Genomic DNA, 54,526 nt, shown 5'->3' with positions numbered 1-54,526 from the left:
CATCAAATCCATCGTCCGTATTTCGCTTGTCGAGAAACAGCCGGAAACGACGTGGAAAAACTCCAACGCCCGCGAATACGGTTTCTATTCCAACGTCAATCCGCATGTGGACCATCCGCGCTGGAGCCAGGCAACGGAACAGCGCATCGGCGAAGGCGGCTTTTTCGGCACCCAGAACCGCCCTACCCTGATGTTCAACGGCTATGACGAGGTGGCAAGCCTCTATACCGGCCTCGATCTAAAGGCGAATTACTGATCATGGCCCTCGCCTTTTCGCTTCCCTCACTGCCGAAGCGTTACCAGCCGGCAGCCATCTGGTCGCTTTATGTCATCGGCCTCTGTCCCGGCCTCTGGTATTTTTACCTCGCCGCAACCGGCGGCCTCGGCTTCAACCCAGTCAAGGATTTCGAGCACCTGCTCGGCATCTGGGCGCTGCGCTTTCTATGCCTCGGCTTGCTGGTGACGCCGCTGCGCGATCTCTTCAACATAAACCTCATCGCCTATCGCCGGGCGTTGGGACTGATCGCCTTCTATTACGTGCTGGCACATTTCAGCGTCTATCTGGTTCTGGACCGCGGCCTGGTCTTCAGCTCCATCGCCGCTGATATTCTCAAGCGGCCCTATATCATGTTCGGCATGGCGGGGCTCGTCATGCTGCTGCCGCTCGCGCTCACCTCCAACCGCTGGTCGATCCGCAAGCTCGGCAGCCGCTGGAACACGCTGCACAAGCTCGTCTATCTCGTGCTCATCGTCGGCGTACTGCATTTCGTGCTGGCGCGAAAATCGATCACGCTCGAGCCGGTGTTTTATATCAGTACGATGGTGGTGTTGCTCGGGTATCGGCTGGTGCGGCCCTCGATCATGGCGGCGAAGAGGGCAAGGCGCGCAAGCCCCGTCCGGACGTAAAGGACGCCACCGCGATCCCGCCGATATAGCAAACGATATTCCACACCGAGAAAACGCGGCCGAGCAGCAAAGCTCCGGCCGCCGTTGCGCGAAACGCGTCCAGCGCCGGGAAATGAACGAGCCGGATCAATTCCACGACGACGACGGCGATGACGGCGATGTGAACCTCGTAACCGTAACAGCGGGACGGAAGGATGGCCGCCAGCAGCAGATAGACCATCGCCCCCCAGAGCACGGATCCGCCATATTTTACCGCCACGAACGGCAATCCCACCTCGTAGCCGAACGCCCGCAAGCAAAGGCCGCCAATGATCACAATCATGGCCGCCGCCAAAAGCCGGATGCGGGCAAAATAAGGCGGGGAAAGGCGTGACAGACCCATGCGAGTTCCTTCCGGTTTTCGTATGAAAATTTAACAGATACAAATCGAGGCGCGAACATGAGCACAGCAACAGGCCCAGCCGCAACCCGCCTCTCGGTTTTGGACAATCTTCTGTGCGATACCTATCCTTGGGGCGAACTCAAGGGCATCAGGCGCTTTGTCATCGAATTTCTCTATTTCGGCATCAAGGAAGCCCGTGCCTGCCTGTTTGCGGGATTGTTCTTCATTTCCATCTTCGTGGTGCCGCATGGTGGGGTATTTGGCATTCCGCGTTATGACGTGCTGCTGATCGTCGCGCTCGGCATCCAGTTCTTCATGATCTGGAGCAGGCTGGAAACGCTTGACGAGGCCAAGGCCATCCTGCTGTTCCATATCGTCGGCTTCGCGCTTGAGGTGTTCAAGACGTCAAGCGCTATCCAGTCCTGGTCCTACCCCGACTTCGCCTATAGCAAGGTCCTCGGCGTGCCGCTCTTTTCCGGCTTCATGTACGCCGCCGTCGGCAGCTACATCATCCAGGCGTGGCGCCTGCTGGATGTGCGCATTCGCAATTATCCCACCTATTGGATGGCAACGCTGATCGGCATCGCCATCTACGCCAACTTCTTCACCCACCACTTTATCGGTGACTACCGCTGGTACATCGCCGCCTGCGCCATCGGCCTCTATTCCCGCGCAACAGTGGTCTACCGTCCCTATGATCGGGATCGAAAGATGCCGCTGCTTCTCTCCTTCGTCCTGATAGGGTTTTTCGTCTGGCTGGCGGAAAACATCTCCACATTCTTCGGTATCTGGAAATATCCCGATCAGATCGGCGCCTGGTCCGTCGTCCATATCGGCAAGTGGAGTTCGTGGTCGCTGCTGGTCATCATGACGTTTACGATTGTCGCGCAACTCAAGCACATCAAGGCCCGCATCCACGTTCCAGAGTGAAGCGAGCGCTTTCCAAGCATCGTTAAAAAATACGATTGCAGGACATCGAGCCGATAGAGAGCAATAACTTGTAAATCCTGCCAAAAAATCTACCGGGCGATATACAAGACAAGCGAAAATACCGAAGTTGGCGTATTTATCGTTCACGACGCCAGCCGCCCTAATGGCTTCTATGTTGATACAGCTTACCATCGGAACGCCGATATTGTGAAAAAGACCATTACACCCGCGCCCGTATTCCCGAAATTTACAGGCTATATGATCCAAGACTTCGAAATGTTCGAAAGCTTGGATGGCGTCTTACTTTTAGGTTTGTATCACTTAACCAAAAAGGAGCGAAACGAGCTCAATACATTCCTTGCATCCCTGTTGCGCTCTGATGTTTCAGATAGCTTGATTGGAGATCTTTGGAACACATCCAATGCTGAATTTGGTGCCGAAGGTAAGGGAACTAGATGGCTTCTCAATCGGACAGTCGAGTTGATCGAAGGTGACGACGGCACTGACGGTTACTATCTGCGTCGTTCATGACTATTCTTTTGGAAAATAAAAAAGCCGGGTGATTTCTCACCCGGCTTTTTAATTCACGACGCCTGAACGGCGTCAGACCTTACGCAGCTTCGGCAGCAGCAGCTTCCGCAGCAACGCGAGCCTTGTCGGCTGCGCCCTTGGCGTCAACGTCACGCTCGACGAATTCAACAACGGCCAGAGCCGCGTTGTCGCCCTGGCGGAAGCCAGCCTTCATGATGCGCAGGTAGCCGCCGTTGCGGGTTGCGTAACGCGAAGCGATTGCGTCGAACAGCTTGCGAACAGCGTCCTGATCCTTGATCTGCGAGATCGCCTGACGACGAGCGTGCAGGTCGCCGCGCTTGCCAAGCGTCACGAGACGCTCGACGATCGGACGGATTTCCTTCGCCTTAGGAAGGGTGGTGACGATCTGCTCATGGGTGATGAGCGAAGCAGCCATGTTGGCAAACATTGCCTTGCGGTGGCTGGCGGTTCTATTGAGCTTGCGGCCTGAATTACCGTGGCGCATTGCTATTCTCCTTCTACGCAGGTGCCTTCTCTAAGGCCTGCCGTTTCCTGGCACATGCAGATGACTTATCTGCTGTTTGACGGGGAAAGGCAGTCTTTAAGGTCTGCCTTCTTGTTTGTTAGTATTGGTCTTCGTAACGCTTGGCGAGATCTTCGATGTTCTCAGGCGGCCATGCCGGTACTTCCATACCGAGGTGCAGACCCATGGAAGCGAGAACTTCCTTGATTTCGTTCAGCGACTTGCGACCAAAGTTCGGCGTGCGAAGCATTTCGGCTTCGGTCTTCTGGATCAGGTCGCCGATATAGACGATGTTGTCGTTCTTCAGGCAGTTTGCCGAACGAACGGACAGTTCCAGCTCGTCGACCTTCTTGAGAAGCGCCGGGTTGAACGCGAGTTCGGTAACCGATTCTTCTTCTGCTTCCTTCTGCGGCTCGTCGAAGTTGACGAAGACGCCGAGCTGGTCCTGAAGAATGCGAGCGGCGAAGGCAACGGCGTCTTCGCCGGAAACCGAACCGTTGGTCTCGATCGTCATGATCAGCTTGTCATAGTCGAGAACCTGACCTTCACGGGTGTTTTCCACCTTGTAGGACACTTTCTTGACCGGAGAATACAGGCTGTCCACCGGAATGAGGCCAATCGGGGCATCTTCCGCGCGGTTGCGCTCAGCCGGTACGTAACCCTTGCCGTTGTTGACGGTGAATTCCATGCGGATTTCAGCGCCTTCGTCCAGCGTGCAGATCACGTGGTCGGGGTTCAGGATCTCGATGTCGCCAACCGTCTGGATGTCACCAGCGGTTACCGAACCCGGACCCTGCTTGCGCACGACCATGCGCTTGGAATCGTCACCATCCATCTTGATGGCGATTTCCTTGATGTTGAGCACGATATCCGTCACATCTTCCCGAACGCCGGGGATGGAGGAGAATTCGTGCAGGACACCGTCGATCTGCACGGCCGTAACAGCGGCACCACGCAGAGAAGACAACAGAACGCGACGCAGCGCGTTGCCGAGGGTAAGACCGAAACCACGCTCCAGCGGCTCGGCAACGAGCGTTGCCTTGGTGCGGCTGGACGAGGTGAACTCGACCTTGTTCGGCTTGATAAGTTCCTGCCAGTTCTTCTGAATCATCTTTAAACCTTCCGTTCGCCGCCACCATCCAATCGTGACGGACCGAGCATGAAAACACTGAGAGGAACCTAATTCCGCGGTTCATCAGTGGGTTCTTGAGCGCAAGTCCGTCGATCGAAATCGACGCGCACACGCCAGATACACGAAAATTCCGCCAGACCGAAGGAAAGGCGGAATTTCCGAACCACGGTCGCGTCAGACGCGGCGCTTCTTGCGCGGACGGCAACCGTTGTGCGGGATCGGCGTCACGTCGCGAATGGAAGTGATCATGAAACCGGCAGCCTGCAGAGCGCGAAGTGCCGATTCACGGCCGGAACCCGGACCGCAAACTTCAACTTCAAGCGACTTCATGCCGTGTTCCTGAGCCTTCTTCGCGCAATCTTCAGCAGCGATCTGGGCAGCAAACGGGGTCGACTTGCGCGAACCCTTGAAGCCCTTGGCACCAGCAGACGACCAAGCAATAGCATTGCCCTGTGCGTCGGTGATGGTGATCATCGTGTTGTTGAAGGTCGAGTTGACATGCGCGACGCCCGACGTGATATTTTTACGTTCGCGACGGCGAACGCGTGCGGCTTCCTTGGCCATTTTATACCTTTCATTGATCTCTTCACCGCCGTAACACCAGCGGCTACACCGGCGATCGACCCGTTTACGAGCTTCACGCCAAACTCAGAAAGGCTGGCGCAGACCGCACCAGCCTCTCCTTTCCGGAGAACCGGAAAATTACTTCTTCTTACCAGCGATAGCCTTCGCCGGACCCTTACGGGTGCGGGCGTTGGTGTGCGTGCGCTGACCGCGGACCGGAAGGCCACGACGGTGACGCAGGCCGCGGTAGCAGCCGAGGTCCATCAGACGCTTGATGTTCATCGAGGTCTCGCGACGAAGATCGCCTTCGACCTGATAGTCGCGGTCGATTGCTTCGCGGATCTGAAGAACTTCAGCATCCGTAAGCTGATGAACGCGCTTGTCAGCCGGAAGACCGACCTTGTCCATGATTTCCTGCGCGAATTTCGGACCAATCCCGTGAATATACGTCAGCGCAATAACAACGCGCTTTGCAGTCGGGATGTTGACGCCAGCGATACGTGCCACGTCTTTTCTCCTTGGTTCCAGTTGCCATCCGGCAAGTGGTGATTCCATTCGAGCGGCCGACACGACCGCCAGTTCAAAATTGATGTCCGTGACAAGTCAAAACGACCGAACCCGGATTTCCCTCCCTTAAGGGAAATCCGCGCCAGTCGCTTGGGATGTCGCGAGTTGGCGCGGTGTTTAACGGAATCAGCGCTAAAAAGCAACCGGCTCCGCCAAGATTCTTTTGCGATCCAAAGGATACGCCGTATCAGGAGCACAGGATTTGCCGGGAAAACCGCCTGCGGTTTTCACCATCCCGCTCCAACCATCAGGCCGAGGCCTTTTCCAGAACCCGTTCGATGGCCGCGGTGACGGCATCGACATCAGCCATGCCATCCAGTGTCACAAGTTCACCCTGCTCGCTGTAATATTGCGACAGCGGCGCAGTCTTCTCGCGATACTCCGTCAACCGCTTGCGGAAGGCTTCCGGATTGTCGTCGGAACGAACCGTGCCACCGGCAGCGATGGTCTCTGCAACGCGATTTTCGATTCGGCGAATCAGCGCCTCCTCGTCCACCTTCAGTTCGATGACGGCATCGAGGGCAACGTTCTTCTTGTGCATGTTCTCGGCAAGCGCCTTGGCCTGCGGAACGGTGCGCGGATAGCCATCGAGAATGAAACCCTTGGCACAGTCCGGAGCTTCGATGCGTTCGGAAACGATCTGATTGACGATATCGTCGGAAACCAGCCCGCCGGCGTCCATGACGGCCTTGGCGCGCTTGCCTATTTCCGTGCCCGCGCTAACCGCAGCGCGAAGCATGTCACCGGTGGAAAGCTGCGGGATCCCGTACTTGTCAGTCAGGCGTTTGGCCTGGGTTCCCTTGCCCGCACCCGGCGGACCTAAAAATATCAGTCTCATCGTCCCCTCTTTCCTCCACGCAACTTCGACTTCTTGATCAGTCCTTCATACTGCTGCGCGATCAGGTGTCCCTGAATTTGCGCAACCGTGTCCAGAGTTACACTGACAACGATCAAAAGCGAAGTACCACCAAGGGCTAATGGAATGCCCGTACGTGCGATAAGTGTCTCAGGAAGGATACACACGAAGACAAGATAAACAGCGCCGACAACCGTGATACGGGTCAGAACGTAATCGATGTACTCCGCGGTGCGCTCGCCCGGACGAATGCCCGGAATAAAGCCGCCATGCTTCTTGAGGTTATCGGCCGTGTCCTTCGGATTGAAGACGATAGCCGTGTAGAAAAATGCAAAGAACGCGATAAGCAGGCCATAGAGCGCCATGAACAGCGGCTGTCCATGCTGCAGCGACGCGATGATCGAGGTTGCCCAGCCCGGCATGTTGGTGTTTCCGGCAAAACCGGCAGCCGTCGCAGGCAGAAGCAGCAGCGAGGATGCGAAGATCGCGGGAATAACGCCAGCTGTGTTGAGCTTCAGCGGCAGATGCGAGGTATCGCCCTGGAACATCCGGTTGCCGACCTGGCGTTTCGGATATTGTATCAGCAGACGGCGCTGGGCGCGCTCCACGAAAACGATCAGCGCGATGACGCCGATTGCCACGATAACGACCATGAGGATGAGCGTCGTCGACAGCGCACCAGTGCGGCCGAGTTCCAGCGTGCCGGCAAGCGCCTTGGGCAGACCTGCGGCAATACCGGCAAAGATGATGAGCGAAATACCGTTGCCGATGCCGCGCGAGGTAATCTGTTCGCCAAGCCACATCAGGAACATCGTGCCGCCGAGCAGCGTGATGACGGTGGAAATACGGAAGAACAGGCCAGGATCGACCACGAGGCCGTTGCCGCTCTCAAGGCCGACAGCGATGCCGTAGGCCTGCAGGGTGCCAAGCAGTACCGTACCGTAGCGCGTGTACTGGTTGATGATCTTGCGTCCGGCTTCGCCTTCCTTCTTCAACGCTTCGAGCGAAGGCACGACCGAGGTCATGAGCTGCACGATGATCGAAGCGGAGATGTAAGGCATGATGCCGAGGGCGAAGATCGCCATACGCTCGACTGCGCCACCCGCAAACATGTTGAAAAGACCGAGAATACCGTTGGCCTGGCCACGGAAGGCCTGCGCATAGGCTTCGGGGTTCAGACCCGGAAGCGGAATGTGGGTACCAAGACGGTAGACGAGAAGTGCGGCAAGAGTAAACCAGAGACGCTTTTTCAGATCCTCCGCCTTAGCGAAGGTCGAAAAATTCAGGTTCGAAGCCAGTTGTTCCGCTGCTGAAGCCATAAATTTCTCCGAATGACCCTTGCCGGCCAGCGAAACCGGCCAATGCGGAAAGGTCTAAAAATACCGGTTCAAAAACGGGCTTCGGACGAACACGGCGTTGCGCCGCCATCATGCCTCACCCTGTTTTTTTATGTCCTATCCCCTCACTCAAGGAAGTTCAAGAACTGTGAGGCTCTCCCTGCGGCACTTTATGCCGCATGTGGCGCGCATAACAGCTGCACCGCGAAGAGTTTGCCATGATGCCACAATAAATCGATTTAAATCGAGAGCACCATAAGCCAGGGAGCGCAAACGCCCGGAGCGACTATGCCCCGGGCGTCTGAAGTCTATATATTACTCGGAGGCTTCAGCTGCAACTGCGAGAAGCTTGATAGAGCTGCCAGCCTTCTCAATCTTTTCGAGTGCAGGCTTGGAAGCGCCGGCAACTTCAAAAGCAACCTTGCTCGTCAGTTCGCCGTCAGCGAGAATGCGAACGCCGTCCTTGGTACGACGGATAACGCCAGCAGCCTTGAGAGCAGCAGCATCGATCGTTGCGGAAGCGTCGAGCTTCTTGGCGTCGATGGCGGTCTGAATGCGGCCGAGCGATACAACAGCAAATTCGGAAGCGAAAATGTTGTTGAAACCGCGCTTCGGAAGACGACGGTAGATTGGCATCTGACCGCCTTCAAAACCGTTGATGGCGACGCCCGAACGAGCCTTCTGACCCTTCACACCGCGACCACCGGTCTTGCCCTTGCCGGAACCGATACCGCGACCTACGCGGATGCGGTCCTTGGTGGAGCCTTCGTTGTCTCTGATTTCATTGAGTTTCATGATAGGTTACTCCGTCTCACTTCTCGTCAACGACGCGAACGAGATGCTGGACCGCACGGATCATGCCGCGAACCGCAGGAGTATCTTCCAGGGTGCGCTGACGGTGCATCTTGTTGAGACCCAGACCGACCAGCGTCTGACGCTGGATTGCCGGGCGGCGGATAGGGCTGCCGATCTGTTCGACCGTAACAGTCTTTTTGGCTTCAGTAGTCTTCTTGGCCATGATCCAGCTCCTTATTCTTCAGAAGCGTTGCCGGAAGCGGCACGACGAGACTGAAGGGTCGCATACTTGAGACCACGCTGTGCAGCGATGTCCTTCGGATGAACCTGATGCTTCAGAGCGTCGAACGTTGCGCGAACCATGTTGTACGGGTTCGAAGAACCGGTCGACTTGGCAACAACGTCATGAACGCCCAGCGTTTCGAAAACAGCGCGCATCGGACCACCGGCGATGATACCGGTACCGGCCTTGGCCGAACGCAGCAGAACCTTGCCTGCGCCGTGACGGCCATTGACGTCGTGATGCAGCGTGCGGCCATCGCGCAGCGGAACGAAGATCAGATCGCGCTTTGCGCTCTCGGTTGCCTTACGGATGGCTTCCGGAACTTCGCGAGCCTTGCCGTGACCAAAGCCAACGCGGCCCTTCTGGTCGCCGACAACGACGAGAGCGGCGAAGCCAAAGCGACGGCCACCCTTAACAACCTTTGCAACGCGGTTGATCGCGACCAGCTTGTCGACGAATTCGCTATCGCGTTCTTCACGGTTCTGGCGGTCGTCGCGAGAACCTCTTTTTTCCTGTGCCATTGTCCTTGTCCTTTTTCTTTTACGGGTGGAACGGCAAACGAAAAGACCACCGGCCTCGATGAAGAGACCCGCATGGCCCGGTGAAATTCCGCCCGGATCGTTCTCAGGGCGGAAACTGCAGCGCCGCGTGTCGAAACCGACACGCAAAGGACGCTGCAGGATCTTGAGTGGTGCGTGACCCTTTCTCCCGATTGCGAACAATCGAAAGGGTCAAGCACTCAGAAGTTCAGACCGCCTTCGCGGGCAGCTTCTGCCACAGCCTTGATACGGCCGTGATAGATGAATGCGCCACGGTCGAATACGACATCCTTGACGCCAGCCTTGACGCCACGCTCTGCAACCAGCTTGCCTACGACAGCTGCTGCTGCAACGTCGGCGCCGGTCTTGAGCGAGCCGCGCAGATCGGCTTCGAGCGTGGAGGCAGACGCAAGCGTCTTGCCAGCAACGTCATCGATGATCTGAGCGTAGATGTTCTTCGACGAGCGATGAACCGACAGGCGCGGGCGGCCATTGGCAACCGCCTTGATCTGGCGGCGCACACGGCTCGCGCGACGTGCAAGTGCTTCTTTCCTGCTAGCCATTTCGCGTGATCCTTACTTCTTCTTGCCTTCTTTGCGGACGATACGCTCTTCAGCGTACTTCACGCCCTTGCCCTTGTAGGGCTCGGGACCACGGTATTCGCGGATTTCCGCGGCAACCTGGCCAACCTGCTGCTTGTTGATGCCGGAAACGATGATTTCCGTCGGCTTCGGAACGGCAATGGTGATGCCGACCGGAGGCTCGTAAACTACATCGTGGCTGAAACCGAGAGCCAGCTGCAGGTTCTTGCCCTGCAGGGCGGCACGGTAACCGACGCCGTTGATTTCGAGCTTGCGTTCGTAGCCGTCCTTAACACCCTTGAAGATGTTCTCGATCATCGTGCGGGACATGCCCCACTTCGAACGAGCTTCCTTGGTGTTGTTGGCCGGCGTTACGGAAACGCCATTATCTTCGAGTTTCAGCTGGATGTCGTCATTAGCGACGAAAAACAGTTCACCCTTCGGGCCCTTAGCAGTGACCTTCTGGCCGTCGACATTGGCCGTAACACCTGCTGGAACCTGAACGGGCTTTTTACCGATACGAGACATTGTTCAATCCTGTCTGTTCGTTATGGAGATCCGTGCTCGGGTCTTAGAAGACCGAGCAAAGAACCTCGCCACCAACGTTCTGTTCGCGAGCTTGGTGATCGGCCATCACGCCCTTCGGGGTCGAAAGGATGGTGATGCCGAGGCCGTTCGCGACCTGCGGAATGGACTTAACCGAGACATAAACTCGGCGGCCCGGCTTGGAAACGCGGCCGATCTCACGGATCACGGACGCGCCTTCGTAGTACTTCAGTTCGATCGTGAATTCGGCCTTGCCGTTTTCGAAATCGACCTTGGAATAACCGCGAATGTAGCCTTCAGCCTGCAGCACGTCGAGAACGCGTGCGCGGAGGCTGGAAGCAGGCGTGCTTACCGAAGACTTACGGCGAGCAGCACCATTGCGGATGCGGGTGAGCATATCACCCAAAGGATCAGTCATGGTCATGTGCCCGTCTCCTTACCAGCTCGACTTGACAATGCCCGGCACCTTGCCGGAATTGCCCAGCTCACGAAGCGCGATACGCGACATCTTGAGTTTGCGATAGAACGCGCGCGGACGGCCCGTTACTTCGCAGCGGTTGCGGATACGCGTCTTCGAGCCGTCACGCGGCAGCGAAGCGAGCTTCAGAGTGGCCTTGAACCGGTCTTCGATCGGAAGGGACTGGTTCATCACGATCGCCTTCAGTGCAGCCCGCTTGGTGGCCTGCTGGGCGACCGACTTGCGGCGGCGCTTGTTCTTTTCAACTGCGCTTGTTTTCGCCATATCGGAGTTCCTTTTCTACGCTCGTCGTTACGGTTAGTGACGGAACGGGAAGTTGAACTCTGTAAGCAGAGCCCGTGCTTCGTCGTCCGACGTCGCCGTCGTGCAAACGATGATGTCCATGCCCCACATCTGATCAACCTTATCGTAGTTGATCTCAGGGAACACAATGTGTTCCTTGATGCCCATGGCGAAGTTGCCACGGCCGTCAAAGCTCTTCGGGTTCAGACCCCGGAAGTCGCGAACGCGCGGCAGCGCGATGTTGACCAGGCGATCAAGGAATTCATACATGCGGGCGCCACGAAGGGTAACCTTCGCGCCGATCGGCATGCCTTCGCGAACCTTGAAACCAGCGATCGAGTTGCGAGCGCGGGTAACAACCGGCTTCTGGCCGGCAATCGCAGCCAGGTCACCGGCAGCAATGGTTGGCTTCTTGGAGTCGGCAGTTGCCTCGCCAACACCCATGTTGATCACGATCTTTTCAAGCTTCGGGATCATCATCACGTTGGCGTAGGAGAACTTCTCCTGCATGGCGCCACGGATACGGGAAACGTACTCCGTCTTGAGACGCGGCTCGTACTTATCAGCCATCGATCACTTCTCCCGAACGCTTGGCCACGCGGACCTTCTTGCCGTCTACAACAGTGAAGCCAACGCGGGTCGGCTTGCCATCCTTATCGACGATGGCAATGTTGGAGATGTGCAAGGACGCTTCCTTGTTGATGATGCCAGCTTCCTGAGCCTGGGTCTGGCGCTGGTGACGCTTCACCATGTTAACGCCACGCACAACGGCCCGATCTTCCTTCGGCAAAACCTGGATTACTTCGCCGGTACGGCCCTTGTCCTTACCGGTCAATACGACAACGTTGTCGCCTTTACGAATTTTCTGCATCGCATACGCTCCTTACAGTACTTCCGGAGCCAGCGAGATGATCTTCATGTGGTTCTTGGCGCGAAGTTCGCGCGGAACCGGTCCGAAGATACGGGTGCCGATGGGCTCTTTCTTGTTGTCGATAAGAACGGCTGCGTTGTTATCGAAACGGATGACGCTGCCGTCAGCGCGACGGATGTCCTTGGCGGTGCGAACGACAACCGCCTTCATCACATCGCCCTTCTTGACGCGGCCGCGCGGAATAGCTTCCTTGATGGAAACGACAATAATGTCGCCAACAGAAGCATATTTGCGCTTCGAGCCGCCCAGCACCTTGATGCACATGACACGACGTGCGCCGGAATTATCCGCCACGTCGAGGTTTGTTTGCATCTGAATCATGTCAGGTCGCCTTCTTGTTGTTACCGGAACGGTTGGGCAAACTCTCCCGAGTGAGCCCCCTGCCCCAGCTTATGAATGTCTCTTTTTTTGCGCGGAAATGTCGTGACAGGGTGGTTTCCCGAAGGACCTTCCGTGCGCATCAAAGCAAAAGACGCTCGATTCACGAGCGTCCTTGCGGTGCTTCATACAGTATTTCGCGCCAAGTACAAGAGACCTGGCGCGATTCTGATGAAATTAAGCCTGGGCGGAAACGACCGTCCAGCGCTTGTCCTTGGAGATCGGTGCGCATTCCTCGATGGAAACGACATCGCCGACCTTATACTGATTGTTTTCGTCGTGTGCCTTGTACTTCTTCGAACGGCGAACGGTCTTCTGGAGCAGCGGGTGAGCGAATCGGCGCTCAACCCGGACTACAACAGTCTTCTCGTTCTTGTCGGACACTACGACGCCCTGCAGAATGCGTTTCGGCATATTATTTTTCCTTAGGCCTTGGCTTCTGCCGCCTTCTGGCGGGCAATGGTTTTAACGCGGGCGATGTCCTTGCGGACTTCGTTGATGCGCGAGGACTTCTCCAGCTGGCCAGTCGCCTTCTGGAAGCGCAGGTTGAACTGCTCCTTCTTCAGATCGGCGAGCTTGTCCTTGAGCTGGTCGGCGCTGAGGCCGCGAACTTCATCGGCTTTCATGTGCCTTGCTCCTTACTCTGCGATGCGCTGTACGAAGCGCGTCTTGACCGAGAGCTTGGCAGCGCCGAGACGAAGCGCCTCGCGGGCGATCTCCTCGGACACACCGTCGATCTCGAACATCATACGACCGGGCTTGACCTTGCATGCCCAGTATTCGACCGAACCCTTGCCCTTACCCATACGAACTTCGGTCGGCTTTGCCGTTACCGGAACGTCAGGGAATACGCGGATCCACACACGACCTGCGCGCTTCATGTAACGCGTGATCGCGCGGCGGGCCGCTTCGATCTCGCGTGCGTTCACGCGGTTCGGTTCCTGCGACTTCAAGCCGAATTCACCGAATGCCAGGTCAAAGCCGCCCTTGGCGACGCCCTTGATGCGTCCCTTGAACTGCTTGCGGTACTTAGTACGCTTTGGCTGCAACATTTTCTTACTTCTCCGAGCTTATCTTTCGCCAGCGTCAATCAAGCGTTTTCGCGACGACGATCGGGACGATCGCCACGCTCACGGCTTGCAGGGCCCTGAGCATCGCCTTCGAGACCACGACGTTCAGAAGCCATCGGATCGTGCTCAAGGATTTCGCCCTTGAAGATCCAGACCTTGATGCCGCAGATGCCGAACGCGGTTTCCGCTTCAGCTGTGCCGTAGTCGATGTCCGCACGCAGCGTGTGCAACGGAACGCGTCCTTCGCGGTACCATTCGGTACGAGCGATTTCGGCGCCACCGAGACGGCCACCGCAGGTGATCTTGATGCCTTCGGCGCCAAGACGCATTGCGGACTGAACCGAACGCTTCATCGCACGGCGGAAAGCCACGCGGCGCTCGAGCTGCTGGGCGATCGACTGAGCGACGAGAGTCGCGTCGATTTCCGGCTTGCGCACTTCAACGATGTTGAGGTGCGTTTCGGAGTTGGTCATCTCGGAAAGCTTCTTACGAAGCTTCTCGATGTCCGCGCCCTTCTTGCCGATGATGAGACCCGGACGAGCCGAATGGATCGTAACGCGGCACTTCTTGTGCGGACGCTCGATGACCACCTTGGCGATACCGGCCTGCTTGAGTTCCTTGATCAGGTAAGCCCGGATCTTCAGGTCTTCATGCAGCAGCTTGCCGTATTCAGCGGTGTCAGCGTACCAGCGGCTATCCCAGGTACGGTTGATGCCGAGGCGGAAGCCGATCGGATTGATTTTCTGACCCATTATGCGGCCTCCCCTTTTTCCTCAACTTCACGAACAACGATCGTGAGGTGAGAGAACGGCTTTTCAATGCGGGATGCACGACCACGGCCACGAGCGTGGAAACGCTTCATGGTGATGGACTTGCCAACATAGGCCTCGGCGACGACGAGAGCGTCGACGTCGAGGTCATGGTTGTTTTCCGCATTGGCAATCGCAGATTCGAGCGTCTTCTTGACGGTCCCTGCGATGCGCTTGCGGGAGAATTCGAGCTCGGCGAGAGCGCGATCAACCTTCTTGCCACGGATAAGAGCGGCAACCAGGTTCAGTTTCTGGGGGCTGACGCGGAGCGTACGGGCAATGGCCTGAGCCTCATTGTCCTTCAGCCGGCGTTCGGTCTTAGCCTTCGCCATGATTACTTCCTCTTTGCCTTCTTGTCCGCGCCGTGACCGTAATAGGTACGGGTCGGAGAGAATTCACCGAACTTGTGTCCGACCATGTCTTCATTGACAGAGACGGGCACATGCTTGCTGCCGTTGTAGACGCCAAACGTCAATCCGACGAACTGCGGCAGGATCGTGGAGCGACGGCTCCAGATCTTGATTACTTCATTGCGTCCGCTTTCGCGCACCTTCTCAGCCTTAGTGAGAAGATAGCCGTCAACAAACGGACCTTTCCAAACTGAACGAGCCACTTGAGACTTCTCCTCTTACTTCTTGCGCTGATGGCGCGAACGCATGATGAACTTGTCGGTCGACTTGTTCGAACGGGTGCGCTTGCCCTTCGTGGGTTTACCCCACGGAGTAACCGGGTGACGACCACCCGACGTGCGACCTTCACCACCACCGTGCGGGTGGTCGACCGGGTTCATGACGACGCCGCGAACGTGCGGACGCTTGCCACGCCAACGCGAACGACCGGCCTTGCCGTCGTTGGTGTTGCCGTGATCGGAGTTCGAAACTGCGCCGATCGATGCGAGGCAGGAGCCGTGCACCAGACGCTGTTCGCCCGAGTTGAGACGCAGGATAGCCATACCGGCATCGCGGCCGACGAGCTGGACGTACGTACCGGCGGAGCGGGCAATCTGACCGCCTTTACCTGGCTTCATCTCGACGTTGTGGATGATCGAACCGACCGGAATGTACTGAAGCGGCATGGTGTTGCCGGGCTTCACGTCCACTGCCTTGTCGGAGGCGATCACCTTGTCACCGGCAGCGAGACGCTGTGGCGCGAGAATGTAAGCCTGTTCGCCGTCGGTATACGTAACCAGCGCGATGAACGCGGTGCGGTTGGGGTCGTATTCCAAACGTTCAACGGTGCCTTCAACGTCGAACTTGCGACGCTTGAAGTCCACCAGACGGTAGGTCCGCTTGTGACCACCACCCTGGAACCGGACGGTGATCCGGCCCTGGTTGTTGCGGCCACCCTTGGAGCTGAGGCCCTGGGTGAGAGCCTTTACCGGCTTGCCCTTGTAGAGCGAAGCGCGGTCCACGATAACCAGCTGACGCTGGCTTGGCGTGGTCGGATTGAAACTTTTCAATGCCATATTCTTGTTCCCTTTTGGGTCTTTGCCCGCTTGGGCCTAACCTTTAGAGTCCGGTGGACACGTCGATGGATTGACCTTCGGCGAGCGTAACGACGGCTTTCTTGACGTCTTTCAGCTTACCGGCGAACCCACGGAAACGACGGGTCTTACCCTTGCGGATAAGCGTGTTCACAGCCGTGACTTTGACGCCGAAGAGAGCTTCCACGGCAGCCTTGATTTCAGGCTTGGAAGCGCTTTTGGCGACGTTGAATACGACCTGGTTCTGTTCGGATACCAGCGTCGACTTTTCCGTGATCGAAGGAGATACGATCACATCGTAGTGGCGAAGATCCGTCATTTGAACCGCTCCTCCAGAGCCTCTACAGCAGCCTTGGAAAGCACGAGCTTACCACGACGCAGGATGTCGTAAACATTGATGCCCTGAACCGGCAGAACGTCCACATTCGGGATGTTCTGAGCTGCGAGCTTGAAGTTGCCATCAAGTTCTGCGCCACCGATAACGAGAGCGTTGGTCAGGCCAAGCGAAGCGAAGCTGCCCAGCAGAGCCTTGGTCTTTGCTTCGGACGCGACGAGCTGATCGACGATGATCAGATCTTCAGCCTTCAGCTTTGCAGACAGGGCGTGACGCAGAGCAAGCGCGCGAACCTTCTTGGGAAGGTCGTGTGCGTGGCTGCGAACGACCGGGCCGTGGGCCTTGCCGCCGCCGCGGAACTGCGGTGCGCGAGCCGAATGGTGACGAGCGCGGCCCGTACCCTTCTGCTTGTACATCTTCGCACCAGTACGGGAAACTTCCGCACGGGTCTTGGTCTTGTGCGTTCCCTGCTGCTTCTTTGCAAGCTGCCAGCGAACCATACGGGCCAGGATATCCTGACGGGGATCGAGGCCGAAAATCTCGTCCGACAGAGAAACCTTGCCGGCGTCTTTTCCCTCGAGGGTCTTGACGTTCAATTCCATGATAAGGCTCCCTTACTTCGCGGCCGACTTGACGGCGTCGCGGACGATGATCCAGGCGCCCTTGGAACCGGGAACTGCACCCTTAACGAGGATCAGGCCACGGTCTTCATCGGTCGAAACGACTTCGAGGTTCTGGGTCGTAACGCGCGTCTGGCCCATATGACCAGCCATGCGCTTGCCCTTCCACACGCGGCCCGGATCCTGGTTGTTACCAGTCGAACCGTGCGCACGGTGCGATACGGAGTTACCGTGCGAAGCGCGACCACCACCGAAGTTGTGACGCTTCATAGCACCGGCAAAACCCTTACCGATCGTGGTTCCCGTTACGTCGACCAGCTGGCCGGCCTGAAAATGAGTTGCGGTCAGTGTTGCACCGATATCGATCAGGTTCTCGGGGGAAACCCGGAACTCGACGAGCTTTGCTTTCGGTTCGACATTGGCAGCGGCAAAATGACCGCGAAGCGCCTTCGTCGTGTTTTTGACCTTGGACTGGCCGGCACCGAGCTGAACTGCGGTGTAGCCATTCTTGTCTTCCGTGCGCTGGGAAACGACTTGTACGTTATCCATCCGCAATACTGTTACTGGAATATGTTCACCAGCGTCGTTGTAGACGCGGGTCATACCCACTTTCTGTGCAATCACACCTGAACGCATTGGTTCATCCTCTTGCGAGCCTTGAAGGGAAAACCCTTTTTGGCCTTTGTTAAGGAGTGCCCTTCGACATCTCACGATGTTTCCGGTCTCCGGATTGGAAGCCGTTGGATTTCTCCACGTACCTTCCTTGTTATATGGCCCTCACTTGGATGAGGTCAGGCCAGTCTTAGAGCTTGATTTCCACGTCAACGCCGGCAGCCAGGTCGAGCTTCATCAGAGCATCGACGGTCTGCGGGGTGGGGTCAACGATATCGAGAAGACGCTTGTGCGTCCGCATTTCGAACTGTTCACGGCTCTTCTTATCAACGTGAGGAGAGCGGTTGACGGTAAACTTTTCGATGCGGGTGGGGAGCGGAACCGGGCCGCGAACGCTGGCGCCGGTGCGCTTTGCGGTCGACACGATTTCACGGGTAGAGGCATCGAGGATCCGGTGATCGAACGCCTTGAGGCGGATACGGATATTCTGGCCGTTCATTCGTCTTGTCCTTGTTCTTTGTTATTCATTTCCGCACGCGGAAACACATGAACTTCTATTGATCGTGGCGCCGCAGATTTTCAAAAATCGAGAGGGATGCGCGTCGCACCCCAATCATTTCAGTAGTCTGTATTGCTAAAACACCGCGCTCCGCAATTGCTTGCGAATCCAGCGGGTGAGTGTGAATGCGCGTTTACGCGCTTTCACCGAATTTTTCAAGCACTAAAAATGCAACGCCGCCAGGCTTTTTTACTAAAAGCCCGGCGGCGGTGTGGGTAACACCGCCGCCGGTCTGAATTTCAACGTCGTGAAATTACTCGACGATAGAAGCGACGATGCCGGCGCCGACGGTACGGCCGCCTTCGCGGATAGCGAAGCGCAGCTTTTCTTCCATCGCGATCGGAACGATCAGCTCGACTTCAACAGTCACGTTGTCGCCAGGCATAACCATTTCCGTGCCTTCTGGAAGCGAAACGATACCGGTAACGTCAGTCGTACGGAAGTAGAACTGCGGACGGTAGTTCGTGAAGAACGGCGTATGACGGCCGCCTTCTTCCTTCGTCAGGATGTAGGCTTCTGCCATGAACTTCTTGTGCGGCTTGACCGAACCCGGCTTGCACAGGATCTGGCCACGCTCAACGCCGTCACGGGTAACGCCGCGAACGAGAGCACCGATGTTGTCGCCAGCCTGGCCCTGGTCGAGCAGCTTGCGGAACATTTCAACGCCGGTAACCGTCGTCTTCGACGTCGGACGAATGCCGACGATTTCGACTTCTTCACCAACCTTGACGATACCGCGCTCAACGCGACCCGTCACAACCGTACCACGGCCAGAGATCGAGAACACGTCTTCGATCGGCATCAGGAACGGCTGGTCGATCGGACGCTCAGGCGTCGGGATGTAGGCGTCAACAGCAGCCATCAGCTCGCGGATTGCGTCTTCACCGATCTTCTTGTCGGAATCTTCAAGAGCAGCAAGTGCCGAACCCTTGACGATCGGGATATCGTCGCCCGGGAAGTCGTAGGACGACAGAAGTTCGCGAACTTCCAGTTCGACGAGCTCGAGAAGCTCGGCGTCGTCAACCTGGTCGACCTTGTTGAGGAACACGACGATCGCCGGAACGCCAACCTGGCGAGCAAGCAGGATGTGCTCGCGCGTCTGCGGCATCGGGCCGTCAGCTGCAGAGCAAACCAGGATCGCGCCGTCCATCTGGGCAGCACCGGTGATCATGTTCTTCACGTAGTCGGCGTGGCCGGGGCAGTCGACGTGTGCGTAGTGACGGTTCGGCGTTTCGTATTCGACGTGCGCCGTCGAGATCGTGATGCCGCGAGCCTTTTCTTCAGGAGCAGCGTCGATCTGGTCGTACGCCTTGAACTCGCCGAAATACTTCGTGATCGCAGCAGTCAACGACGTCTTGCCGTGGTCGACGTGACCGATCGTGCCAATGTTGACGTGCGGCTTATTGCGCTCAAACTTGCTCTTTGCCATTAGTGGCTCTCCATTCTTGTCCCTTGAGGGGAATAATCTTCAAATCTCTGATGGGGCGTACCCCGATCACTTCTGACCGGAGTACTTTGCCTGGATTTCCTGCGCCACGTTCGACGGAACCGGCGAATAGTGATCGAACGTCATCGAGTACTGCGCGCGGCCCTGCGACATGGAGCGCAGGTTGTCGACGTACTTGAACATGTTCGCGAGCGGAACGTGTGCGCTGATCACGATGGTGATGCCACGCGATTCCTGACCCTGGATCTGACCGCGACGCGAGTTCAGATCGCCAATCACGTCACCGACGTAATCTTCAGGGGTGACGACTTCGACCTTCATCATCGGCTCGAGAAGCTGTGCACCAGCCTTCTTTGCTGCTTCACGGAAGCAGGCACGCGATGCGATTTCGAACGCCAGAACCGAGGAGTCGACATCGTGGTATGCGCCGTCGATCAGGGTCGCCTTGACGCCCAGCATCGGGAAGCCAGCAAGCGGACCGGAAGACAGAACGCTTTCGATACCCTTCTGAACGCCCGGGATGTATTCCTTCGGAACAGCACCGCCGACGATCTTGGATTCGAACTTGAATTCTTCGCCTTCAGGGTTCGGTTCGAAGATGATCTTCACGCGAGCAAACTGACCGGTACCACCGGACTGCTTCTTGTGCGTATAGTCTTCTTCGTGCTGACGCGTGATGGTTTCGCGGTAGGCAACCTGCGGAGCACCAACGGTTGCTTCAACCTTGAACTCGCGACGCATACGGTCAACGAGGATGTCGAGGTGAAGTTCACCCATGCCTGCGATGATCGTCTGACCGGATTCTTCATCCGTCTTGACGCGGAACGAAGGATCTTCAGCAGCCAGGCGGTTGAGCGCGAGGCCCATCTTTTCCTGGTCGCCCTTGGTCTTCGGCTCGATGGCGATCTGGATGACCGGCTCGGGGAATTCCATGCGCTCGAGGATAACCGGCTTCAGCGGATCGCAGAGCGTATCGCCAGTGGTGGTTTCCTTGAGGCCAGCCAGAGCAACGATGTCGCCGGCAAAGGCTTCTTCGATGTCTTCACGGCTGTTGGAATGCATCTGCAGCATACGGCCGACGCGCTCGCGCTTGTCCTTGACCGTGTTGATGACCGACGTGCCCTTTTCAAGCTTGCCGGAGTAGATGCGGGCGAAGGTCAGCGAACCGACGAAGGGGTCGTTCATGATCTTGAACGCGAGCATGGAAAGCGGCTCGCTGTCATCGGCATGACGCTCGATTTCGGCTTCGGTCTTGAAGTCGATGCCCTTGATCGCGGGAATGTCCAGCGGCGAAGGCAGGTAGTCGACGACGGCGTCGAGAAGCGGCTGAACGCCCTTGTTCTTGAACGCGGTACCGCAGAACATCGGGTGGAACTTCACGTCGATGGTGCCGCGGCGAACGAGCGAACGGATCTTCTCGTTGTCGGGCATGATGCCGTTCAGGTAGTCTTCCATCGCTTCTTCGTCGATCTCGACAACGGTCTCGATCAGCTTTTCGCGATATTCTTCAGCCTTGGCCTTCATGTCTTCAGGAATTTCGACGACGTCCCACTGAGCGCCGAGCGATTCGTCGCGCCAGATGAGTGCGTTCATCTCGATCAGGTCGATAACGCCCTTGAACTCGGTCTCAGCGCCGATCGGCAGCTGCATGACAACGGCGGTAGCGCCGAGACGGGTCTTGATCATTTCTACCGAGCGGTAGAAGTCAGCACCGGTCTTGTCCATCTTGTTGCAGAAGATCATACGCGGAACGTTGTACTTCTCAGCCTGACGCCAGACGGTTTCCGTCTGCGGCTCTACACCGGCGTTGGCGTCGAGAAGAGCGATGGCACCGTCGAGAACGCGCAGCGAACGCTCGACTTCAATGGTGAAGTCAACGTGGCCGGGGGTGTCGATGATGTTGAAACGGCGCATCTTGCCGTCGCGACCCTTCCAGAAGGTCGTGGTCGCAGCGGACGTGATGGTGATACCACGTTCCTGCTCCTGTTCCATCCAGTCCATCGTGGCAGCGCCATCATGAACTTCGCCGATCTTGTGCGACTTACCGGTGTAATAAAGAATACGCTCGGTGGTCGTCGTCTTACCGGCGTCGATATGCGCCATGATACCGAAATTGCGGTAGTCTTCGATTTTATATTCGCGAGCCATAATGGACTGCCTTTCGATATGCGACCGTTTAAGATTACCAGCGGTAATGCGAGAATGCGCGGTTTGCGTCGGCCATCTTGTGCGTGTCTTCACGCTTCTTGACGGCGGAACCGCGGTTGTTCGCAGCGTCCATGAGTTCGCCGGAGAGGCGATCGACCATGGTCGTTTCGTTACGCTTGCGAGCAGCAGTGATCAGCCAGCGGATGGCGAGAGCCTGACGGCGCTCCGGACGAACGTCGACCGGGACCTGATACGTAGCACCGCCAACGCGACGCGAACGCACTTCAACGTGCGGAGCAACGTTGTCGAGGGCGGAGTGGAACACGCCTAGCGGCTCCTGCTTCGTCTTGCCCTGAACGACGTCGAACGCGCCGTAAACGATGCTTTCCGCGACGGACTTCTTGCCGTGAAGCATGATGGCATTCATGAACTTGGTGACGACCAGATCGCCGAACTTCGGGTCCGGGTTGATCTCACGCTTTTCTGCACTATGGCGACGGGACATATTCTTTGTCTCTCAATGTTATTGACGCTAAACCACGCGGAGAACCTCGCGCAGCGCCTGATTGTTGTTGCCGAAAATTACTTCGGACGCTTCGCACCGTACTTCGAACGGCGCTGCTTGCGGTTCTTGACGCCCTGGGTATCGAGAACACCGCGGATGATGTGGTAACGCACACCCGGCAAGTCCTTCACGCGGCCGCCGCGGATCATGACCACGGAGTGTTCCTGAAGGTTGTGACCTTCGCCGGGAATGTAGCCAATGACTTCGAAGCCGTTGGTGAGACGGATCTTGGCAACCTTACGCAGAGCCGAGTTCGGCTTCTTCGGGGTCGTCGTGTAAACGCGGGTGCAAACACCACGCTTCTGCGGGTTTTCCTGAAGTGCAGGAACCTTGTTGCGCTTTACCTGTGCCTGGCGGGGCTTACGGATCAGCTGGTTTACGGTAGGCATATAACCATCCCTTGCAAAAACTACTTTAGCCACCCTCACGGGTGGCGGCTATGCCGTTTCCGGCGACGAAGCACGCATATATCCTCATGCGCAAAACGTGGCCCGATCCGTTTTCACGGATGGACCACCAAGAGCAGAGGACGCCGGATGAGGCGTCTTGCGTGCAACATTCGTGTCTTCTACGTGCAATGAAGCTTCATTTGAGATGATGTCCGGGAAAAACGTTTCCGAACGGCCAGCACAGATAGAGGCTCCGATGGCGGGCGTACTACTGTTTTAGCCAGCTTTCGTCAAGGGCGAATCCGCATTTTGCGCTGGCACCCGCGGCCACAAAGCCTGCGCACAGGCCCTTTGCCCTCTCCTTCTAACATAAGTCGCAGCCGGCAACAGCGATTTTGACCTCCGGCCTTTGGCTTTTCACAAAATCCGTCTATTGATTCCCTCAAGCGGGCCGGAGCTGGCACCGCCGCGCGCAAGACCGATTCCGTCCGGCCCGCATACTCCACAACGACATATCAAGGAACCGCGTCATGACCAACCTCCCCGACAACGACAACGGACGCGACGAGCCGATGGTCTTCATCGTCATCGGCAAGGCTTACGAACACGACAATTCCGAAGGCATCGACATCCACGTCATTCTGCGGGCGCCGGACGACGACACCGCCGTACGCGAAACGCTGAACGCGCTTTCGGAGGAAGGTTTCATCGAAGCCGACCTCGACCAGATCGGCATGCTGACTGAAGTTCCGGACGAAGAGCCGCACGCTTCCGCCTATCAGGGCGCCCTGGAGGGCGAAGTCGCCATCATCCGTTTCGCCTGAGGGACCGCCCTCACCGCGACAAATGCGCCGCCACCGATAAAAACGGCACCCGCCCACACCAGGGCGGTTGTCTTCCAGGACTTGATGCCAAGGCCGAAATCTTGCGTGCCAGCCACCCTTTGCTGCAAAAGACCTTGGTAAATTCCAATATATTAAGTCACTGATAGATTATATTACTTTAAATATAATATTATTATTTGTATTTCCGTTGAAATATACGACGATATAAGATTAAATTGATCCCGACACATGATTTCGGTGGCGGGTTGGATAATATATCTTCGGCAGACATTATAGATGACATTTACGAGGCAGCACTTTTTCCCGATCGCTGGGCGAACGTGATAGCCGCAATCGGCCAACGGCTCGATTTCTGGGGCGGCGCGCTCACCTGGGGCAAAGGCGAGGATGAAGCTTGGCTCTATCCGCCCAATTTCCAGGAGCTCATGCAAGCCTTCATGAAGGGCGGCTGGAACCACCGCAACGATCGCCTCACACGCGCTGTCCGCGAGGGCCAATTTTCCTTCGTGCATGATTTCGATATCTTTACCCCTGACGAATGGGCGGGGCTGCCAATCGTGCGCGATTTCCTGATGCCGCGTGGACTGGGATATGGGGTGGCAACGCAGGTTGCGCCGCCGGATCATCCCGAAATGACTCTCCTGTTCGAACGCAAGCTCGACAGAGGAATCATTGGTCCGGAAACCATGGCGGCACTTGGCCGACTGAGGCCGCATATCGCCCGCAGCCTCACCCTCGCAACAGGGCTGCAACGCCAGAAAGCAGATGCCATCACGCTCGGCCTCAACGCCATCGGTGCGCCGGCGGCGGTGCTCCAGGCAAGCGGACGCGTTCTTTCCGCAAACATCCTGTTCGAGGCGACCAAAAAGTGTATTTCCACCCGCGCCCGCGACAAGATCTTGATCTTGGACGAGAGAATAAACCGGCTGCTTTACAAGGCGCTCGCCGGCGGCAGTGTCAGTTCCTTACCCCTGCCGACAAGCGGAGACGGGGTGTGCATCCTTCACGTCATACCGCTGCGCAAGGACGCGCTGGATTTATCCCCTAACGGCAGCGCCATCGTGCTGATATCGCAACCATCGGACACCGTTGCCGACGTCACGCCGCTTCTGAAGGGGTTATACGATCTCACCAAGGGCGAGGCCCGTGTCGCGCTGGAAATCCTGAAGGGCCTTTCACTTCCCTCCGTGGCAAAGCAACTTCAAATCTCGCACGAAACGGTTCGCAGCAACGCCAAGTCTATCTATGCAAAGACCGGCAGTACGGGCCAGACCGATCTCGTTCGCCGGCTTTCCGTTGTGACGCGCTACACCATCGGTGAGCAGGAAAAACCCCGAGATGGGACTGGCCATGTGAAGGACCAGATCTGACCTTCGAACCCGACCAAAACAAAAAACGCCCGGATTGCTCCGGGCGTTTTTTTACTGAACTTTGGCGGGGCTTCGTAAAGCCCCTGCCCTTGGCCAGACCTTATTCGGCCGGAGCCGGATCCGTCATGTCCTGCAGCATCTGTGTTGCAGAGCCTGCACCCGTACCCTTGCGGCGTTCCTCGAGAATGAGGTCGTCGCGCGAGGTGGCGATGCGGCGGATCTGCGTCATGGTGCCGCCGGTACCGGCCGGGATGAGGCGGCCGACGATGACGTTTTCCTTGAGGCCCTGCAGCGTGTCCGTCTTGCCGGCGATCGCAGCTTCCGTGAGAACCTTGGTGGTTTCCTGGAACGATGCGGCCGAGATGAAGGACGGCGTCTGCAGCGATGCCTTGGTGATACCGAGAAGAACCGGATCGCCATAAGCGGGCTTCTTGCCTTCTTCGATCAGGCGATCGTTGTTGTCGTCAAGCTCGATACGATCGACATTGTCGCCAACGATGTAGTGGCTATCGCCCGCATCGGTGATCTCGACCTTCTGCAGCATCTGGCGAACGATCACCTCGATGTGCTTGTCGTTGATCACAACGCCCTGCAGTCGGTAGACTTCCTGGATTTCGTTCACGAGGTAGGAAGCCAAAGCCTCTACGCCCTTGATTGCCAGAATGTCGTGCGGTGCCGGATTGCCGTCGAGAATGTATTCGCCCTTCTCGATGTAGTCGCCTTCCTGAAGATGGAAGGGCTTGCCCTTCGGGATCAGGTATTCGACCGGCTCGACGCCGTCTTCCGCAGGCTCGATCATCACGCGACGCTTGTTCTTGTAGTCGCGACCGAGGCGGATCGTACCATCGATCTCAGCGATGACAGCATGATCCTTCGGACGACGTGCTTCGAACAGTTCGGCAACGCGCGGCAGACCACCGGTGATGTCCTTGGTCTTGGCGCTTTCCAGCGGCGAACGTGCAAGCACGTCACCCTGGAAGACCTTCGAACCAGGCTCAACCGACAGGATCGCGTCCACGGAGAGGTGGAAGCGGGCTTCGCCACCGCGGCTAAGCTTTGCGACAGCGCCGGAAGCATCCTTGATGATGATCGCGGGCTTGAGGTCCGAACCGCGCGGCGTCGAACGCCAGTCAATGACCTGACGCTTGGTGATGCCGGTTGATTCGTCGGTGGCTTCCAGAACGGAAAGACCGTCGACGAGGTCCTCGAAGTGAACGGTACCTTCCACTTCCGTCATCATCGGACGGGTGTAGGGGTCCCACTCTGCAAGACGCTGGCCGCGTTTTACCTTGTCGCCGTCATCAACGAAGATCTTCGAACCATAAGCGACGCGCTGCGAGGAACGTTCCACGCCGCGCTCATCGAGAATGGTGACCGACATGTTACGGCCCATTGCGATGAGAACGCCATCGGAGTTCCGCAGGATGTTGCGGTTCTTGATCTGGATCGTGCCTTCATACGAAGCTTCCAGGAACGACTGGTCGACCACGTTTGCCGTACCGCCAAGGTGGAAGGTACGCATGGTGAGCTGCGTGCCCGGTTCACCGATCGACTGTGCGGCGATGACGCCAACGGCTTCGCCCATGTTGACCGGAGTACCGCGAGCAAGGTCACGACCGTAGCAGACGCCGCAAACGCCGACCTGCACTTCGCAGGTCAGTGCCGAGCGGATACGCACGGACTGGATGCCAGCCTTCTCGATGATTGCAACGTCGGCTTCGTCGATCAACGTTCTGGCCTTGACGATGTTCTCGCCAGTTACCGGATTGTCGATGTCATCAAGAGCCGTACGGCCGAGGATACGTGCGCCGAGCGAGGCAACGACCTGACCGGCATCAACGATGGCGGTCATGGTGAGGCCCTTGTCGGTGCCGCAATCCACGGAGTTGACGATGCAATCCTGTGCCACGTCGACGAGACGGCGGGTAAGGTAACCCGAGTTCGCCGTCTTCAAGGCGGTGTCTGCAAGACCCTTACGGGCACCGTGGGTCGAGTTGAAGTACTCGTTAACGGTCAGGCCTTCCTTGAAGTTCGAGATGATCGGCGTCTCGATGATTTCGCCCGAGGGCTTGGCCATCAGGCCGCGCATGCCGCCCAGCTGACGCATCTGGTTCGGTGAACCGCGGGCGCCCGAATGGCTCATCATGTAGATGGAGTTCATCGGCTTCTGGCGGCCCGTTTCCGGGTCGAATTCCACAGCCTTGATGCGCGCCATCATTTCTTCGGCGACCTTTTCGGTTGCCTTACCCCAGGCGTCGACAACCTTGTTGTACTTTTCGCCCTGGGTGATGAGACCGTCGTTATACTGCTGTTCGTATTCCTTCACCAAAGCTTCGGTGTCACCGACGATCTTAACCTTGCTATCCGGAATGACCATGTCGTCCTTGCCGAACGAAATACCGGCGCGGCAAGCGTGAGCAAAGCCGAGCTGCATGATCCGGTCGCAGAAGATGACCGTGTCTTTCTGGCCGCAATGACGGTAGACCGTGTCGATCATCTTGGAGATGTTCTTCTTGGTCATTTCCTGGTTGCAGACGTCGAACGGCACGTTGACGTTCTTCGGCAGAAGTTCGCCGATCAGCATACGGCCAGGCGTCGTTTCATGGATCTTGGAAACCGGCTTGCCGTCAGCATCCACGGTCTTGAAGCGACCACGGATCTTGGCATGCAGTGTCACGACCTTGTTTTCAAGCGCGTGATGCAATTCGCCGATGTCCGAGAAGGCCATGCCTTCGCCGGGCTCGTTCTGGTTCATGATCGACAGGTAATACAGGCCGAGAACCATGTCCTGCGAAGGAACGATGATCGGATGGCCGTTTGCCGGATGCAGGATGTTGTTGGTCGACATCATCAGCACGCGGGCTTCAAGCTGGGCTTCAAGCGACAGCGGCACGTGAACGGCCATCTGGTCGCCGTCGAAGTCGGCGTTGAAAGCCGTGCAGACGAGCGGATGCAGCTGAATGGCCTTGCCTTCAACCAGCATGGGTTCGAAGGCCTGGATACCCAGACGGTGAAGCGTCGGTGCGCGGTTCAGAAGGACCGGATGCTCGCGGATGACCTCATCGAGGATATCCCAAACTTCAGGCTTTTCCTTTTCAACCAGCTTCTTGGCCTGCTTGACGGTCGAGGAGTAACCCTTGGCGTCGAGGCGGGCATAGATGAACGGCTTGAACAGCTCGAGCGCCATCTTCTTCGGCAGGCCGCACTGGTGCAGCTTCAGCTCCGGACCGGTCACGATGACCGAACGGCCTGAATAGTCGACGCGCTTGCCGAGAAGGTTCTGGCGGAAGCGGCCCTGCTTGCCCTTGAGCATGTCGGACAGCGACTTCAGCGGACGCTTGTTCGCACCCGTGATGACGCGACCGCGACGGCCGTTATCAAACAGCGCATCGACGGATTCCTGCAACATACGCTTTTCGTTGCGGATGATGATACCAGGCGCGCGAAGCTCGATCAGGCGCTTCAGACGGTTGTTACGGTTGATGACGCGGCGATAGAGATCGTTGAGGTCGGACGTCGCGAAACGGCCACCATCCAGCGGAACCAGCGGACGAAGGTCCGGCGGAATAACCGGAACGACCTTCATGATCATCCATTCCGGACGATTGCCGGATTCCATGAAGTTCTCAACGATCTTGAGACGCTTCATGAACTTCTTCTGCTTGAGATCCGAGGTGGTCTCGGCAAGCTCGGCACGCAGGTCACCGGCGATCTTTTCGAGGTTCATCGAAGCCAGCATCTCGTAGATGGCTTCAGCGCCGATCATGGCGGTGAACTGGTCTTCGCCGAACTCGTCAACGGCGATCATGTACTCTTCCTCGGACAGAAGCTGGTTCTGCTTCATCGAGGTGAGGCCGGGTTCGGTGACGATGTAGTTCTCGAAATAGAGAACGCGTTCAACATCCTTCAGCGTCATGTCGAGCAAGGTCGAGATACGCGAGGGAAGCGACTTCAGGAACCAGATATGGGCAACGGGCGCTGCGAGCTCGATATGGCCCATGCGCTCACGGCGAACGCGCGACAGCGTAACTTCAACGCCGCACTTTTCGCAGATGATGCCCTTGTACTTCATGCGCTTGTACTTGCCGCACAGGCATTCGTAGTCCTTGATAGGTCCGAAAATGCGCGCGCAGAAGAGACCATCGCGTTCCGGCTTGAACGTACGATAGTTGATGGTTTCCGGCTTCTTGATCTCGCCGTAGGACCACGACAGGATTTTTTCCGGCGAAGCGATCGAAATCCGGATGGAATCGAAATGCTGCGCAGGCACCTGAGGATTGAAAAGATTCATGACCTCTTGGTTCATGCCTTGTCTCCTTGAGAGGCTAGCTGCTGCCCCTGTTTGCATCTGGACCGGCTTCTTCCCGGGTCACCGTCCAGAGCTTTAAATACGGATTAACCGCACAATGCGGCGAAAGTGTCCCGCGGCAACCATTGGTCGCCGGGGAAACGGCAGGCGCCAACACGGCGCCCGCCTCTCTCATCTTTATTCCGCTGCGTCGGGCAGCTGATCCTCGGGCTGGGTCTCGACCTTCGAGTTCTCCAGTTCGACCGAAAGACCGAGCGACCGCATTTCCTTGACGAGAACGTTGAAGCTCTCGGGGATACCGGCCTCAAAGGTATCGTCGCCACGGACGATCGCCTCGTAGACCTTGGTGCGGCCCGCCACGTCGTCCGACTTGACGGTGAGCATTTCCTGCAGCGTGTAAGCCGCGCCGTATGCTTCCAGAGCCCAGACTTCCATTTCCCCGAAGCGCTGTCCGCCGAACTGCGCCTTGCCGCCCAGCGGCTGCTGGGTAACGAGCGAGTAAGGACCGATCGAGCGAGCGTGGATCTTGTCGTCAACAAGGTGGTTCAGCTTGATCATGTACATGTAGCCGACGGTGACCTTGCGGTCGAACGGCTCGCCGGTACGACCGTCATAAAGAACGGACTGACCGGATTCATGCAGACCTGCCTTCTTCAGCATCGCGGCAACGTCGGGTTCATGCGCACCGTCGAAGACCGGGGTCGCGATGGAAACACCGCGCTTGGCTTCTTCGGCAAGCTTGACCAGCGATTCGTCGTCGAAGCGCTTTACCTCGTCATGCGATTCACTCGCATAGATTTCGGTAAGCTCCGTGCGAAGCTCGCTGATGTCCATCGTCTTGCGATACTCTTCGAGCATCTCGCCGATCTTCTTGCCCATACCTGCGCATGCCCATGCGAGGTGGGTTTCGAGGATCTGGCCGACGTTCATGCGCGAAGGCACGCCGAGCGGGTTCAAGCAGATGTCGACATGCGTGCCGTCTTCGAGGAACGGCATGTCCTCGACAGGAACGATACGCGAGACGACGCCCTTGTTACCGTGACGGCCGGCCATCTTGTCGCCCGGCTGGATCTTGCGCTTCACAGCGACGAAGACCTTGACCATCTTCATGACGCCAGGAGGCATTTCATCGCCGCGCTGGACCTTCTCGACCTTGTCCATGAAGCGCTGTTCAAGGCGCGACTTGGATTCGTCGTACTGGCCGCGAAGTGCTTCCAGTTCGGACTGGGCCTTCTCGTCTTCGACTGCAAACATCCACCACTGCGAGCGGGGATATTCGGAGACGACGGCGTTGGAAAGCTCGACGCCCTTCTTGAAGCCCTTCGGACCGGCGATGGAAACGTGACCACGCAGCATGTCGATCAGGCGGCCGTAGACGTTACGGTCGAGAATTGCCTGTTCGTCGTCGCGGTCCTTTGCCAGACGTTCGATCTCTTCGCGCTCGATTGCCATCGCGCGCTCATCCTTCTCCACACCGTGACGGTTGAAGACGCGGACTTCCACAACGGTACCAAACGTGCCCGGAGGCATGCGCATGGAGGTGTCGCGAACGTCGGAAGCCTTTTCACCGAAGATGGCGCGCAGAAGCTTTTCTTCCGGCGTCATCGGGCTTTCGCCCTTCGGCGTGATCTTGCCGACGAGGATATCGCCCGGCTGAACTTCCGCACCGATGTAAACGATACCGGCTTCGTCGAGGTTCTTCAGCGCTTCTTCCGAAACGTTCGGAATGTCACGCGTGATTTCTTCCGGACCAAGCTTCGTGTCACGCGCCATCACTTCGAATTCTTCGATGTGGATGGAGGTGAACACGTCGTCGGAAACGATACGTTCCGACATCAGGATCGAGTCTTCGTAGTTGTAGCCGTTCCAGGGCATGAACGCGACGAGCGCGTTACGGCCGAGCGCCAGATCGCCGAGGTCGGTCGACGGACCATCAGCGATGATGTCACCCTTGGAGATGATGTCACCGACAGCGACCAGCGGACGCTGGTTGACGCAGGTGTTCTGGTTCGAACGCTGGAACTTCTGCAGACGGTAGATATCGACGCCCGACTTGCCGGCATCGAGTTCTTCCGTAGCGCGGATAACGATACGGGTCGCATCCACCTGGTCGACGACACCGCCGCGGCGAGCCGCGATGGCAGCGCCGGAGTCACGGGCGACGATCGGTTCCATGCCTGTGCCGACGAACGGCGCTTCCGCCCGCAGAAGCGGAACGGCCTGACGCTGCATGTTCGAGCCCATGAGAGCGCGGTTGGCGTCGTCGTTTTCCAGGAACGGGATGAGAGCCGCTGCGACCGAAACGAGCTGCTTCGGCGAAACGTCCATCAGGTTAATGTTGTCGCGCGGTGCGAGCATAACTTCGCCCGAGTGACGGCAAACAACGAACTCTTCAGTGAAGGCGCCTTCGCCATCGAGCTCGGCATTGGCCTGTGCGACGTAGTACTTGGCCTCTTCCATGGCGGAGAGGTAGATAACGTCGGTCGTCACCTTGCCGTCGATGATCTTGCGGTACGGGCTTTCGATGAAGCCGTACTTGTTGACGCGGGCAAAGGTGGCAAGCGAGTTGATCAGACCGATGTTCGGGCCTTCCGGCGTTTCGATCGGGCAAATACGGCCGTAGTGGGTCGGATGAACGTCGCGGACTTCGAAGCCGGCGCGCTCACGGGTCAGACCACCCGGTCCAAGAGCCGAAAGACGGCGCTTGTGGGTGATTTCCGAAAGCGGGTTCACCTGGTCCATGAACTGCGACAGCTGCGAGGAACCGAAGAATTCGCGAACGGCGGCAGCTGCCGGCTTCGCATTGATCAGGTCCTGCGGCATCACGGTGTCGATTTCGATCGAGGACATACGTTCCTTGATCGCACGTTCCATGCGCAGAAGGCCGAGGCGGTACTGGTTTTCCATCAGCTCGCCGACCGAACGAACACGGCGGTTGCCGAGGTTGTCGATGTCGTCGATTTCGCCCTTGCCGTCGCGCAGTTCGACCAGCATCTTGACGACAGCGAGGATGTCTTCCTTGCGCAGCGTGCGCACGGTGTCTTCCGCGTCGAGGTCGAGACGCATGTTCATCTTCACGCGGCCAACAGCCGAGAGATCATAACGTTCTGCATCGAAGAACAGCGAGTTGAACATCGCTTCTGCCGAATCCATGGTCGGCGGCTCACCCGGACGCATGACGCGGTAGATGTCGAACAGCGCTTCCTGGCGGTTCTGGTTCTTGTCCGCATGCAGCGTGTTGCGGATATAGGCGCCAACATTGACGTGGTCGATGTTGAGGACCGGAATCTCGTCAAAGCCGGACTGAAGAATGAGGCCAAGCGTCTTTTCGTCGATTTCGTCGCCGGCTTCGAGATAGATCTCACCCGTCGAGTAGTTGACGATGTCTTCGGCAAGGAAGTTGCCGTAGAGGTCTTCGTCAGTCGCCTTAAGTGCCTTCAGGCCCTTGTCGACGAGCTGGCGGATAAGACGCGGAGTCAGCTTCTTGCCACCTTCGACAACGACTTCACCAGTGTCGGCGTCGATCATGTCGGTGATGACCTTGGCATTCTTCAGCGTTTCAGGCTGGAACGGAATGCGCCAGCCATCGCCGGAGCGCTCGTAGGAAGCCTTGCTGTAGAACGTCGACAGGATTTCTTCACCATCCATGCCAAGCGCCATCAGGAGCGAGGTCACGGGCAGCTTGCGGCGACGGTCGATACGCGCATAAACGATGTCCTTGGCGTCGAACTCGATGTCGAGCCAGGAACCGCGATACGGGATGACGCGGGCAGCGAACAGAAGCTTGCCGGAAGAATGGCTCTTGCCCTTGTCGTGGTCAAAGAATACGCCCGGCGAACGGTGCATCTGCGAAACGATGACGCGCTCTGTACCGTTGACGATGAACGTACCGTTATTGGTCATGAGCGGCATGTCGCCCATGTATACGGACTGTTCCTTGATGTCCTTGATGGACTTCGCGCCTGTATCCTCGTCGATATCGAACACGATGAGGCGCAGCGTCACTTTCAGCGGCGCTGCGTAGGTCAGATCGCGCTGACGGCATTCCTCGACGTCAAACTTCGGCGCTTCGAATTCGTAAGACACGAATTCGAGCATGGATGCGCCGGAAAAATCGGTGATCGGGAATACGGATTTGAATACGGCATTCAATCCCTCGTCGGGACGGCCACCCTTGGGCTCGTCAACCATGAGAAACTGGTCATACGAAGCCTTCTGAACCTCGATGAGGTTCGGCATTTCCGCTACTTCTGGAATTTTGCCGAAAAACTTGCGTACGCGCCTGCGACCGTTAAACGAAAGGGTCTGAGCCATCGTCGCTCCTTTAAAATTGCATCCGGGCCTGCAACGGACGGGAACCGATGGCCAGTCGATCCCGTCAAGCAATGGGTGTCATCAATCTCGTTCCACATCCCGGATCGATCAGGCCGGATTGCCTAGATGAGCCGGTTCGGAACCATTCTCTTGAAGAACCCATTACCCAAAAGCCATTTTCACGCGGCTTTTGGGTAATAAGTTTTAAAACGATGACGACGGAAAGGGGCATGAAGCCCCTTCCCGCCAGCAATCGCAAGATTACTTAACGTCGACCTTGGCGCCAGCGTCTTCAAGCTTCTTCTTGAGGTCAGCAGCTTCAGCCTTGGAAACAGCTTCCTTGACAGCCTTCGGAGCGCCTTCAACGAGGTCCTTAGCTTCCTTCAGGCCGAGACCCGTGATAGCGCGGACTTCCTTGATGACGTTGATCTTGTTGGCGCCAGCGTCAACCAGGATCACGTCGAATTCGGTCTTTTCTTCTTCAACGACAGCAGCAGCGCCAGCACCGCCAGCAGCAGCAACAGCTACCGGAGCAGCGGCGGAAACGCCCCACTTTTCTTCGAGAAGCTTCGACAGTTCTGCAGCTTCCAGAACGGTCAGGGTGGAGAGGTCTTCAACGATCTTTGCGAGATCAGCCATTTTGATAGTTCCTTTTGTTCAGTTCGAACCAGTTTGAATAATTACAGCGAAAAACCGCCTTAAGCGGCTTCGTCCTTCTTGGCGTAAGCCGAGAACACCCGTGCAAGCTGGCTTGCAGGTGCTGCGACAACCGTGGCGACGCGAGTTGCCGGGGCGTTGAGTAGGCCCAGCAGCTTTGCGCGCAGCTCGTCCAGCGAAGGCAGGGTCGCAAGCGACTTGACTGCTTCGGCGTTGAGCGTGGTTGCGCCCATGGAACCGCCGAGAACAACGACTTTATCGTTGGTCTTTGCGAAATCCATGACGACTTTCGGAGCAATCATAGGGTCGACGCTGTATGCAATCAGCGTCTGGCCCTTGAAGAGATCTGTCATCCCTTCCGACTCCGTGCCCTGAAGAGCGATCTTGGCCAGGCGGTTCTTCGCGACCTTGACGGTGCCTCCGGCAGCGCGCATTTTCGAACGGAAGTCGTTCATTTGCGCAACGGTGACACCAGCATAGTGGGCCACGACAACCGAACCGGAAGCCTTGAAGACTTCGTTCAGCTCCGTGACGAATTCGCGTTTTTCCGCTCTTTCCACTGTCTGTCTCCAGTAGACGGGGCCACATAAGTGTGAACCCGTCGGGTTTGCCTTTGCCCCAAGGGACCTTTTTACAAAGATCCCGAGCGACGCTCGAGGATCCTGTCCCCCGCTCTGTCGCCGCAAACGGCTTCAGGCACAGGCACACCAGGTTCGAACCGGACAGTCAGGCATCTGCGATGCCTCAAATCCAGCCTCACCCGTCTCATGCAGGTTGAATGATTAAGGCCAAACCCCGAAGGACATGGCCACCCGCAATCTCGGACAGGAGTTCCGGGTTTCCCCGGAAATCTCCGGCTCCCTGAGAGCCGGAAATTCTTTTAATCACGCTCCCCGACAGGGAAGCACGAGAATTGATTAAGCCGTAACCGACGAAGGTTCGATCTTGACGCCCGGACCCATGGTCGAGGAGATGGCAACGCGCTTGACGTAGTTGCCCTTGGCACCCGTCGGCTTTGCCTTGATGACCGCATCGGCAAAAGCCTTGATGTTTTCTTCAAGAGCCTTGGCGTCGAACGAAGCCTTGCCAATACCAGCGTGTACGATACCGGCCTTTTCGACGCGGAACTCGACAGCGCCACCCTTGGACGCCTTGACGGCGCCGGCAACATCCATCGTCACCGTACCGACCTTCGGGTTCGGCATCATGCCACGCGGGCCGAGTACCTTGCCGAGACGGCCGACGAGCGGCATCATGTCCGGGGTCGCGATGCAACGATCGAAGTCGATCTTGCCGCTCTGAACGATTTCAACCAGCTCTTCTGCGCCAACAACGTCAGCACCAGCAGCCGTGGCTTCATCAGCCTTGGCGCCACGTGCAAAAACGGCAACGCGAACGTCACGGCCCGTGCCGTTCGGCAGGTTGACAACGCCGCGAACCATCTGGTCCGCATGGCGCGGGTCAACGCCGAGGTTCATCGAAACTTCAACGGTTTCGTCGAACTTGGCGACTGCACGTTCCTTGACCATCGAAATGGCGTCGGTGAGAACGTAGAGCTTGTTAGGATCCACACCTTCGCGGATCTTCTGAATACGCTTTGCTACCTTGGCCATGATCAACCTACTACTTCCAGGCCCATGGCGCGGGCAGAGCCCTCAACCATTGCCATTGCGCCTTCGATATCGGCAGCATTCAGATCCTTCATCTTGGCTTCAGCGATCGTCTTGACCTGAGCCTTGGTGATGGAGCCAACCTTGGCGCCCTTGCCAGGCGTCTTGGAGCCGGAGGTGATCTTCGCTTCCTTCTTCAGCCAATAAGTCATCGGCGGCTGCTTCATGACGAAGGTGAAGGACTTGTCCTGGTAATAGGTGATGACGACCGGAATCGGCATACCCTTTTCCATTTCCTGCGTGGCGGCATTGAACGCCTTGCAGAATTCCATGATGTTGATGCCGCGCTGACCAAGTGCAGGACCGATCGGCGGGGACGGATTGGCCGACCCTGCCTTCACCTGCAGCTTGAGCTGGCCCATAACTTTCTTAGCCATATCTCTCTGCCTTTCAATTCAAACCGGTTTCCCGGCTTCTCTCTAGCCGGATCGCTCCGGCGGCTGCGGTTGCGTGGTGCGGCGCCCTGCCCCGGCTATGGGAGCCCGTTTGCCTTCCACGCGATTGGGGTTTCACCCCTCCAGTCAGACCTTCTCGACCTGACTGTATTCCAGTTCGACCGGCGTAGCGCGGCCGAAAATCGAAACTTCCACTTTCAGGCGCGAACGCTCTTCGTCGACATCCTGAACAACGCCGTTGAACGACGCGAACGGACCATCGGAAACGCGAACCTGCTCGCCGACCTCGAACGAAACCGAAGACTTCGGACGCTCGACGCCTTCCTGAACCTGACCGAGGATACGATCGGCTTCATAATCCGGAATCGGAACAGGCTTATTGTCCGAACCGAGGAAACCGGTCACCTTCGGCGTGTTCTTGATGAGGTGATAGGCCTCATCCGTCAGGTTGGCGCGCACAAGCACGTAACCTGGAAAGAACTTGCGCTCGCTGTCGACCTTGCGGCCACGACGCACCTCGACAACCTTTTCGGTCGGCACGAGGATTTTCTCAAAAAGATGATCAAGACCCTTCTGACGAGCCTTCTCTTCGATCGACTCAGCGACCTTCTTTTCGAAATTCGAATATGCGTGAACGATATACCAGCGCGCTGCCATTTTTATTCTCCGTTCAATCCGTTACCGGCCGACGTTCAGCACGAGGCTAAGCACCCAGCCGATGAGCTGGTCAGCAGCAAAAAAGAACAGAGCCGCAAAAATGACCATCACAAGCACCATAGCCGTCGAAATCATGGTCTCGCGGCGCGACGGCCAAGTGATTTTAGACGCTTCGGCGCGAACCTGCTGCAGAAACGTAAACGGATTGGTTTTGGATGCCATTGACTGCCCACGCAATTACGGCGCGTAAAGCCGAACTAATCAGCCCCACGCACCGCGTGTCTGTTTTGACCTTACATAAACACCGATTCCAGTTTTAACAAGAGGAAATCGACATTCGGCGAAATTCGCCGGAAAACCGGCACCCATCTGCCATGCAGCGAAGACCGCGCTTGCGGATGGAAAGTGGCAGGGGCAGTAAGGCTCGAACTTACGACCTGCGGTTTTGGAGACCGCCGCTCTACCAACTGAGCTATACCCCTTTAACACCTTAGCCGACCACGAAAATCACTTGGCCGCTTCGGTATGCGTTCCCTTTAAGGCGCACGGAAAAGAATGGCAAGCGCTTTTTATTCGCTTTCGGAAGAAACTGTTGACGCCCTCCCCGCCACGTTTTTTCCTCGGCCGCTTAACCGGTTACCCCCAAGCCCGTCACCTCAACGAACCCCTTTGCGGCATCCAAATGCGCTGGTTTGATACTTTCGCAACCGACCTTTAATCTTTTACGGCTCAAGCGCACTGCGATCGGACCTGATCAACTGACGCTCCCGATACTTGCGCTTGAAGTGTGCGACGTTGCGCGTCACCGAACGCCGCCATTTACGGACTGTCGCCAGCGAAAAGAATCTGTCGAGCTCTTGCGCCACACCGCGCCAACCACGGCGTTTCTTAAGACCATAATTGCTGCGGCCAAATCCCGAATGGCTAACGCCGGTTTCGGCCAACCACGCCATGATCGCGCCCTGATCCTTATAAAAGATACTAATTTCCGCCTCTGTCCGGAAGCCGGCATAACCTTGCGGTAGTTTTTTATAGCAGGACAACCGCTTGACGGTCGGATTGAAGGTGAAGCTATGCCAGACACGATGCGCGGTCGGCGGTATTCGCCAATACCCTAAATCTTCAACTGACTGCGCCTTGCGTCGAATGTCACGGGGCATGTCGTCATCGGTTCTGAGTTGAACGAGCGCCACCTGCGGGTCCCGCTTCAGTATTTCGATGCCCCTGCCCACAACCTTAGAAACAGGAAATGCCCAGTCGTCTTCGAGATGCAGGATGTAAGGGGTTTGCACTTCCGAATATGCCCGGTCGATAGAGCGGTGCTGCCCAATGTTGACGCCGTTCAAAATGACGCGGATCGGTTGCTCTGGATACCGCGCCGGAATCGCCCACACCGATTCGTCGTCAGAGTCCTCGATAATGATAAATTCCCGTAGCGGGTAATCATTAGTAGAGAAGAAGCTATCGAGAGTTCCGATGAGAAGATCAGGACGGCGGCAGCTGGTGAGCACAACAGTTAAATCGGACATGAAGTCGTCTCGGAAGAAAACTGGCCGATGAAAACAAGCCAGCCAAGCGCTAATTAATATAGTTTCATCTACGTCAAACGAGTTACAGGCGAATTACGTCGCTAAATACAAATAAAATTACATAATAATAAATCATAAATTACAATTATCTTAAATATAACGCATAATATACGCATAATATACGCATAATATACGCATAAAATAAGTAAAATATCAGAATTTATACTCACATAATAAAAATATATGAATCTTTCAACTATATAAATTTACAGAATTCGATTTTTACATAAAAAAAACGGCGGTGCCGGAGACACCGCCGTTTTAGAACTAGATTTTTAAATCCGGCGAAACCGCCGTCTGTCGAAAATTACTCGACAATAGAAGCGACGATGCCGGCGCCGACGGTACGGCCGCCTTCGCGGATAGCGAAGCGCAGCTTTTCTTCCATCGCGATCGGAACGATCAGCTCGACTTCAACAGTCACGTTGTCGCCAGGCATAACCATTTCCGTGCCTTCTGGAAGCGAAACGATACCGGTAACGTCAGTCGTACGGAAGTAGAACTGCGGACGGTAGTTCGTGAAGAACGGCGTATGACGGCCGCCTTCTTCCTTCGTCAGGATGTAGGCTTCTGCCATGAACTTCTTGTGCGGCTTGACCGAACCCGGCTTGCACAGGATCTGGCCACGCTCAACGCCGTCACGGGTAACGCCGCGAACGAGAGCACCGATGTTGTCGCCAGCCTGGCCCTGGTCGAGCAGCTTGCGGAACATTTCAACGCCGGTAACCGTCGTCTTCGACGTCGGACGAATGCCGACGATTTCGACTTCTTCACCAACCTTGACGATACCGCGCTCAACGCGACCCGTCACAACCGTACCACGGCCAGAGATCGAGAACACGTCTTCGATCGGCATCAGGAACGGCTGGTCGATCGGACGCTCAGGCGTCGGGATGTAGGCGTCAACAGCAGCCATCAGCTCGCGGATTGCGTCTTCACCGATCTTCTTGTCGGAATCTTCAAGAGCAGCAAGTGCCGAACCCTTGACGATCGGGATATCGTCGCCCGGGAAGTCGTAGGACGACAGAAGTTCGCGAACTTCCAGTTCGACGAGCTCGAGAAGCTCGGCGTCGTCAACCTGGTCGACCTTGTTGAGGAACACGACGATCGCCGGAACGCCAACCTGGCGAGCAAGCAGGATGTGCTCGCGCGTCTGCGGCATCGGGCCGTCAGCTGCAGAGCAAACCAGGATCGCGCCGTCCATCTGGGCAGCACCGGTGATCATGTTCTTCACGTAGTCGGCGTGGCCGGGGCAGTCGACGTGTGCGTAGTGACGGTTCGGCGTTTCGTATTCGACGTGCGCCGTCGAGATCGTGATGCCGCGAGCCTTTTCTTCAGGAGCAGCGTCGATCTGGTCGTACGCCTTGAACTCGCCGAAATACTTCGTGATCGCAGCAGTCAACGACGTCTTGCCGTGGTCGACGTGACCGATCGTGCCAATGTTGACGTGCGGCTTATTGCGCTCAAACTTGCTCTTTGCCATGTGAATTGCTTCCTGTGAACGTGAAGTAGTTTTCCCGGCGAACCGGTTTGGTGTCGCCGTTTAAGGCTTTGTAAGCGAATGCGCAAGACTTAATTGTCAAAGCACGGTCGCGCACGCCTAAGGCGCGCCTCAAGGTGCATATATGGTGCGTTCCGCGCGATATTCAAAGCTGGCTCAGCCTTCCCACGCGACGGCAAGACGGGACGCACGGACGGGACCCTGCCTGCACCCCTCTTCGCACAATCGGATCGTTAAATAAGCTTTTTCTTTATCACAACTTCTTTACCTGGACCCTCATCATGGCTTAAGGAAATTTCATCTCCGGGGGGAGACGGGCGAGCGGGACGATGCGCCCAGGCGCAAAACCTCTATGCCACATATTGATCAGCCGCGCTCTCCGGCGCGAAATTACATCCGTTTCAGGACCGCTCAATGGAAATCTTCACAGCCGCCGGCTTCACGGCATTCATGCAAGTCATCGCGATCGATCTCGTTCTCGCAGGCGACAATGCCATCGTCATCGGCCTTGCCGCTGCCGGTCTTCCCGCCCACCTTCGCCGCAAGGCGATCCTGGTCGGCATCATCGCCGCCACCGTATTGCGCATCGGCTTTGCCGCCGTCACCGTGCAGCTTCTCTCCATTGTCGGGCTTCAACTCTTCGGCGGGCTTCTGCTTGCCTGGGTTTGCTGGAAGATGTGGTCCGAACTGCGCGAAGCCGCAGGCTCCATCGAAGACGAGGTGACGGACGAAGAGGCTGACCTGACCAAAGGTCACAAGACCTTCTTTCAGGCCGCAACCCAGATCGTCATCGCCGATGTGTCCATGTCGCTGGACAACGTGCTTGCCGTCGCCGGTGCCGCGCAGGACCATGTCACGGTGCTGATCATCGGTCTCGTCGTCTCGATCGCCCTCATGGGACTTGCCGCCAATTTCGTCGCCAAGTTGCTGCACCGCTACCGCTGGATTTCGTATCTTGGCCTGATGGTCATCATCTATGTGGCGCTCAACATGCTGTATCACGGCGTGATCGAAGTCCTGCCCTACATCAAGCCTTATTTCGGCTGAGACTGGCAGTCACATATTCGTCCCGAAAGGCCTGGAAACGAGAGTTTCCGGGCCTTTTCTTTTCATACCCACACAAATGCACCCTTGCCTGCACAGCATTGCAAGCGCACGCGCAGGTGAAATCGGCGCACAGGGGAATCGGTCTCCGCGTCCGCTGCAACATTCGGATAAGACAGGGAAATCGTGATTTTTTGCCTATGGATTTTGGCAATTGAGGTCAGCCACGGGCAAGCCTAGTGAGCTAGTTAATAAGTCATAAAAATAAAAAGAAAGGTAAAGCTGCCAATGGCTTATGACTGGACCGGCGGTCGCACCCGCCGCCTTCGCAGGATGAAGCTGGGCGCTGTTGCAAGCTCACTAATCCTGCTGGCGCTCTTAACAGCGCTCGTTCTAGGCTGAACGCGCTGCGCGCAATTCAACGCTGACCGGCGGCATGGCAAGGTTTCCCAAAACCGCCCTGCCGCCGCTCCTTCGGGGGCAACGTCCATTCTTTGTTGGCAAGATTTGCCGAATATCAGCCGCGAAGGGATGTCGTGGTTATGCCGCCAAACATATGCATTGAAGCGGGTTCATTTCGGCTCTGAAGCTGCGGCAAGACCTATCGAAACAGCCAATAAATGACGCCAAGCACCAACGTCCACATCAGTAGTGATATGGCGAGTACGGCGAGGTAGTTTCGAAATCGTCTGGTCATCCGCCCACATTGCCGGCCAGCCGCCACGGGACAGCCGTAACCGTTTGATTGCTGGATGCGGATCAAGCCGCAAGATCAACTCTTTCTATCAAGATGCTGAATCGCAAACCATTCGCAGATTTTACCCGCCCGAAACCGGGGTTGCCTGACCATGTGAATATCAACCCGCCGGTAAGCGTGAAAACGCTGGGCCACGCTTGCCGCAGGATTTGCAGGGCACAGGAAAAACCGCACGTCGTTCTGGACGTGGCTCAGACACGCTCCGGTCAACCGAATCGACAAATTAAGTCCTTCGGTATGATGTCTGATGACGCGTCATTGCTGGGGCAACGGCGATCAGCCGCCGCCCCAAAAAAGCGCGTCAGCTCTTCAAAGCCGTATTGCACAGGCTCCAGTAACCGCCACCCTTCTGAATCCACTTGAGATCGCCGAGCGTGCCGTCATCCTTGTTCTTACGATAAGAATCGACGCAGGTCTTCAGGCGGGCCTTGCCAGGAGTCTCGCTTGAATATTTCTTATCGACAGCACTCGGAAATACGACGCTCTTCGGAGCCTTTATCGTCGCCTTTTCGGGTTCTTTGTCGGTGGTAGCCGCAACTTGCTTGTCGTCGGCCGCGCTTTCGGCAGCAGCATCGCTACCGCAGAACTTGGCGCGATAGTCGTTCCACTTGACGTCCTTCGCGGACCCGTCGGCTTTCGCCGCCTGGTATTTCACGCTGCACTCTTTCATGGTGAGCGCCGCTGCGGGGGAGACAAACGCCGCCGATGCGAGCAGCGCTAAGGATGAGAGAATTACAACCCTGTTGATCATCGAAGACTCCCGTGTGCATGATTGCCGGCAGACTATCCGACCGGACTTTCCGCTTGTCAACGAGCAGTGCAACAAGCACTGAAAGTCGAATTGGCGGGGAGCAAAATGTGCTCATCGGGCGTGGCGTTTTCGCGGTGAGGACGGCATCACACAGTGACCATGGATATCCACAATCAGCCCGCCGCCGGGGGCATCTCCGCCTTGCAACGCGAACGACGGCAAGCACCGCACAACGAATCACGTATTCGTGTGACGTCAACCCTGCGTCGGAACGAAATTCCTTAATTTTCGTTAGCATCTCGAACGAATAACGAGGATTTATCGATGTTGAGGATGCCGAAGACTATCTCCGCGCTCGCTCTTGGCGTCGCAATATCTACCGCTTCAACCTTGCCCGCCAGTGCGCTGAGCCTCATACAGCCGGCCTACGAACAACAGGAGCAGGCGCAGAATTCCGACGGTCGCGGCTATCCCGCATCCGCCTTTGCCGCGGGCAAGGGTGAAGAGGCGTCATCCAACGGTTACGCCCTCTCAGAATCGGAAATAAACCACGTAAAATGGTGTGCAGCGCGTTACGCATCATACCATCCAACCGACAACAGCTATATGGCAGCCGCCGGCATACGGACGCAATGTCGTTCACCGGATTGATTCAGCCGTGCCCCAGCGCACCGCGTCCCAGCCAATAAGATAAAATTTACTTTAAATTCTATTGACCTGAACCTTTGTCCGGGTTGGCCGTTTGAAGCGCGTGCCAGCGAGGAAACGCGATGATGTGGAATCTTGAAAAACTTGAGCAAGAGCGACTTGATCTGATCGAGGTCATTACTGCCCTGCGCCACACTGAACGCCTGTCGACCGCAGATCGCACCTCGATCTTTGAGAAAATTACGGCGCATATGGTGAGGTTAAGCGAGCTCGACGCAGAGAAAATGCGGATTCAGTCGGCCTTGGAGGCGAGCTGAAAACAGCCAACGCTGATTGGAGTCTGCACATCGGCGCGAGGCAAAATTATCGATCTTTTTGAGAAGTTTTGGAGCGGGTAGCGGGAATCGAACCCGCGTATTCAGCTTGGAAGGCTGCTGCTCTACCATTGAGCTATACCCGCGGTGGTGATTTTGATCCTGCGCAGAATGGTGGAGGGAGTTGGATTTGAACCAACGTAGGCGTAGCCAACGGATTTACAGTCCGTCCCCTTTAACCACTCGGGCATCCCTCCAGCTATCTGCTAGGATCGAGCAACCAAGCTCTTCAGATTTCTCTCCGGCGAAGCGCCGTTGCGTCGTCTGTGGCGCGTATATGACGGCCTCGTTCGCTTCTGTCAACACGCCGTTTCACGAATTTTCGGGAAAAAATTCAAACCTCTTTGCAGGCCTGTGGATTATCGCGGGGGCTGGTGTGCGTCGCATCCCGGAGATATAAGGCGCCATGAGCAAAGACGATCCAAACGACAAATCCACCCGCGACACGCACTACGCCACCCTGCGCCGTGCTGTGCGCGATGCCAAACGCGAGAGGGGCGAAATTCCGACCCCGCAGCAGCCGAAGCGCCGGAATCGTGGCGCGGAAGACTGGAAGCCGCCGCAGCTTGCGCCGGATCAGGTCCACCTTTACGGCCTGCATACCGTGCGTGCGGCGCTTTCCAATCCCGAACGGCAACTCATCAAGCTGTCGGTTACCCTGAATGCCTTTGCGCGTCTGGATATCGGCGAAGCGGATGCGCAGCCCTTCCCGGTAGAGATTGTCTCACCGCAGGATATCGACAAGGTGCTCGGCCCCGAGGCGATCCATCAGGGCGTGATGCTGGAAACCAGGCCGCTTCCGGTCAAGAAACTCGATGCGCTGAAGAAAAGCCCGTTGATCCTCGTGCTCGATCAGGTTACCGACCCGCACAATGTCGGCGCCATCATGCGCTCGGCGGTCGCCTTCAACGCCGGCGCCGTCATCACTACCATTCGCCATAGCCCGACGGAGTCTGGCGTGCTTGCGAAGTCTGCGTCCGGCGCACTGGAACTCATTCCCTATATCCAGATCACCAACCTTGCCGATACATTGGGCGAGCTGCACAAGCTTGGCTTCTTCTCGGTCGGTCTGGATTCGGAAGGCCCCGCCCCCATCGAGCAAACCTTCACCGGCGCAAAGATCGCCCTGGTGCTGGGAGCCGAAGGCAAGGGGCTGCGCCAGAAGACCCGCGAAACCGTTTCGGCGCTCGCCCGTCTCGATATGCCGGGCGAGATCAAATCGCTCAACGTATCGAATGCGGCAGCCATCGCCCTTTATGCAACGCAGCAATTTCTGGGCAAAGCGTCGTCCTGACGCTTACCCTTCCTTGCGAAATCACAAAGCGCAACGCATGCTGCGCCTTTGACATTCGCAAGGAGCAAATCTCGACATGACCGACCTGCCCATCAAACCGACCGGCGAGCTGACGCTGCGGACGCTCGCAATGCCGGCCGACGCCAATCCGGCCGGTGATATTTTCGGCGGCTGGGTCATGTCCCAGATGGACTTGGCCAGCGGCATCCGCGCCGCGGAGCGGTCTCGCTGTCGCGTGGTCACTGCGGCGGTCAAGGAAATGGCTTTCGAGTTGCCGGTGAAGATCGGCGACACGCTGTCCATCTACACCGATATCGCCCGGCTCGGCCGCACCTCCATCACGCTGACGGTCGAGGCCTGGGCGCAGCGCTCCCGTTACGACAAGCTGGAAAAAGTCACCGCCGGAACCTTTATCATGGTGGCGATGGACGAAAACGGGCAGCCGACGCCCATCCCTCCGACGGAGTAGGGTGCGATGGAGGCCGCCGTCAACGCCGCGGAAGCCTATGCGCATATCCGCGCCGTCATGGGCATGGTGGTCGGCCTCAGCCTCGCCCGCTTGCTGACCGGCCTTGCCGGTTTCGTGCAGCATCCCAAGAAGGAGCGCATCTATCCCCTGCATATCGGCTGGGTGGCGTTCCTGTTTCTGATGCTCGTGCATTTCTGGTGGTGGGAACACCGGCTTTCCGCCACCAGCCACGTCCTCGGCTTCGGCGCGTTCCTGTTCCTGATCCTGTTCTGCTCGCTGTTCTATTTCCTGTGCGTGTTGCTGTTCCCCTCAGACATGAAGGAATACAAGGGATACGAGGACTATTTCTTTTCCCGTAAAAGCTGGTTCTTCGCGTTTCTCGCCGCACTTTTCGTCACGGATATAGGCGATACGCTGCTGAAGGGACAGGACTACCTCTCCTCGCTGGGCGCTGAATATCTCATCCGCACCGCTATTTACGTCGTTCTGTTCACACTGGCAGCTTTCATCGGCAACCGACGCTTTCACAGGTTTCTCGTCATTTTCGCCCTGATTTATCAGGTAGTCTGGATATTCAGGACCTACGACCTGCTGGCCTGAACATTCCCATCCCTACGCCGGGTGATAATTGAAAACAGGCCTCGTCTTTCGCCATCGTGTCGCGGTGACACGGCCCGATAAATATGGCATTTCGCTGCAATGGGATTCATTCGCAGGATAATGCAGGACAGAAGTTCGGCTGGCGCCATCGCCACGCTGGCGGTCCTGCTTTTTCTCCTGCAAGGGCTCGTGAATGGCCTGACCAGCGGCAATATGGCCTCAGCCGCGCTGGCGACCGGTGAGATCATCTGTTCCAGCCACATGCCCGAAGGCGGTTCGGGCAAACCGAACCCGGCCTCCAACCCTGCGGGCAAGCTCGCCGACAATTGCTGCGGCACGCTCTGCCGTCTGGCCTCCGTTACCATCGCCGCTCTTCCCGTTACTCCCGTGGAGCGTGCGGACGGCATCGTCCGGGTCGTCGAAGTCGACTTTCTCGACCGCGACACGGCATTGCCGCCGCCACCACCCAATCTGGAATCGCGCCCACGCGCACCGCCTCCCTCTCTGCAAATGTAAAGAGCGATCCGGCCCTGCCGGATAATCAACTTTTCTGCGGAGACATCCATGTCCGTTACGACCTCTTTCGAGGGCGAGCGCGCGCCTGCGCAATCCTCGTCCGTCAACCTGTACCGCGCCGTATGGCGCTGGCACTTCTACGCTGGCCTTTTTGTACTGCCCTTTCTGATATCGCTGGCCGTCACCGGTGCGCTCTATCTGTTCCGGGACGAATTCGACAATCTCATTCATTCGGACCTGAAGCGCATCGAAGTGGCGCAGAACGTGCCGAAAGCACTCCCCTCCGATATTCTCGCCGCAGCCGTTGCGGCCGTTCCCGGCACTGCGGTGAAATACACCACGCCAGGCGATCCGGGTGCCTCGACGGAAATTACCGTCAGTACGAGCGAAGGGAAACGCGCCGTCTACGTCAACACCTATACCGGGCAGGTTGCCGGTTCACTGCCGGATCGTGGCACCATCATGTGGACGATCCGATACATCCACAGCCTGAAATATTTCGGCACCTATACCCGCTATCTGATCGAGATTGCCGCCGGCTGGTCCATCCTGCTCGTCGCCACCGGCATCTATCTGTGGTGGCCTAGGAAGCAGAGCGGCGGTGTCTTGACCGTGCGCGGCACGCCGAAAAACCGCGTCTTCTGGCGCGATACCCATGCCGTCACCGGCATTTTCGTTGGCTTTTTCACCGTATTTCTCGCAGTCACCGGAATGCCCTGGTCGGGCGTGTGGGGCGCCAAGGTCAACGAATGGGCAAACGGCAGCAATTTCGGATATCCGGCAGGCGTGCGGACCGATGTTCCAATGTCCGGCGAGCATCTCGATCACATGGCCAAGACCAGCTGGTCGCTGGAGCAGGCGAAAGTACCGGAATCCACCGCATCCGCCACCGGGCAACCAATCGGCATAGATGCAGCCATCGCGCGTTTCGACGGGCTCGGTCTTACCCTTGGTTATACCGTCGTGCTGCCGACCAAACCGACAGGCGTCTATAGCGGCTCCGTCTATCCCGATGACCTTTCAAAGCAGCGCGTCGTCCATCTCGATCAATATAGCGGCAAACCGCTGATCGACATGAGCTATTCCGACTACGGTCCGCTTGGAAAGGTGCTGGAATGGGGGATCAACGTGCATATGGGCCAGCAATTCGGCCTCGCCAACCAGATCGTGTTGCTGGCAGCCTGTGTCGGCATCGTCCTGCTTGCCGTTTCCGCCGGCATCATGTGGTGGAAACGACGCCCCAGAGGTTCGCTCGGCGTGCCACCATTGCCGCAGGATAAACGCGTCTTGCGCGGCCTGCTGGCGCTGCTGGCCATCGGCGGCATCATGTTCCCGCTGGTTGGCGCAAGCCTGCTGGTGATGCTTGTTCTGGATCTGATCGTGCAGTCCCGCGAAAAACAACGCGCTGCCTGACAAAAAACACGGCCGGGAGATATCCCCCGGCCGTGTCCTTCTGAATTCCGGGCGGTTGGCAGAAGCTTGGCCTTAGAGCACGTCCTGTTGAAACAGAATTGCTTGACGTGCTCTAACTGTTTGTTTCTACGAATTTTCCAGACGTAAAACCGCTACGCACTTTTACTGGAAATGCTCTAGAACATCGTATTCTTGTTTGCAGCCTTTTCCGGAACCGGCTGGATCACGTCCCAATGTTCGGTGATCTTGCCGTCGGTGACCCTGAAAATATCGACGATGGCGGCTCCGCGAGCACCCTCTTTATCCGTGGAATGGATGTGCAGATAAACCAGATCTCCATCCGTGGCGCTACGCACGATCCGGGATTTCGCCTGCGGGTTTTCCTTGAAGAAGCCGGTGAAATAGTCGACGAATGGCTTCTTGCCATCAGGCACCATCGGATTGTGCTGTTTGTAGCTGTCGACGATGACGGCAGCGCCCTTCGCCACCTCGTGCTTGTTGAAGACGGTGTCGTAAAAATCGATCACCAGCTTGCGGTTGGCTTCTTCCTGAACCAGATCGCGCTTTGCGGTTTCCGCCAGAACGGGCGCGGCCATCAGCGCGGGCGCGAGGGCAAGAGCAGCGATGGCAAGACGACGTGTCATGAAATTCATGGATGAGACCTCTCAGTAACCGACGGTGAAACGCTGGCGAGAATGCTGCGGCTTTTCGATTTCATCGACAAGCGCGATGGCGTAGTCTTCAAAGGAAATGCGGCTGCCAGCTTCGTTGCTCAAAAGGCTGTCCTTGCCGATACGGAATTTGCCCGTTCTTTCCCCCGGCACAAATTCGGCCGATGGCGACAGGAAGGTCCAGTCGAGCTGCTTTTCCCCTTTCAGACGGTCCAGAAACTCCGCTCCCTTGGTCGCCTCTGCCTTGTAGGCGGCCGGGAAGTCCGGCAGGTCAACCACGCGCTGGCCCGGCGCAATTTCAAGGCTGCCGGCGCCACCCACGACGAGATAACGGGAAACGCCCGAGGCACGGACGGCCTCGATCAGCGTCACCGGATCGCTCGCAGTGAAGTGCACGGCGCTGATCACGGCATCGTGATCCTTAAGCAGTTCCGAAAGCCCTGCCTGATCGAAGACATCGCCCTTTTTTGCCACTACGTTCGGCAGGCTGGCGATCTTTTCAGGGTTGCGGGCGATCGCCGTCACCTGGTGCCCCCGGTCGGAAAGTTCCTTCAGAATACGGGATCCGGCATTGCCGGAGGCTCCGATGAGCGCGATTTTAGCCATGGCTTTTTCCTTTATAGGCATCGTTGTAGGTCTAGATAATAGACCGCTAGGGGAAGCTATGGTATCGCAGCCCCGGCTGCAAGAAGTCAGCCGACGCTGATCAGGTCACACGGCGATGACCTGAAAGGGCACGAAAATGGAAAGAGCAGGGAAAATGCCGGATACGCAAACCAAGGAAACCTTCGCCTTCGACCAGCCCTGCCCCATCCGCGACGTGCTGGATCGCATCGGCGATCAATGGAGCCTGCTGGTTCTGGAAGCGCTTCAGGGCGGGGTTCTGCGTTTCAACGAACTGAATCGCAAGATCGACGATATTTCCAAGCAGATGTTGTCACGCACGCTGAAACGGCTGGAGGAAGACGGTTTCATTCGCCGCACGCTCTATGCGCAGGTGCCGCCGCGCGTGGAATACGAACTGACCAATCTCGGCCGTTCGTTTCTGGTGCCGATGCAATTGCTGGTGCAGTGGGCGGACGAGAACCACGTCCGCATTTGTACGGCGCGGTTGGACTATGCCAATGGAGGAACGGGATCGTAATACCGTTCCTCGTGCCGTGCGAAACCTGTCCGCCACGGCAATAGAAAGGCCCTGTGGCGATCAGGAGCGGAAGATGAAGGAAGCGCCGAAAGCGATGAGCGCAAAACCGATCACGTGGTTGATCGTGATGCTTTCCTTCAGCCAGAAGACCGAGAACAGCGCAAAGACCGCAAGCGTGATAACTTCCTGAATGGTCTTGAGCTGCGCGGTCGAATAGACCTCCGATCCCATGCGGTTCGCGGGGACTGCGAGCATGTATTCGAAGAAAGCGATGCCCCAGCTTGCGACAATCGCAAGGAATAGTGCGCTGCCCTTATGCTTGAGATGCCCATACCAGGCGAAAGTCATGAAAACATTGGAGACGATGAGCATCAGGACAGGCCAGATGTGGGCAGGGCTGATCGAGAACGGCATGATTGTTCCTGAATGAAGAAGGGAGGGATGTCACGAAAGGCAGTTTGAAAACGCAACCGTCATTTTTGTCTTTGCTTTAACTTACCGCCGTATGAAACGGAACCGGTTTCTATCAAAGCGTATTCGGCCGCTATGCAACGTATCCGGCCAAATTTTGTTCCCCGCGCTTCGTTTCCTTTTTGTACTCATTTTTTCTTGGCCTCCCCTTCCCTTTGCGCGTGACTCCCTCCATATTTCGCGCATGGCCAGATCACCCAAAAATTCCAAACCCTCGAATTCCGGCTTCGAGGAAGCTCCGCAATCGTCGTTCGAAGGCGCGCCGCTCAGCGGCAGCGTTGCCGATTGGGTAAAGCAGCTCGAGGCGGAAGCCGAAGCCGGCTCGGTGGAGACCCAGCGCGAAGTCGCCTCGAAAGCTGGCAAGCACCGCAAGAAGATCGAGATCGAAGCGCGCAAGGAAGCGGAAAAAGCGGCCAACAAAACGGCTAAAAACACCACGGCTTCCAAGACAGCGCGCGGCGTTTCCATCGGCGCGTCGAGCGATCCAAAAACCCGCGCCGCCGCCGGTCTCAATCCCGTGGCTGGCATGGACGTTTCCCTGGAGGAGGCGGCCAATCTTGCACCGGGTGCCGTCACCGCCACCGTTGAGGCACTATCGGCGCTTATCGAGAGCGGCAATCCGCTGTTCAAGGACGGCAAGATGTGGACGCCGCACCGGCCGGCGCGTCCGCCGAAATCCGAAGGCGGCGTTACAATCCGCATGGACTCGGAGTATCAACCGGCAGGCGACCAGCCGACGGCGATTGCCGATCTCGTGGAAGGCATCAATTCCGGCGAGCGCAGCCAAGTCCTGCTCGGCGTCACCGGCTCCGGCAAAACCTTCACCATGGCCAAGGTGATCGAGGCAACCCAGCGCCCGGCCGTCATCCTTGCGCCCAACAAGACGCTGGCGGCACAGCTCTATTCCGAGTTCAAGAACTTCTTCCCCGACAATGCGGTAGAGTACTTCGTCTCATATTACGATTATTATCAGCCGGAAGCCTATGTGCCGCGCTCCGACACCTTCATCGAGAAGGAATCCTCGATCAACGAACAGATCGACCGGATGCGTCACTCCGCCACCCGCTCGCTGCTGGAACGCGACGACTGCATCATCGTCGCTTCGGTTTCCTGCATCTATGGTATTGGCTCGGTGGAAACCTATACAGCCATGACCTTCCAGATGCAGGTGGGCGACCGGCTGGACCAGCGCCAGCTTCTGGCCGACCTTGTGGCCCAGCAATACAAGCGCCGCGACATGGATTTCCAGCGCGGCTCCTTCCGCGTGCGCGGCGATACCATCGAAATCTTCCCTGCCCACCTTGAGGATGCCGCCTGGCGCATCTCGATGTTCGGCGACGAAATCGATTCCATTACCGAATTCGACCCGCTGACCGGCCAGAAAACCGGCGATCTGCAATCCGTCAAGATCTACGCCAATTCGCACTATGTCACCCCGCGCCCGACGCTGAACGGCGCGATCAAGTCGATCAAGGAAGAGCTGAGGGTCCGCCTCGCCGAGCTGGAAAAGGCGGGACGCTTGCTGGAAGCCCAGCGGCTGGAACAGCGCACGCGTTACGACATCGAAATGCTGGAGGCGACCGGCTCCTGCGCCGGTATCGAAAACTATTCGCGTTATCTCACCGGCCGCAATCCCGGTGAGCCGCCGCCGACGCTGTTCGAATATATCCCTGATAATGCGCTGCTTTTTATTGACGAAAGCCACGTATCGGTTAGCCAGATCGGTGGCATGTATCGCGGCGACTTCAGGCGCAAGGCGACGCTGGCCGAATATGGCTTCCGCCTTCCCTCCTGCATGGATAACCGCCCGTTGCGCTTTGAGGAATGGGATGCGATGCGGCCGCTGACGGTCGCGGTTTCGGCCACCCCCGGCTCGTGGGAAATGGAACAGGCCGGCGGCGTCTTCGCCGAACAGGTCATCCGCCCGACAGGACTCATCGATCCGCCGGTCGAGGTGCGCTCCGCCCGCAGCCAGGTGGACGATGTTCTCGGCGAAATTCGCGAGACCGCCGCTAAGGGTTACCGCACGCTCTGCACCGTGCTGACCAAGCGCATGGCTGAAGACCTGACCGAATATCTGCACGAACAGGGCGTTCGCGTGCGTTACATGCACTCGGATATCGACACGCTGGAACGCATCGAGATCATCCGCGACCTGCGCCTTGGTGCCTTCGACGTGCTTGTCGGTATCAACCTTCTGCGCGAAGGCCTCGATATTCCAGAATGCGGTTTCGTCGCGATCCTCGATGCCGACAAGGAAGGCTTCCTGCGTTCGGAAACTTCGCTGATCCAGACCATCGGCCGCGCCGCCCGTAACGTCGACGGCAAGGTCATCCTTTATGCCGACAATATCACCGGCTCGATGAAGCGGGCGATGGAGGAAACCTCCCGCCGCCGCGAAAAGCAGATGGCCTATAACGCCGAACACGGCATCACGCCGGAATCGGTCAAGGCGAAGATCTCCGATATTCTTGATTCAGTTTATGAGCGTGATCACGTAAGGGCCGATATTTCAGGCGTTTCCGGCAAAGGCTTCGCCGATGGCGGCCATCTGGTCGGCAACAATCTGCAGTCCCATCTCAACGCGCTGGAAAAATCCATGCGCGATGCCGCAGCCGATCTGGACTTCGAAAAAGCCGCCCGCCTGCGCGACGAAATCAAGCGCCTCAAGGCCACCGAACTCGCCGTCATGGACGACCCGATGGCGAAGGAAGAGGCGAAATCGCTTGAGGGTGGCGGCAGAAGCAAGAAAAAAGAAACGAGCGCCCGCAACGGGTCGATCTCGCCTCTTGCGGGAGATATATCCGGCGGGACAGAGGACGGTGCCGCTTCCGCAAACGAAAGTGGAAAATCTCTCTTCGCCAAACCTTCGCTGGACGAAATGGGTCCCGGCTCGGACACGGGCAAGCCGCTGTTCCGCAGGAACACGCTGGACGAGATGACCGTTGGCCGCACCGAGAAGCCGGTGCGTGGCGAAGTTCCCGGCAAACCCGAGACGGAAACCGGCAAACGTTTCTCACCGCTCATGGAAGGCCAACCTGAGCGAACCAAGGACGATCCCCGCCCCCTCGTGCGCGGCAAGATCGGAGCGGGTTCCTATGAGGATGCCGGCGAACAGAAGCGCAAAAGCCGGACGAAGGGGAAGACGGGGCGTCCCGGTCGCTGACGCGCAACGGCGCAATCTGGATAGACACCGCATGCATCGAAAAAATCTGGCGGCCTTATGCCTCGTCTTTTTCTCAAGCCCAGTCCTTGCCGGGCAGATTGAGGACGCCACCTTCCACAGCGCCGCCCTGAACGCACCGCTGCCCGTCAACATCTACCGACCGGATGGCACGCCGCCGGAAAACGGCTGGCCGGTGCTTTATCTCCTGCACGGCCATGATGGTGACCAGAACAGCTGGCGGGATCTCGGCAATATCGAAAAGACGCTGGACACGCTGATTGCGGCTGGCGCCATCCGCCCGCTGGTTGTCGTCATGCCAGGCGTTAAAAACAGTTGGTATGTGGATTCGGCCGCTGTCGGTGGTCCCGGCGATTACGAGACGGCCCTGACGGGCGATCTGCGCCATCAAGTGGAAAAAACGCTGCCGGTGCGAAAAGATCGCGAAGGGCGTGCCATCGCCGGGCTGTCCATGGGCGGTTTCGGCGCATTGCATCTGGCTTATGGCCACGAAGACCTCTATGGCGCAGTCGCCAGTCTGTCCGGCGCGATCTGGCAGAACGTGCCCGCCTCCGATCTCGACAAAACGCCCGCGGAACTCAAGCTCATTCAGGACAGCGCCTTCTTCCACCGCGTCGACCGCACTACCGTCACCAGCGGCATCGTGCTGCCCTCCACCGGCGATCACTTCTCCGGCGCCTTCGGCACGCCCTTCGATGCGAGTCTCTTCAATGAGAAGAACGTCTTCACCCTTGTTGCACAGCACGTCGCCGAAAGCCAAGACTTGCCCGCCACCTATCTGACAGTTGGCGACGACGACGGCTTCTTCCTCTGGCGCGGCGCCATCGCCCTGCACGAAACGCTTCAGGCCGACAATCGCAAATCCCAATTGCGGATCACCGATGGCGATCACGTCTGGTCAGTGTGGAAAGTGTCAATTATCGACGCGCTGAAGTTCATCGATGGGGAATGGGACAAGGCAACGGACGTTGGGAAAGATTGACTGCCTACTCGATTACCCAGCCTTATTCCCCGTGCGTTTCTTTCCAGCCTTCCCCGCGACATTTAACGCCACCGCCGCGCGGATCAGCGCCACCAGTGCCTCCACGTCGATCTCATCTCGCTCGTGAAAGTCGATGGCGCGTCGCGTATTGCCCTCAAGGCTCGAATTGAACAGGCCGGCCGGGTCTTCAAGCGATGCGCCCTTCGCAAACGTCATCTTTACGGCTGTCTTGTAGGTTTCGCCCGTGCAGATGATACCGGCATGTTCCCAGACGGGCACGCCGCGCCATTTCACCTCCTCCGTCACATCCGGATCGGCCTTCCT

Annotated in this window: 65 protein-coding genes and 3 tRNA genes (2 of these 68 only partly in view); 17 read left to right on the top strand and 51 right to left on the bottom strand. The window is 57.4% G+C overall.

Translation table 11 applies throughout. The annotated features are described in order from the left end of the window. Positions 1 to 256, top strand: the end of a protein-coding gene (gene msrP, locus J5276_RS04440) for a protein-methionine-sulfoxide reductase catalytic subunit MsrP (protein ID WP_025593942.1). Its footprint begins 686 nt before the window's first position; 256 of the gene's 942 nt are visible here — the last part of the coding sequence; the start codon falls outside the window, past its left edge; its stop codon occupies positions 254 to 256. Positions 257 to 258: 2 nt separating this feature from the next. After that, the gene (gene msrQ, locus J5276_RS04435) at positions 259 to 906 is read left to right on the top strand and encodes a protein-methionine-sulfoxide reductase heme-binding subunit MsrQ (protein WP_003516113.1); all 648 of its coding nucleotides are present in this window, start codon (positions 259 to 261) and stop codon (positions 904 to 906) included. Here the strand turns inward: msrQ and J5276_RS04430 are convergent. Next, the gene (locus J5276_RS04430; RefSeq protein ID WP_065702395.1) at positions 860 to 1,288 is read right to left on the bottom strand and encodes a DUF2809 domain-containing protein; all 429 of its coding nucleotides are present in this window, start codon (positions 1,286 to 1,288) and stop codon (positions 860 to 862) included. The genes msrQ and J5276_RS04430 overlap by 47 nt on opposite strands. A 57-nt stretch (positions 1,289 to 1,345) precedes the next feature. On the opposite strand from J5276_RS04430, the gene J5276_RS04425 reads away from it, so the two are divergent. Both J5276_RS04425 and J5276_RS04420 read left to right on the top strand, forming a co-directional pair. Next, positions 1,346 to 2,218 carry a DUF817 domain-containing protein gene (locus J5276_RS04425; protein ID WP_025593944.1) on the top strand — a complete coding sequence of 291 codons (873 nt, stop codon included), beginning with the start codon at positions 1,346 to 1,348 and terminating at the stop codon, positions 2,216 to 2,218. Between the two features lie 207 nt (positions 2,219 to 2,425). Next, on the top strand, positions 2,426 to 2,749 hold the full coding sequence (locus J5276_RS04420; protein WP_255609923.1) for a hypothetical protein: 324 nt from the start codon (positions 2,426 to 2,428) through the stop codon (positions 2,747 to 2,749). 79 nt (positions 2,750 to 2,828) lie between these two features. On the opposite strand, the gene rplQ is transcribed toward J5276_RS04420, so the two are convergent. The 31 genes from rplQ to rpsL form a co-directional block, all read right to left on the bottom strand. Next, entirely contained in the window at positions 2,829 to 3,254 is a 426-nt protein-coding gene (gene rplQ / locus J5276_RS04415) for a 50S ribosomal protein L17 (RefSeq protein WP_003495230.1), read from the bottom strand. A 118-nt stretch (positions 3,255 to 3,372) separates the two neighbouring features. After that, on the bottom strand, positions 3,373 to 4,383 hold the full coding sequence (locus tag J5276_RS04410) for a DNA-directed RNA polymerase subunit alpha (protein ID WP_003516121.1): 1,011 nt from the start codon (positions 4,381 to 4,383) through the stop codon (positions 3,373 to 3,375). Positions 4,384 to 4,578: 195 nt separating this feature from the next. Continuing rightward, the gene (gene rpsK / locus J5276_RS04405; RefSeq protein ID WP_003495225.1) at positions 4,579 to 4,968 is read right to left on the bottom strand and encodes a 30S ribosomal protein S11; all 390 of its coding nucleotides are present in this window, start codon (positions 4,966 to 4,968) and stop codon (positions 4,579 to 4,581) included. Between the two features lie 138 nt (positions 4,969 to 5,106). Further along, positions 5,107 to 5,475 (bottom strand): 30S ribosomal protein S13, encoded by a 369-nt coding sequence (gene rpsM / locus J5276_RS04400; protein ID WP_003516122.1) that lies wholly within the window; start codon positions 5,473 to 5,475, stop codon positions 5,107 to 5,109. Positions 5,476 to 5,782: 307 nt separating this feature from the next. Next, complete coding sequence (locus J5276_RS04395) at positions 5,783 to 6,373, bottom strand: adenylate kinase (RefSeq protein WP_003516123.1); 591 nt, start codon at positions 6,371 to 6,373, stop codon at positions 5,783 to 5,785. Continuing rightward, positions 6,370 to 7,710 carry a preprotein translocase subunit SecY gene (gene secY / locus J5276_RS04390; protein ID WP_174011585.1) on the bottom strand — a complete coding sequence of 447 codons (1,341 nt, stop codon included), beginning with the start codon at positions 7,708 to 7,710 and terminating at the stop codon, positions 6,370 to 6,372. Before secY ends, J5276_RS04395 begins: the two co-directional genes overlap by 4 nt. Positions 7,711 to 8,043: 333 nt before the next feature. Further along, positions 8,044 to 8,523 (bottom strand): 50S ribosomal protein L15, encoded by a 480-nt coding sequence (gene rplO / locus J5276_RS04385; protein WP_003516125.1) that lies wholly within the window; start codon positions 8,521 to 8,523, stop codon positions 8,044 to 8,046. A gap of 16 nt (positions 8,524 to 8,539) precedes the next feature. Then, complete coding sequence (rpmD, locus tag J5276_RS04380) at positions 8,540 to 8,746, bottom strand: 50S ribosomal protein L30 (RefSeq protein WP_003495212.1); 207 nt, start codon at positions 8,744 to 8,746, stop codon at positions 8,540 to 8,542. A gap of 11 nt (positions 8,747 to 8,757) precedes the next feature. Next, entirely contained in the window at positions 8,758 to 9,327 is a 570-nt protein-coding gene (gene rpsE / locus J5276_RS04375) for a 30S ribosomal protein S5 (protein WP_003516126.1), read from the bottom strand. Positions 9,328 to 9,545: 218 nt separating this feature from the next. Beyond that, positions 9,546 to 9,908 carry a 50S ribosomal protein L18 gene (gene rplR, locus J5276_RS04370; protein WP_003516127.1) on the bottom strand — a complete coding sequence of 121 codons (363 nt, stop codon included), beginning with the start codon at positions 9,906 to 9,908 and terminating at the stop codon, positions 9,546 to 9,548. A 12-nt stretch (positions 9,909 to 9,920) separates the two neighbouring features. Continuing rightward, a complete protein-coding gene (gene rplF, locus J5276_RS04365; RefSeq protein ID WP_003516129.1) occupies positions 9,921 to 10,454 on the bottom strand; it encodes a 50S ribosomal protein L6 in 534 nt (177 codons plus the stop codon). A gap of 43 nt (positions 10,455 to 10,497) precedes the next feature. After that, positions 10,498 to 10,896 carry a 30S ribosomal protein S8 gene (rpsH, locus tag J5276_RS04360; RefSeq protein WP_003516131.1) on the bottom strand — a complete coding sequence of 133 codons (399 nt, stop codon included), beginning with the start codon at positions 10,894 to 10,896 and terminating at the stop codon, positions 10,498 to 10,500. A gap of 12 nt (positions 10,897 to 10,908) precedes the next feature. Further along, positions 10,909 to 11,214, bottom strand: coding sequence for a 30S ribosomal protein S14 (gene rpsN / locus J5276_RS04355; protein ID WP_003495202.1), 306 nt, complete (start codon positions 11,212 to 11,214; stop codon positions 10,909 to 10,911). Between the two features lie 33 nt (positions 11,215 to 11,247). Next, positions 11,248 to 11,802, bottom strand: coding sequence for a 50S ribosomal protein L5 (gene rplE / locus J5276_RS04350; protein ID WP_003495201.1), 555 nt, complete (start codon positions 11,800 to 11,802; stop codon positions 11,248 to 11,250). Then, positions 11,795 to 12,103 carry a 50S ribosomal protein L24 gene (rplX, locus tag J5276_RS04345; RefSeq protein WP_003516133.1) on the bottom strand — a complete coding sequence of 103 codons (309 nt, stop codon included), beginning with the start codon at positions 12,101 to 12,103 and terminating at the stop codon, positions 11,795 to 11,797. Before rplX ends, rplE begins: the two co-directional genes overlap by 8 nt. 12 nt (positions 12,104 to 12,115) lie before the next feature. Then, positions 12,116 to 12,484: a 50S ribosomal protein L14 gene (rplN, locus tag J5276_RS04340; RefSeq protein WP_003495199.1), complete on the bottom strand. Its 369-nt coding sequence runs from the start codon at positions 12,482 to 12,484 to the stop codon at positions 12,116 to 12,118. A 234-nt stretch (positions 12,485 to 12,718) separates the two neighbouring features. Beyond that, positions 12,719 to 12,955 (bottom strand): 30S ribosomal protein S17, encoded by a 237-nt coding sequence (gene rpsQ, locus J5276_RS04335; protein WP_003495195.1) that lies wholly within the window; start codon positions 12,953 to 12,955, stop codon positions 12,719 to 12,721. 11 nt (positions 12,956 to 12,966) lie between these two features. After that, entirely contained in the window at positions 12,967 to 13,167 is a 201-nt protein-coding gene (gene rpmC / locus J5276_RS04330) for a 50S ribosomal protein L29 (RefSeq protein WP_003495193.1), read from the bottom strand. 12 nt (positions 13,168 to 13,179) lie between these two features. Beyond that, positions 13,180 to 13,593, bottom strand: a complete 414-nt coding sequence (rplP, locus tag J5276_RS04325; protein WP_003516136.1) for a 50S ribosomal protein L16 — start codon at positions 13,591 to 13,593, stop codon at positions 13,180 to 13,182. A 38-nt stretch (positions 13,594 to 13,631) separates the two neighbouring features. Beyond that, entirely contained in the window at positions 13,632 to 14,363 is a 732-nt protein-coding gene (gene rpsC / locus J5276_RS04320) for a 30S ribosomal protein S3 (RefSeq protein WP_003516138.1), read from the bottom strand. Beyond that, positions 14,363 to 14,752 (bottom strand): 50S ribosomal protein L22, encoded by a 390-nt coding sequence (gene rplV / locus J5276_RS04315; protein ID WP_003495184.1) that lies wholly within the window; start codon positions 14,750 to 14,752, stop codon positions 14,363 to 14,365. The genes rpsC and rplV overlap by 1 nt, the downstream gene beginning before the upstream one ends. A gap of 2 nt (positions 14,753 to 14,754) precedes the next feature. Further along, positions 14,755 to 15,033 (bottom strand): 30S ribosomal protein S19, encoded by a 279-nt coding sequence (gene rpsS, locus J5276_RS04310; protein WP_003507772.1) that lies wholly within the window; start codon positions 15,031 to 15,033, stop codon positions 14,755 to 14,757. 15 nt (positions 15,034 to 15,048) lie between these two features. Beyond that, positions 15,049 to 15,885: a 50S ribosomal protein L2 gene (gene rplB / locus J5276_RS04305; protein WP_003516146.1), complete on the bottom strand. Its 837-nt coding sequence runs from the start codon at positions 15,883 to 15,885 to the stop codon at positions 15,049 to 15,051. 43 nt (positions 15,886 to 15,928) lie between these two features. Next, the gene (locus tag J5276_RS04300) at positions 15,929 to 16,222 is read right to left on the bottom strand and encodes a 50S ribosomal protein L23 (protein ID WP_003495178.1); all 294 of its coding nucleotides are present in this window, start codon (positions 16,220 to 16,222) and stop codon (positions 15,929 to 15,931) included. Then, positions 16,219 to 16,839, bottom strand: coding sequence for a 50S ribosomal protein L4 (gene rplD, locus J5276_RS04295; protein WP_003516147.1), 621 nt, complete (start codon positions 16,837 to 16,839; stop codon positions 16,219 to 16,221). Before rplD ends, J5276_RS04300 begins: the two co-directional genes overlap by 4 nt. 12 nt (positions 16,840 to 16,851) lie before the next feature. After that, positions 16,852 to 17,493, bottom strand: coding sequence for a 50S ribosomal protein L3 (gene rplC / locus J5276_RS04290; protein ID WP_003516149.1), 642 nt, complete (start codon positions 17,491 to 17,493; stop codon positions 16,852 to 16,854). 166 nt (positions 17,494 to 17,659) lie between these two features. Beyond that, positions 17,660 to 17,968, bottom strand: coding sequence for a 30S ribosomal protein S10 (rpsJ, locus tag J5276_RS04285; RefSeq protein WP_003507767.1), 309 nt, complete (start codon positions 17,966 to 17,968; stop codon positions 17,660 to 17,662). Between the two features lie 313 nt (positions 17,969 to 18,281). Continuing rightward, the gene (tuf, locus tag J5276_RS04280; RefSeq protein WP_013636434.1) at positions 18,282 to 19,457 is read right to left on the bottom strand and encodes an elongation factor Tu; all 1,176 of its coding nucleotides are present in this window, start codon (positions 19,455 to 19,457) and stop codon (positions 18,282 to 18,284) included. Positions 19,458 to 19,523: 66 nt separating this feature from the next. Further along, positions 19,524 to 21,623, bottom strand: a complete 2,100-nt coding sequence (gene fusA, locus J5276_RS04275) for an elongation factor G (RefSeq protein ID WP_003519335.1) — start codon at positions 21,621 to 21,623, stop codon at positions 19,524 to 19,526. Positions 21,624 to 21,657: 34 nt separating this feature from the next. Next, on the bottom strand, positions 21,658 to 22,128 hold the full coding sequence (gene rpsG / locus J5276_RS04270) for a 30S ribosomal protein S7 (protein WP_003507761.1): 471 nt from the start codon (positions 22,126 to 22,128) through the stop codon (positions 21,658 to 21,660). 77 nt (positions 22,129 to 22,205) lie between these two features. After that, complete coding sequence (rpsL, locus tag J5276_RS04265) at positions 22,206 to 22,577, bottom strand: 30S ribosomal protein S12 (protein WP_003507760.1); 372 nt, start codon at positions 22,575 to 22,577, stop codon at positions 22,206 to 22,208. Between the two features lie 530 nt (positions 22,578 to 23,107). Here rpsL and J5276_RS04260 point away from each other — a divergent pair. Next, positions 23,108 to 23,401: a hypothetical protein gene (locus J5276_RS04260; RefSeq protein ID WP_003519341.1), complete on the top strand. Its 294-nt coding sequence runs from the start codon at positions 23,108 to 23,110 to the stop codon at positions 23,399 to 23,401. A gap of 266 nt (positions 23,402 to 23,667) precedes the next feature. Further along, a complete protein-coding gene (locus tag J5276_RS04255) occupies positions 23,668 to 24,792 on the top strand; it encodes a helix-turn-helix transcriptional regulator (protein ID WP_112155590.1) in 1,125 nt (374 codons plus the stop codon). A 100-nt stretch (positions 24,793 to 24,892) separates the two neighbouring features. On the opposite strand, the gene rpoC is transcribed toward J5276_RS04255, so the two are convergent. The 12 genes from rpoC to tuf (J5276_RS04195) form a co-directional block, all read right to left on the bottom strand. Further along, the gene (gene rpoC, locus J5276_RS04250) at positions 24,893 to 29,098 is read right to left on the bottom strand and encodes a DNA-directed RNA polymerase subunit beta' (protein WP_003519344.1); all 4,206 of its coding nucleotides are present in this window, start codon (positions 29,096 to 29,098) and stop codon (positions 24,893 to 24,895) included. Positions 29,099 to 29,278: 180 nt separating this feature from the next. Then, positions 29,279 to 33,415, bottom strand: coding sequence for a DNA-directed RNA polymerase subunit beta (gene rpoB, locus J5276_RS04245; protein WP_013636439.1), 4,137 nt, complete (start codon positions 33,413 to 33,415; stop codon positions 29,279 to 29,281). A gap of 64 nt (positions 33,416 to 33,479) precedes the next feature. Then, positions 33,480 to 33,647 (bottom strand): hypothetical protein, encoded by a 168-nt coding sequence (locus J5276_RS04240; protein WP_153793990.1) that lies wholly within the window; start codon positions 33,645 to 33,647, stop codon positions 33,480 to 33,482. Between the two features lie 29 nt (positions 33,648 to 33,676). Continuing rightward, positions 33,677 to 34,054, bottom strand: a complete 378-nt coding sequence (gene rplL / locus J5276_RS04235) for a 50S ribosomal protein L7/L12 (protein WP_003519347.1) — start codon at positions 34,052 to 34,054, stop codon at positions 33,677 to 33,679. 59 nt (positions 34,055 to 34,113) lie between these two features. Next, positions 34,114 to 34,632, bottom strand: a complete 519-nt coding sequence (gene rplJ / locus J5276_RS04230; RefSeq protein WP_003519348.1) for a 50S ribosomal protein L10 — start codon at positions 34,630 to 34,632, stop codon at positions 34,114 to 34,116. A gap of 357 nt (positions 34,633 to 34,989) precedes the next feature. After that, positions 34,990 to 35,685, bottom strand: coding sequence for a 50S ribosomal protein L1 (gene rplA, locus J5276_RS04225; protein WP_026331088.1), 696 nt, complete (start codon positions 35,683 to 35,685; stop codon positions 34,990 to 34,992). 2 nt (positions 35,686 to 35,687) lie between these two features. Continuing rightward, positions 35,688 to 36,119 carry a 50S ribosomal protein L11 gene (rplK, locus tag J5276_RS04220; RefSeq protein WP_003519352.1) on the bottom strand — a complete coding sequence of 144 codons (432 nt, stop codon included), beginning with the start codon at positions 36,117 to 36,119 and terminating at the stop codon, positions 35,688 to 35,690. Between the two features lie 144 nt (positions 36,120 to 36,263). Then, positions 36,264 to 36,794 (bottom strand): transcription termination/antitermination protein NusG, encoded by a 531-nt coding sequence (nusG, locus tag J5276_RS04215; protein ID WP_003519353.1) that lies wholly within the window; start codon positions 36,792 to 36,794, stop codon positions 36,264 to 36,266. Positions 36,795 to 36,815: 21 nt separating this feature from the next. Further along, on the bottom strand, positions 36,816 to 37,016 hold the full coding sequence (gene secE, locus J5276_RS04210; protein WP_003507689.1) for a preprotein translocase subunit SecE: 201 nt from the start codon (positions 37,014 to 37,016) through the stop codon (positions 36,816 to 36,818). Positions 37,017 to 37,200: 184 nt separating this feature from the next. Further along, positions 37,201 to 37,276, bottom strand: a tRNA-Trp gene (locus J5276_RS04205). Positions 37,277 to 37,516: 240 nt separating this feature from the next. Then, positions 37,517 to 38,323 (bottom strand): glycosyltransferase family 2 protein, encoded by an 807-nt coding sequence (locus J5276_RS04200; RefSeq protein WP_065702390.1) that lies wholly within the window; start codon positions 38,321 to 38,323, stop codon positions 37,517 to 37,519. A gap of 367 nt (positions 38,324 to 38,690) precedes the next feature. After that, positions 38,691 to 39,866 carry an elongation factor Tu gene (tuf, locus tag J5276_RS04195; RefSeq protein WP_013636434.1) on the bottom strand — a complete coding sequence of 392 codons (1,176 nt, stop codon included), beginning with the start codon at positions 39,864 to 39,866 and terminating at the stop codon, positions 38,691 to 38,693. Between the two features lie 432 nt (positions 39,867 to 40,298). Between tuf (J5276_RS04195) and J5276_RS04190 the strand changes: the two genes are divergently transcribed. Beyond that, a complete protein-coding gene (locus tag J5276_RS04190) occupies positions 40,299 to 40,931 on the top strand; it encodes a TerC family protein (protein WP_003513029.1) in 633 nt (210 codons plus the stop codon). Positions 40,932 to 41,986: 1,055 nt separating this feature from the next. Here the strand turns inward: J5276_RS04190 and J5276_RS04185 are convergent. Next, complete coding sequence (locus J5276_RS04185) at positions 41,987 to 42,436, bottom strand: hypothetical protein (RefSeq protein ID WP_003513030.1); 450 nt, start codon at positions 42,434 to 42,436, stop codon at positions 41,987 to 41,989. A gap of 324 nt (positions 42,437 to 42,760) precedes the next feature. Here J5276_RS04185 and J5276_RS04180 point away from each other — a divergent pair, with 324 nt between their 5' ends. Next, positions 42,761 to 43,087, top strand: coding sequence for a BA14K family protein (locus J5276_RS04180; protein WP_035251814.1), 327 nt, complete (start codon positions 42,761 to 42,763; stop codon positions 43,085 to 43,087). Between the two features lie 119 nt (positions 43,088 to 43,206). Further along, complete coding sequence (locus J5276_RS04175; protein ID WP_013636443.1) at positions 43,207 to 43,401, top strand: hypothetical protein; 195 nt, start codon at positions 43,207 to 43,209, stop codon at positions 43,399 to 43,401. Positions 43,402 to 43,470: 69 nt separating this feature from the next. On the opposite strand, the gene J5276_RS04170 is transcribed toward J5276_RS04175, so the two are convergent. Beyond that, positions 43,471 to 43,544 (bottom strand) — tRNA-Gly (locus J5276_RS04170). Positions 43,545 to 43,570: 26 nt separating this feature from the next. Then, positions 43,571 to 43,655 (bottom strand) — tRNA-Tyr (locus J5276_RS04165). Between the two features lie 209 nt (positions 43,656 to 43,864). On the opposite strand from J5276_RS04165, the gene rlmB reads away from it, so the two are divergent. The 5 genes from rlmB (at position 43,865) to J5276_RS04140 (ending at position 47,750) form a co-directional block, all read left to right on the top strand. After that, positions 43,865 to 44,752: a 23S rRNA (guanosine(2251)-2'-O)-methyltransferase RlmB gene (gene rlmB, locus J5276_RS04160; RefSeq protein WP_003513033.1), complete on the top strand. Its 888-nt coding sequence runs from the start codon at positions 43,865 to 43,867 to the stop codon at positions 44,750 to 44,752. A 76-nt stretch (positions 44,753 to 44,828) separates the two neighbouring features. Then, positions 44,829 to 45,221 (top strand): acyl-CoA thioesterase, encoded by a 393-nt coding sequence (locus J5276_RS04155; RefSeq protein ID WP_003513034.1) that lies wholly within the window; start codon positions 44,829 to 44,831, stop codon positions 45,219 to 45,221. A gap of 6 nt (positions 45,222 to 45,227) precedes the next feature. Beyond that, a complete protein-coding gene (locus J5276_RS04150; protein WP_003513035.1) occupies positions 45,228 to 45,821 on the top strand; it encodes a hypothetical protein in 594 nt (197 codons plus the stop codon). Between the two features lie 99 nt (positions 45,822 to 45,920). Beyond that, on the top strand, positions 45,921 to 46,337 hold the full coding sequence (locus J5276_RS04145) for a DUF2946 family protein (RefSeq protein WP_003513036.1): 417 nt from the start codon (positions 45,921 to 45,923) through the stop codon (positions 46,335 to 46,337). A 48-nt stretch (positions 46,338 to 46,385) separates the two neighbouring features. Then, positions 46,386 to 47,750 carry a PepSY domain-containing protein gene (locus tag J5276_RS04140; protein ID WP_112153999.1) on the top strand — a complete coding sequence of 455 codons (1,365 nt, stop codon included), beginning with the start codon at positions 46,386 to 46,388 and terminating at the stop codon, positions 47,748 to 47,750. A 176-nt stretch (positions 47,751 to 47,926) separates the two neighbouring features. On the opposite strand, the gene J5276_RS04135 is transcribed toward J5276_RS04140, so the two are convergent. Together J5276_RS04135 and J5276_RS04130 are read right to left on the bottom strand one after the other, a co-directional pair. Beyond that, positions 47,927 to 48,403 (bottom strand): nuclear transport factor 2 family protein, encoded by a 477-nt coding sequence (locus J5276_RS04135; protein ID WP_003513038.1) that lies wholly within the window; start codon positions 48,401 to 48,403, stop codon positions 47,927 to 47,929. Between the two features lie 12 nt (positions 48,404 to 48,415). Beyond that, positions 48,416 to 49,027 (bottom strand): NAD(P)-dependent oxidoreductase, encoded by a 612-nt coding sequence (locus tag J5276_RS04130; RefSeq protein ID WP_209159545.1) that lies wholly within the window; start codon positions 49,025 to 49,027, stop codon positions 48,416 to 48,418. A gap of 154 nt (positions 49,028 to 49,181) precedes the next feature. Between J5276_RS04130 and J5276_RS04125 the strand changes: the two genes are divergently transcribed. Continuing rightward, complete coding sequence (locus tag J5276_RS04125) at positions 49,182 to 49,565, top strand: helix-turn-helix domain-containing protein (protein WP_112154000.1); 384 nt, start codon at positions 49,182 to 49,184, stop codon at positions 49,563 to 49,565. A gap of 60 nt (positions 49,566 to 49,625) precedes the next feature. Here J5276_RS04125 and J5276_RS04120 read toward each other — a convergent pair whose 3' ends face one another. Next, positions 49,626 to 49,979 (bottom strand): DMT family protein, encoded by a 354-nt coding sequence (locus J5276_RS04120; protein WP_003513041.1) that lies wholly within the window; start codon positions 49,977 to 49,979, stop codon positions 49,626 to 49,628. Positions 49,980 to 50,220: 241 nt separating this feature from the next. Here J5276_RS04120 and uvrB point away from each other — a divergent pair, with 241 nt between their 5' ends. Next, complete coding sequence (gene uvrB, locus J5276_RS04115) at positions 50,221 to 53,202, top strand: excinuclease ABC subunit UvrB (protein ID WP_112154001.1); 2,982 nt, start codon at positions 50,221 to 50,223, stop codon at positions 53,200 to 53,202. Positions 53,203 to 53,233: 31 nt separating this feature from the next. Next, a complete protein-coding gene (locus tag J5276_RS04110; RefSeq protein ID WP_112154002.1) occupies positions 53,234 to 54,202 on the top strand; it encodes an alpha/beta hydrolase family protein in 969 nt (322 codons plus the stop codon). Between the two features lie 12 nt (positions 54,203 to 54,214). Here the strand turns inward: J5276_RS04110 and J5276_RS04105 are convergent, their stop codons facing one another. Next, positions 54,215 to 54,526: the 3' portion of a DUF1801 domain-containing protein gene (locus tag J5276_RS04105; RefSeq protein ID WP_112154003.1), read on the bottom strand. 123 nt of this gene lie beyond the right edge of the window; the window shows 312 of its 435 coding nt (coding positions 124–435); its start codon lies beyond the right edge, outside the window — the gene reads right to left on this strand; its stop codon occupies positions 54,215 to 54,217.

Origin of the sequence: Agrobacterium sp. S7/73, from assembly GCF_019355535.1 — a bacterium.
Lineage (GTDB): Bacteria > Pseudomonadota > Alphaproteobacteria > Rhizobiales > Rhizobiaceae > Agrobacterium > Agrobacterium tumefaciens.
The sequence above is the reverse complement of the archived record's forward strand: the minus strand, read 5'-3'. Positions and strand labels throughout refer to the sequence as shown.

Excerpts from the sequence above, each read along its gene's own strand:
- rplR (WP_003516127.1), bottom strand. The coding sequence starts at position 9,908 with ATGGCTAGCAGGAAAGAAGCACTTGCACGTCGCGCGAGCCGTGTGCGC.
- rpoC (WP_003519344.1), bottom strand. The coding sequence starts at position 29,098 with ATGAACCAAGAGGTCATGAATCTTTTCAATCCTCAGGTGCCTGCGCAG.
- J5276_RS04140 (WP_112153999.1), top strand. The coding sequence starts at position 46,386 with ATGTCCGTTACGACCTCTTTCGAGGGCGAGCGCGCGCCTGCGCAATCC.
- secE (WP_003507689.1), bottom strand. The coding sequence starts at position 37,016 with ATGGCATCCAAAACCAATCCGTTTACGTTTCTGCAGCAGGTTCGCGCC.
- rpsH (WP_003516131.1), bottom strand. The coding sequence starts at position 10,896 with ATGACCATGACTGATCCTTTGGGTGATATGCTCACCCGCATCCGCAAT.
- J5276_RS04135 (WP_003513038.1), bottom strand. The coding sequence starts at position 48,403 with ATGAATTTCATGACACGTCGTCTTGCCATCGCTGCTCTTGCCCTCGCG.
- rplX (WP_003516133.1), bottom strand. The coding sequence starts at position 12,103 with ATGCAGAAAATTCGTAAAGGCGACAACGTTGTCGTATTGACCGGTAAG.
- J5276_RS04300 (WP_003495178.1), bottom strand. The coding sequence starts at position 16,222 with ATGACGGATCTTCGCCACTACGATGTGATCGTATCTCCTTCGATCACG.
- J5276_RS04175 (WP_013636443.1), top strand. The coding sequence starts at position 43,207 with ATGATGTGGAATCTTGAAAAACTTGAGCAAGAGCGACTTGATCTGATC.
- rpsG (WP_003507761.1), bottom strand. The coding sequence starts at position 22,128 with ATGTCCCGTCGCCATAGTGCAGAAAAGCGTGAGATCAACCCGGACCCG.
- rplL (WP_003519347.1), bottom strand. The coding sequence starts at position 34,054 with ATGGCTGATCTCGCAAAGATCGTTGAAGACCTCTCCACCCTGACCGTT.
- rlmB (WP_003513033.1), top strand. The coding sequence starts at position 43,865 with ATGAGCAAAGACGATCCAAACGACAAATCCACCCGCGACACGCACTAC.
- rplP (WP_003516136.1), bottom strand. The coding sequence starts at position 13,593 with ATGTTGCAGCCAAAGCGTACTAAGTACCGCAAGCAGTTCAAGGGACGC.
- rplA (WP_026331088.1), bottom strand. The coding sequence starts at position 35,685 with ATGGCCAAGGTAGCAAAGCGTATTCAGAAGATCCGCGAAGGTGTGGAT.
- nusG (WP_003519353.1), bottom strand. The coding sequence starts at position 36,794 with ATGGCAGCGCGCTGGTATATCGTTCACGCATATTCGAATTTCGAAAAG.
- rpmD (WP_003495212.1), bottom strand. The coding sequence starts at position 8,746 with ATGGCCAAGAAGACTACTGAAGCCAAAAAGACTGTTACGGTCGAACAG.
- rpsN (WP_003495202.1), bottom strand. The coding sequence starts at position 11,214 with ATGGCGAAAACAAGCGCAGTTGAAAAGAACAAGCGCCGCCGCAAGTCG.
- rpsJ (WP_003507767.1), bottom strand. The coding sequence starts at position 17,968 with ATGAACGGCCAGAATATCCGTATCCGCCTCAAGGCGTTCGATCACCGG.
- fusA (WP_003519335.1), bottom strand. The coding sequence starts at position 21,623 with ATGGCTCGCGAATATAAAATCGAAGACTACCGCAATTTCGGTATCATG.
- J5276_RS04430 (WP_065702395.1), bottom strand. The coding sequence starts at position 1,288 with ATGGGTCTGTCACGCCTTTCCCCGCCTTATTTTGCCCGCATCCGGCTT.
- J5276_RS04120 (WP_003513041.1), bottom strand. The coding sequence starts at position 49,979 with ATGCCGTTCTCGATCAGCCCTGCCCACATCTGGCCTGTCCTGATGCTC.
- J5276_RS04395 (WP_003516123.1), bottom strand. The coding sequence starts at position 6,373 with ATGAGACTGATATTTTTAGGTCCGCCGGGTGCGGGCAAGGGAACCCAG.
- J5276_RS04410 (WP_003516121.1), bottom strand. The coding sequence starts at position 4,383 with ATGATTCAGAAGAACTGGCAGGAACTTATCAAGCCGAACAAGGTCGAG.
- rpoB (WP_013636439.1), bottom strand. The coding sequence starts at position 33,415 with ATGGCTCAGACCCTTTCGTTTAACGGTCGCAGGCGCGTACGCAAGTTT.
- rplF (WP_003516129.1), bottom strand. The coding sequence starts at position 10,454 with ATGTCTCGTATCGGTAAAAAGCCCGTTCAGGTTCCAGCAGGTGTTACG.
- tuf (WP_013636434.1), bottom strand. The coding sequence starts at position 39,866 with ATGGCAAAGAGCAAGTTTGAGCGCAATAAGCCGCACGTCAACATTGGC.
- J5276_RS04425 (WP_025593944.1), top strand. The coding sequence starts at position 1,346 with ATGAGCACAGCAACAGGCCCAGCCGCAACCCGCCTCTCGGTTTTGGAC.
- rplB (WP_003516146.1), bottom strand. The coding sequence starts at position 15,885 with ATGGCATTGAAAAGTTTCAATCCGACCACGCCAAGCCAGCGTCAGCTG.
- J5276_RS04240 (WP_153793990.1), bottom strand. The coding sequence starts at position 33,647 with ATGCCCCTTTCCGTCGTCATCGTTTTAAAACTTATTACCCAAAAGCCG.
- J5276_RS04110 (WP_112154002.1), top strand. The coding sequence starts at position 53,234 with ATGCATCGAAAAAATCTGGCGGCCTTATGCCTCGTCTTTTTCTCAAGC.
- rpsK (WP_003495225.1), bottom strand. The coding sequence starts at position 4,968 with ATGGCCAAGGAAGCCGCACGCGTTCGCCGTCGCGAACGTAAAAATATC.
- J5276_RS04145 (WP_003513036.1), top strand. The coding sequence starts at position 45,921 with ATGGGATTCATTCGCAGGATAATGCAGGACAGAAGTTCGGCTGGCGCC.
- rpsL (WP_003507760.1), bottom strand. The coding sequence starts at position 22,577 with ATGCCTACCGTAAACCAGCTGATCCGTAAGCCCCGCCAGGCACAGGTA.
- rplN (WP_003495199.1), bottom strand. The coding sequence starts at position 12,484 with ATGATTCAGATGCAAACAAACCTCGACGTGGCGGATAATTCCGGCGCA.
- J5276_RS04200 (WP_065702390.1), bottom strand. The coding sequence starts at position 38,323 with ATGTCCGATTTAACTGTTGTGCTCACCAGCTGCCGCCGTCCTGATCTT.
- rpmC (WP_003495193.1), bottom strand. The coding sequence starts at position 13,167 with ATGAAAGCCGATGAAGTTCGCGGCCTCAGCGCCGACCAGCTCAAGGAC.
- rplC (WP_003516149.1), bottom strand. The coding sequence starts at position 17,493 with ATGCGTTCAGGTGTGATTGCACAGAAAGTGGGTATGACCCGCGTCTAC.
- J5276_RS04260 (WP_003519341.1), top strand. The coding sequence starts at position 23,108 with ATGACCAACCTCCCCGACAACGACAACGGACGCGACGAGCCGATGGTC.
- tuf (WP_013636434.1), bottom strand. The coding sequence starts at position 19,457 with ATGGCAAAGAGCAAGTTTGAGCGCAATAAGCCGCACGTCAACATTGGC.
- J5276_RS04185 (WP_003513030.1), bottom strand. The coding sequence starts at position 42,436 with ATGATCAACAGGGTTGTAATTCTCTCATCCTTAGCGCTGCTCGCATCG.
- secY (WP_174011585.1), bottom strand. The coding sequence starts at position 7,710 with ATGGCTTCAGCAGCGGAACAACTGGCTTCGAACCTGAATTTTTCGACC.
- J5276_RS04125 (WP_112154000.1), top strand. The coding sequence starts at position 49,182 with ATGCCGGATACGCAAACCAAGGAAACCTTCGCCTTCGACCAGCCCTGC.
- rpsQ (WP_003495195.1), bottom strand. The coding sequence starts at position 12,955 with ATGCCGAAACGCATTCTGCAGGGCGTCGTAGTGTCCGACAAGAACGAG.
- rplV (WP_003495184.1), bottom strand. The coding sequence starts at position 14,752 with ATGGCGAAGGCTAAGACCGAACGCCGGCTGAAGGACAATGAGGCTCAG.
- J5276_RS04155 (WP_003513034.1), top strand. The coding sequence starts at position 44,829 with ATGACCGACCTGCCCATCAAACCGACCGGCGAGCTGACGCTGCGGACG.
- J5276_RS04190 (WP_003513029.1), top strand. The coding sequence starts at position 40,299 with ATGGAAATCTTCACAGCCGCCGGCTTCACGGCATTCATGCAAGTCATC.
- rplO (WP_003516125.1), bottom strand. The coding sequence starts at position 8,523 with ATGAAACTCAATGAAATCAGAGACAACGAAGGCTCCACCAAGGACCGC.
- rplK (WP_003519352.1), bottom strand. The coding sequence starts at position 36,119 with ATGGCTAAGAAAGTTATGGGCCAGCTCAAGCTGCAGGTGAAGGCAGGG.
- rpsC (WP_003516138.1), bottom strand. The coding sequence starts at position 14,363 with ATGGGTCAGAAAATCAATCCGATCGGCTTCCGCCTCGGCATCAACCGT.
- rplE (WP_003495201.1), bottom strand. The coding sequence starts at position 11,802 with ATGGCTGATAAGTACGAGCCGCGTCTCAAGACGGAGTACGTTTCCCGT.
- J5276_RS04130 (WP_209159545.1), bottom strand. The coding sequence starts at position 49,027 with ATGGCTAAAATCGCGCTCATCGGAGCCTCCGGCAATGCCGGATCCCGT.
- rplD (WP_003516147.1), bottom strand. The coding sequence starts at position 16,839 with ATGGAATTGAACGTCAAGACCCTCGAGGGAAAAGACGCCGGCAAGGTT.
- J5276_RS04150 (WP_003513035.1), top strand. The coding sequence starts at position 45,228 with ATGGAGGCCGCCGTCAACGCCGCGGAAGCCTATGCGCATATCCGCGCC.
- msrQ (WP_003516113.1), top strand. The coding sequence starts at position 259 with ATGGCCCTCGCCTTTTCGCTTCCCTCACTGCCGAAGCGTTACCAGCCG.
- J5276_RS04180 (WP_035251814.1), top strand. The coding sequence starts at position 42,761 with ATGTTGAGGATGCCGAAGACTATCTCCGCGCTCGCTCTTGGCGTCGCA.
- rpsE (WP_003516126.1), bottom strand. The coding sequence starts at position 9,327 with ATGGCACAGGAAAAAAGAGGTTCTCGCGACGACCGCCAGAACCGTGAA.
- rplQ (WP_003495230.1), bottom strand. The coding sequence starts at position 3,254 with ATGCGCCACGGTAATTCAGGCCGCAAGCTCAATAGAACCGCCAGCCAC.
- uvrB (WP_112154001.1), top strand. The coding sequence starts at position 50,221 with ATGGCCAGATCACCCAAAAATTCCAAACCCTCGAATTCCGGCTTCGAG.